The sequence below is a fragment of the Streptomyces scopuliridis genome, assembly GCF_042790125.1.
Lineage (GTDB): Bacteria > Actinomycetota > Actinomycetes > Streptomycetales > Streptomycetaceae > Streptomyces > Streptomyces scopuliridis_A.
In genome coordinates this window covers 1-56914 of the sequence record NZ_JBHTZS010000022.1, presented here as the reverse complement: position 1 = coordinate 56914, position 56914 = coordinate 1, and the positions used below count along the sequence as shown (strand labels likewise).

The window sequence follows — 56914 nt, the reverse complement described above, 5'->3', positions numbered from 1 at the left end:
GGCGACGGCGACGGCGGTGGCGATCCAGGCGCCGCGGCTGAAGGACAGCGCGAGGGGTACGGCGAGCAGCCCGGCACAGCCGAGCGCGACGGCGCGCCGTACGCGGGCCGCGTGCCACCCCCGGCCGTCCGCCCCGCCTGCCCCGCCCGCCCTGTTCGCCCCGTTCGCCCCCGGGCTCAGCGCGAATCCGACGCAGATGACGAGTCCGTACGCGACGACCGTGGCCATGCCCATCACATCGGTGGGGCCGAAGGTGCCGACGGCGCGGATCTCCTCGCCCATGTACGAGGCGCCGGTGCCGGTCAGATACTGCGTGACGCCGACCGCGCCCTGCACCAGCGCGAGGGCGACGACGGACCCGGCGACCAGCCGGACCTCACGGCGGTCGCGCAGGAGGAGCAGCAGCGCGCCGGGCACCAGCACGAAGATCTGGAGGTAGCGCGCGACCCCGGGCAGGCTGGAGGCCGGGTCGTGCGCGGTGATCGCCGCGATGGTCACGCCCAGCACCGGGAGCCCGAGGACGAGCGCGGCGGTGCGGGTCAGTGGCCTGGCCCGGTCCCGCAGCACGCGTACGAGACAGTGCAGGACGAGCAGCCCGGAGGCCGCGTCCGCCACGCTCCCGGACCCGCCCGACCCGTCCCCGGCCGGCGCCGAGGGCACGGCGAGCAGCGCGACGACCGCGACGGCCGGGAGCAGATGAGCCGACCGGCGCAGCACATGTCCCCACGGACCCACCGCCGGAAGCGCCCGGCCGGCGGGTCTGCGGGCGGCGGAACGACGGGGGGCCGGCCCCGCGAACACGCGCGCACCGCCCGGGAAACCGACGCCGGTGGCGTCGGCGGCCATCAGCTGCCCGCCGGGCGGACGAGGGACGCGGCGGTCCGCAGCAGGATGCAGACGTCCTGCCACAGCGACCAGTGGTCGATGTAGTGGTTGTCGAACCGCGACCGCTCCTCGATGGAGGTGTCCCCGCGCAGCCCGTGGACCTGCGCGAGACCGGTGATCCCGACGGGCATCCGGTGCCGGGCCGCGTAACCGGGCTGGGTCTTGCTGAAGTTGGCGACGAAGAACGGCCGCTCGGGCCGGGGCCCGACCAGGCTCATGTCGCCCCGCAGTACGTTCCAGAGCTGGGGCAGTTCGTCCATCGACGTACGGCGCAGGAAGTTGCCCACGGGGCTCATCCGCAGATCGTTGGCGATGTTCCACCGGGTGGCGGACTCGTGCTCGTCGGCCGGGCGCAGGGTACGGAACTTCAGCAGGGTGAACGTACGGCCGTGCTGCCCGACGCGTTCCTGGCGGAAGAGCACATCGCGGCCGTCGAAGAGCCGGACGGCGAGCGCGCAGGCCAGCAGGACCGGGGAGGCGATCAGCAGGAGCGGGAGCGTGAACACCACGTCCAGCAGCCGTTTGACGACCGCGTCCCGGCGGTGGCCGCGTACGACGGGCGGCTCGACCCGGCGCGCGGCGAACCCCCACAGGTGCCGCTCCATGGCGACGGGCGCGGCGGTCTGGTCCCAGGGACCCGCGCCGACGAACCAGGTGGCGCAGCCGTGCTCGTGGAACAGCGCGACGAGGGCGGCGCGGTCCGTGCCGTCGCCGGCGCCGGTGTCGCGGAACCCCGGGTCACGCAACCCGGAATCGCCGAATCCCGGCTCATTGAACCCAGGACCGCCGAGACCGGACTCGTTGAGACCGCGGTCGCGGTCGATGAACCGGTGGTCGATGAACAGCGCGTCCTGGACCCCGTTCTGGATGACCGCCCGGTGGATCTCCTCGGCCGAGGTCAGCACCGGCAGGGCGGGAGCGTCCGTCACTCCGCCGTCCCGCCCGCCGGTCCTGGTGGCGGCCCGGTCCGCCTCGTCCTCGTCCTGCGCGGGCCCGGCGATCCCGACGGGCCGCAGGCCGTACTCGGGGTGCTGGGCGAGCAGCGCGGCCAGCCGCCGCGCGGCCGGTCCCGAGCCGACGACCAGCGCGGACCGCAGCCGATTGCGCGCCAGGGCGCGCCGCCGGGTGTGCAGGAGCGAGCGGCAGCCGGACGCGACGACGAGCTGGAGCAGACAGCCGCCCAGCAGTGCCGGGATACCCACGGCCATTGAGGGGAGGAGCGCCGCGAGTACGGCCGCGGCGGCGCACCAGGCCACCACGATCCGGGCGGCCAGCGCGGGGAGTTGGTCCAGCCCCGACAGGACGACACCGGGACGGTAGAGCCCGGCGGACGCGTTCAGCACGGTCACCCAGGCGATGAGCTGGACGACGAGGACGGCGTCGCGCTGCTCGTCGTTGAGGACGACGGTGGACAGCAGCGCCGCGAACACGTCCGAGGCGATCAGCGGCAGACCGAAGCGCAGCGGGGAGCCGGCGGGACGGCGGGACGGCCGCGCGAGGCGGTCCGTGGTGTCGCGGGGGGAGGCGATCGAGACGCGCCGCAGGACCTGCTGTCCCAGGGTCTGCGGCCCCGGGGTCCGCGGCCCGACGGTCTGCTGTCCCACCGCCTTCTGACCCACCGCCTTCTGACCCACCGCCTTCTGACCTCCTGCCTTCTGTCCCACCGTCTGCTGCCCGAGGGCCTGCTGGGCCAGGGCCTGTTCCGCTGTCCGCGCCCGCCCGGTCGGCGGCGGAACGCTGGTGCTTTCCGTGGTCACTGGGGAATCGGCTCCCTGAGTTCGGGGCGCGGCACGGAGGCGACTTCGCGGTACACATCCGCGATGGCCCGAGCTGTCCGCCGGATGTCATAGGTGCTGAGTACGTGCTGATGGCCCTGGCGGCCGATGGCTTCGCGCAGTGGCGCGTCGCGGAGCAGCGCGCCGATGGCCGCCGCCAGCGCGGGCGGGTCCTCCGGCGGAACGAGACAGAGCGCTTCGTGGCCGGGCGGCAGGCTCTCGCGCGCGCCGTCCACGTCGCTGAGGACGACGGCCCTGCCGCTCGCCATGGCCTCCAGCGGGGCCACCGCCATGCCCTCCCACCGCGAGGGCAGGACGACCAGATCGGCCGCCCGGTACCAGGGCGCGGTGTCCGGTACGGCTCCGGCGAAGAGCACCGACGGCGGCGCGGCGGCACGCAGCGCGTCGGCGTCAGGCCCGTCCCCGACGAGGACCAGCCGGCCCCGCGGCAGCTGGAGGAGGATCTGCCGCCAGGCCCGCAGCAGGATGTCCTGTCCCTTCTGCCGGCAGAGCCGCCCGACACAGAGCACGACGGGCGTACCCGGGGGAAGAGCGGCCAGCGGCGGGAGCGCGGCCCGCGCGGCGGTGGTGCTTTCCGGGTCCGCGGACCCGGAAGGCCCGTCCCCGGATCCGAACCGTCCGACGTCGACACCGTTGTGGACGACGGACCAGGAGGCGTGGATTCCGGCCCGCTCGCCGGTGCGCCGTTCCGCGTCACTGACGCATACGACCCGGTCGGTCCACCGGACGGCCCACCGCTCCCAGTGCCCTGCGAGCCGGCCCGTCACCCCGCCGACCGCCTCGAACGACCAGGCGTGCGGCTGGAAGACGGTGGGCACCCGGCCCCGGACGGCGAGCCGCCCGGCCAGTCCGGCCTTCGCGCTGTGGGCATGCACCAGATCGGGCCGGACCCGCCGTACCACCCGGGCCGCCTGCCCGACCTCACGGACCAGTCCGGGCCCGGGATCGCGGGTCGCCCGCCAGCCATGGACCTCGGCGCCGAGCCGGGCCGCCGCCTCGGCCAGCGGCCCTTCCCCGGGACAGGCCACGGCCACGCGCACTCCCGCCTCCACCTGCGCCTCGACCAGATCCAGGACCACCCTGGCCACTCCGCCGTCGACCGGCTGGACGAGATGGAGCGCGGTGAAATGCGCCCCGGACCGGCGCCGTTGTGGCTGCACGCGCAACTCCTCCACTCGTGGATACGGGAAAACGATCTCTTCGAGCGGGCTCGGGCACCCGGAGTACTGTTCCGGCTTTCCGCTCCTACGAAAAACGCACCGGCGGGCGGCAGAGGTCATGCGTGACGCCGAATCGAACCATGAGTCACCCGGCGCCTCTTGAATTCATTACGCGTCCCCAAGAATCACCGAATTCCGCATACCGACCCTTCGCCTCGCTCTCCAACTCGAAGATCGAAACAAGAAGGCACCTTTACAGAGGGCAGAGTGAAAATCACGTGAGACGCGCTGAATCCTGTCGAACGTACAAAAGGACTCTTACGAGCGGCTGTTCCGGGGCCGACTGGCCATCGCACCTGGCCGGGTGACAGACGGGACGTCACTCATTCGGGTGCGCAACCGATGGGCGCCTTCGGCGTTGATGCATAGGTCAGGCATTCACGCCCGGCGCGTATAGCGTCCCCTTTCGACCGAGGAGCCCTTCTCCATGTCGCGTATCGCCAAGGCTGTTGTTCTCTCCACCGCGGCCGCCGCCGCTGTCGCCGGCGCCTCCGGCGTCGCCTTCGCCGACGCCGACGCCCAGGGCGCCGCTATCGGCTCCCCGGGTGTCCTCTCCGGCAACGTCGTCCAGGTGCCGGTCCACCTGCCCATCAACCTCTGTGGCAACACCGTCGACATCGTCGGCCTGCTCAACCCGACCTTCGGCAACTTCTGCCTCAACCACTGACGACCTTCGCCGTCGCTGTCGGCGCCACGCCGACAGCGCGTCGATGTCGTACCGAGAGCCGCTCTTTCCCTCGGGGGCAGAGCGGCTCTCCGCTGTCCGGGGGTCACCCTTACGAGCCCGCGTGTCGACTCTTCGGGCAGCACGGCACGGGCCGGCGCGGCCGCCGTCCGAGCGCGTCAGACCAGGTGAGAGCGGGTCGGAGCGGGCCGGAACGGATATGGCCGCCGTCTTACGGGCCGTACGGGAAATGCCCGCTCGGTTGCGGGCCCCGCGCGCGGAACCCACGGTGAGGAGAACGTTCCGACTCGTCCCGAAAGGACCAGGCATGCGTCTTCAGCTCTCCCGCCGCGTCTCGACCGCCGCGGTGTGTGCCGCGCTCGTACTCGGCGCCGCGGCCCCCGTCGCCGCCGCCCGTGAACTCCCGCGCGACTCCGGCACCGATACCGCGCCCGCCCCCGCGCCGGGCCCGATGGCGTCCACGTCGGCCACGTCGGTCACATCGGTCACGGCACCCGCGGCTGACGCGGCACCCGCGGCTTCCCCGCAGCAGACCAAGCAGCTGGACGACGTCGGTGACGTGCTGAAGCCGGTCGCGGATCTGGTCCAGGCCGCGCTGAAGGCTCCCGGTGGTGAGCTCTCCGCCGTGGACATGGAGAAGCACATCAAGGCCATCAGGGACGCCGTCGAGGCGCTGAAGTCCACCGCTCCGGCCGACACGCTGGCCGATGTGGTGCTGTCCGTACAGAAGACCACGGAATCCGTGCTCGAACCCGCCGCCGCGGCTGATCCCCAGCAGCCGTGAACGGCTCGCGCCCGGCCGCTCGTTCGATACGAGAATAGGGCGAGTCCCCTTCATTCGAGTGGCCTGTCCAGAATTCCTTCCCGACGGAGTTTCCGCCGCGCGGACGCATCGTTACTGATGACGAGCGACCACGCGAGGGAATCTCCAAGAGGCCTGTGCGAAGCGTGAGTTGTCTCGCAACAGACATCGCTGAAAGAAGGATTCACCATGAAGCCCATGAAGGTCGCCGCTGTCGTCGCCGGTTCCGTGATGGCTCTGGGTGCCGCCACCCCGGCGTTCGCCGCCGAGGGCATGAGCCTCAATGGCGGGCTGGAGACCGTGCTGAGCGAGGGCCTCAAGGACCCCCGGCCGCTGAACACCAACGCGCTGGACACCGAGAACCCGGGCTCCGTGCTGAACACCGTGAAGAGTGCCACGGACAGCCTGAACAAGAAGAAGGGCGGCAAGACGTCCGGCACGAAGACGTCGGGCAAGACGGGTGCCAAGGAGATCGTCGGCACGTCGACCGGCAACAAGCTGCTCGGTGGACTTCCGCTCGGCAAGTAGCCTCCGGCAGCGGTTTCCGGACGGTCCGGGCCTCGCCAGGGCCCGGACCCCGTAGCCGAACTCCCTGTAGCCGCACCGGATTCCGCTGATACGGATCAACGGATCAGCTCGTCCAGAAGTCCCACCAGCGGGTGAGGATGAGCATCCCGATGATCCCGGTCCACAACACCGGCGGCACCCAGTGGAACTCGCCCAGCGCGCCCCGCAGCGCGGCGGGCGCGGGCAGGATCCCGTGCTCGACGTTGTGCGCCGTGACGTAGCAGAACATCACGATGGTGGCGACCCACGCCAGACAGCACCACAGACACAGCGAGTTGATGCTGTAGAGCGACTGGTACTGGAGCCAGGTGCAGAAGCCGACGCCGAAGAGCGTCCCGGCGTTCAGACCGAGCCAGAACCAGCGCCGGTAGCGCGCCCCGGCCAGCAGCCCCGCGCCGACGCCGATGACCACCGCGTACGCCGCCAGCCCCAGCATCGGGTTGGGGAAGCCGAAGACCGACGCCTGGTCGCTCTTCATGATGTTCCCGCAGGAGACCACCGGGTTCAGACTGCATCCCGGCGTGAAGTCCGGGTCCTCCAGCAGTCTGAACTTGTCGAGGGTGATCACCCAGGCCGCCAGCAGTCCCGCCGCTCCGCTGATCATCAGCACGAGCGCGAGGGCCCGGCCGCCGCCCCACGCACCCCCGGTGCTCTCCGTACGCTCATCGGCGGCCGTGTTCTCGGCCAGTGCCGTTGCCATGCCGTCCGCTCCCCTGCTTCCAGCCCTCAGCCGCGCAGGCTGCGTACGGGCACCAGGCAGTGCGCGGCGCTGGTGAGCATCGTCTGGTCACCAGCGAAGGCGCGCAACTGCTCCTCGGTGACGGGCCTGCCCGGTGTCGCCTCGGCCCAGGGCCTGGTGGCGACGATGAAGTAGACCTGCCCGTGAGCCCGCGCGTCCTGCTCCCACTCCGGTGGAACGGGGCACTGCGCGTTCAGATACGGCATCGTCAGCACGGCGCTGCCCGCCTCCACCAGCAGCGTGATCGGCACGTTGGGGTTCTTCGAGACATCGATCAGATCGCCGCCGGGGATCAGCCCGATCTCGGCGAGCACCGTACGCATCGTCTCCTCGCCGGCCTCCGCCCCGTCCTTGCCGTCCCCGAGTGAATAGGCGAGCAGGAAAGGCGCGTTGCGTTCGCCCTCGAAGGGATCGCTGGTCCAGGAAATCACCGAGAGAGTGCCCAGCCTGGAGGCGTTCCGTGCGCTGATCGAGGCGGAATTGGTAGAGGTCATGTTGCGGCACAGTAGTGGCCCGGAGGGAATATCCGTGAGCCCGCTTCACCCAAGTGGGGGACTGCGCAGGCTACTTCGGGACATCACTCGCTCAATTTCGTTTTTCAGTACGAGACTTATTCAGCTGTCCGCGCGTGGACTCTCCCCGCGCGGCCGGGGAGAGATAGGCGCGCCAGTCGCTCCGGCCCGGCAGATCGGGCAGGCTCACGGCGCGCCACCCCTCGGTGTACGCGGGCCGCGCGTCCTCCCCCGCCACCACGACGGCCACCGGCCGGCCGCGGGCGAGCGCGACGAGCCGTGCGGGGGTGATGGAACCGTCGTGGCCCCCGGTCTGCCGTGACGCGCAGCCGGCGAGATAGGCGACCCGTACGGCCTCCGCCCCGCTGACCACGCACGGCGGCCGTACGCCCTGGCGCGCCAGCTCGGCCGCCACCCGTGCAAATGCCACCCTGTTGGTACGGCCGCGCGCGGCGGCGCTGTCGAGGACCACGTACTGCACCGTCAGATGCGCCGCCAGCAGCGCCGCGAGAGCGCCCACCGCCAGGGGGCGCGGCCATGCCGCCCGGCCGATCCGGGCCAGGCCCGCCGCCGTGGGCAGCGCGAGCAGCGCGTACGTGGGGAGGAGGAAGCGCGGCGCCGCGTAACCGATCAGCAGGACGTACGGCACCGCCATCGACAGCCCCGCCAGCGTCGGCACCAGCACGACGGCCGGCCTCCTGGCGCGGACGGCGGCCAGCACCCCGCAGACGACGAGGAGCGGCAGCACGAACCACCACACCGCGGTGACGGGCCGTCGCCACGGAATGTCACAGGGGCGGCAGAGCAGCCGCCCGTCGAGCGCGCGCACCTGGTCGTCGAGGGCGAGATGCCAGCCCAGGTCCCCCTGGATCTCGCTGGCGCGCCGCAACCGCGCGGAGAGGCCGCCGTAACCGGCGTACGCCTCGACGGCCCACGGCGCACAGCCGAGGGCCGCACCGGCGGCGAGTGCCAGCAGCGGGAGCGGGTGCCGCCAGGCCCCGACGAGGAGCCCGGCGGCGGCGAGCGGCAGGCCGAGCCAGAGTGCGTCGCTGGGCCGCATGAGCGCGACGAACGCCACGCCCCCGCAGAGCCCGGCGAGCGCGGCACGGTCGGACCGGTCGCGCACGGCCCGCAGGAAGCAGCCGACCGCGAACAGGGACCCGAGGGCGACCCACAGGTTCGGCATGACCTGCGGGCCGTAGAGGACGGTGATCCACAGCCCGGCGAACAGGGCGCCGGCCAGAGCGAGTACGGGCGCCGGGAGCAGCCGTCGCCACACCCACAGCGCGAGCAGGAGACCGGCGCCCGACAGCAGCGCGAGATAGACCCGGAGGGCCTCGACGGACGAGGTCAGCGCGGTCACCGGCGCGATCAGATAGGTGATGCCCCGGGCGCGCGGCGCGCTGAAGAACGCGGCCTCGGCGTCCCGGGCGACCTGGCTGACGTACACCGTCTCGTCCCAGCCGAGACCCGACCCGGGCACGACGAGCACCAGTTGGAGGATGACGTACGCCACGGCGACAGCGGCGGGCCACCCGAAGCCCCGGGCCGCCCGTACGACGCCGCCCCGGCGCTCCGACCCGCTCGGGCCCGCGGCGACGGCCGAGGTCTCTGTCATGCGCCCCACGCTGCCTCCGCGCCGCCCGCCCGGCCATCGGGACAAGCCACTCGGACGAACGGGCGGAGACGGCGCGGCCGCACACGGGGACGCCGGCGCCCACTCCTCCCGGAAACGCGAGAATCCCGCCCGATCTTCCGATCGGACGGGATTCTTGTCGCTGTTGTGGACCTGAGGGGATTTGAACCCCTGACCCCCTCGATGCGAACGAGGTGCGCTACCAGTCTGCGCCACAGGCCCTTGCAACGAGTGAAACCTTAGCACCCCCGCCGCCGTGCTCGGAAATCCGTTAGCGGCTGGTCACCGGGCCCGGGGGTGGGCGCGGTGACCGGGGGCGGGGTGGGGGGCGGTGGGTCACTCGTTGGCCGCGCGGGGGCGGTCGTCCTCGTCGTACTGGTCGAACAGCGGGGTCCTGCCGCGGTCGCGCGTGCGGCGGGGTGCCGGGGCGCGGGGTGGCGGCGGGGGTTCCGCGGCGGGCTCGGCCGTGGAGGAGCGGGCCGCGCTCCACGTTTCCGGGTCGCTGACCTCGACACCCCCGCCGGCGCGGGGAGCGACCGGGGCGGTGACGTACGTGGGGAGCGGGACCGGTACGGGGTCCCAGCTGTCGCCGCTCGCCGGGCCGCGCTCGCGCTGCTGGTCCACCCACTCCGCGTGGTCGGTCTGCTCGACCAGGGCGCGGCGGCCCGCCTCTTGGGGCGAGACCGTGGGGGCGGGGGCCGGTTCGGGGCCGGGTTCGGGCTCCTCGTCCGGCTCGCCCGAGGCGGCCGTCGACGGCTGATGGCGGCGCGGCCGGTTCTCGCGCAGCCGCTGCGCGGCGGCCTCGGCCCTGCGCCGGTCCATGGTGAACGCGAAGCGCCGTCGCTCCTGGCCGCGCAGATGCACGATGTACACGCTGAGGAGTACGGCCGGGAGGGCCGGTGCCCAGAGGAAGCCGAGACCGCCGACCGCCGCGACGATCGTGCCGAGCGTGAAGGCGAGAAAGAGGATCACGGTGGTACGGCGCCTGCGGGCGAGGACCTGGAGGCGCTGTGCGCGCCGGGCGCGTTCCGCCGCGGTGCCCGAGGGCCGCGCGCGCCGCTCAGGGGCGCGCCGCTCGGAGGCGGGGGCGGACCGGTCGGGCGCGTGGCGCGCGGGGGCCGGGCGGGATGCCTGGGCGGGGCGGGACGCCGGGCGCGCGGCCCCGGACCTGGCCGGCGCCGGGACGTCCGCGCGGATCTCCATCCGGGCTTCGGTACGGGCCGGGGGCGCGGAGAAGGCCCGGACGTCGACGGAGCTGATCGACTCCGTACGGCTGTCCGGTCCCCCGTCGGGCCCCGCCTCTTCGGCGGTGCGCTCGTGAAGCTCCTTGGCGTAACGGCGCTCCATGGCCGCCCGTCCGGACAGCAGCCGGATGGCGGTGCTGAAGCGTTCCGTCGGGCGTGCCTCATTGAGCTCGTCCTGCCTGCGGAGCCACATCGGCACCAAGTAGGCGGCCCAGGCCCCGACGATGACTGCGTAGATGAGGCCGCTGCTGCTCACGGTTCACACCGTAGAGGGGTTCGCACGACGGGATCCGCCAATTGAGCCGGTGTGTCGCACGATCCAGCTGATAGCACTGACTTTTTTTGTGATGGTGCGGATCAGTTTATGGCCATATGCCGATCAATATCGAACACTTATTTCATTTTCTGATCGTTGCCGGTCGCCCCTGGTCGGACCCTGCGCCAGCGCCGGAGCAGCCCTTCGGGCACTTCCTCGGCCGTGAGCACATAGACGAGATGATCCCGCCACGCCCCGTCGATATGCAGATAGCGGGGCCTCAGCCCTTCCTCGCGAAATCCGAGTTTGTCGACGACCCGGCGGCTGGGGCCGTTCTCCGGGCGGATACAGATCTCGACGCGGTGCAGTCCGACCGTACGGAAGCAGTGGTCCACCGCGAGGGCGACCGCGGTCGGCATGACCCCGCGCCCCGCGACCTCGCGGTCCACCCAGTAGCCGACATGGCCCGAGCACATCGAGCCCCAGGTGATGCCGGCGACGGTCAGCTGGCCGACGAGCCGGCCCTGGTACTCGATGACGAAGGGCAGCATCCGGCCGGCGTTGGCCTCGCCGCGCAGATGGCGGACCATCTGACGGTAGGTGGGGCGCTGGGCGACCGGACCGCCCGGGGGCGGTGGCGGGATCGTCGCCTCCCAGGGCCGCAGCCAGTCGCGGTTGCGCCGGTTCACCTCACGCCAGGCGCGCTGGTCGCGCAGCCTTATGGGGCGGAGGGTGATGTCGCCGTCCACCAGCATCACGGGCCAGGCCGGGTTCATCCGTCGGTACGGGGGTGATCGCCGCCGTGGATCTGGTCCACGGCGTGGACGAGCAGCCGGCCGAGCACGGCGAGACCGTCCCGTACCCCGCCCGTCGAGCCCGGCAGGTTCACGATCAGGGTCCGCCCCGCCACCCCCGCCAGGCCCCGGGAGAGGGCGGCGGCGGGCACCTTCGTCGTGCCCTCGGCACGGATCGCCTCCGGGATTCCCGGGATCTCGTGGTCGAGCACGCGCCGGGTGGCCTCCGGGGTGCGGTCCGTCGGGGAGATGCCCGTACCGCCGGTGGTCAGGATGACGTCGTACGCGGCGGCGACGCCCTCGCGCAGGGCCCGCTCGACCGGCTCTCCGTCGGGGACGACCTTCGGCCCGTCGACCGCGAAGCCCAGCGCGCTCAGACCGTCGGCGAGGACCGGGCCGCCCGTGTCGGCGTAGACCCCGGCGGCGGCGCGGTTGGACGCCGTGACGACCAGGGCGCGGTACGGGGCGGGGGACGGGGAGGTGGCCGGCGGCTCGTGAGCGGGGCCGTCGCTTCTCGCGGGTGTACTCACTGCGCGCCCCCGTCCGCCCCGGAGACCGCCGCTTCGGGCGGCACCTCCGCCTCGGGCCGGGTCCAGTGGCCCGACTTGCCGCCCGTCTTCTCCTCGACCCGTACGTCCGTGATGACCGCGCCCTTGTCGACCGCCTTCACCATGTCGACCACGGTCAGCGCGGCCACCGAGACAGCGGTCAGGGCCTCCATCTCGACGCCCGTGCGGTCGGTGGTCTTCACCGTCGCGAGGATCTCGACGGCGTCGTCCGCGACCGAGAGATCGAGCGTGACCCCCGAGACGGCGAGCGGATGGCAGAGCGGAATCAGGTCGGGGGTCCGCTTGGCGCCCATGATGCCCGCGATACGGGCCGTGGCGAGGGCGTCCCCCTTGGGCACTCCCCCGCCCCTGAGCAGTTCGACGACGCGCGACGAGACCAGCACCCGGCCGCTGGCGCGCGCGACGCGCGCCGTCACCTCTTTCGCCGAGACGTCGACCATACGAGCCGCGCCCGACTCGTCGATATGCGTCAAGCTGCCTTGCTGAGGGGTTCCGGGGGTCTCCCCCCGGGGAAACACAGTCATTCGCTGTGGCGCTCCTGGTCCGGGCCCGACGGGGCCTGTGTGGGCAGACACGGTACCGCCACCGCGCGGTGGTCAGCCGATCAGGACGACGTCGACCTCCGTGCCCGGCTCCACCGAGACGGACTCCTCCGGGATCACGATCAGCGCGTCGGCATGGGCGAGGGCGGCGATGAGATGGGAGCCGGCGCCGCCCACGGGGGTGATCGTGCTCCCCTCGGCGTCGTACGTACCGCGCAGGAACTGACGGCGGCCCGCCGGGGACGACAGTGCCGTGCCGGCCGTGAGTGTCGCCCGGACGACGGGGCGGTGCACGTCCTTGCGGCCCATCAGAGCGCGGATCGCCGGGCGCACGAACAGCTCGAAGGAGACGTACGAGGAGACCGGGTTCCCGGGGAGGGCGAGCAGCGGGGTGTGCTCCGGGCCGATCGAGCCGAAGCCCTGCGGCTTGCCGGGCTGCATGGCGAGCTTGCGGAAGTCGACCCCGCCCCCCGGCTCGTCCTCGTCGCCCACGGAGGAGAGCGCCTCCTTGACGACGTCGTACGCCCCGACGCTGACGCCGCCCGTGGTGACGACCATGTCGGCGCGGATCAGCTGGTCCTCGATGGTGGCGCGCAGCGTGTCCGCGTCGTCGGTGACGGCGCCGACCCGGTACGCGATGGCGCCCGCGTCCCGGGCGGCGGCGGTGAGCGCGAAGCTGTTCGAGTCGTAGATCTGGCCCTCGCCCAGATCCTCGCCGGGCTGGATCAGCTCACTTCCGGTGGAGAGCACGACCACGCGCGGGCGGGGCCTGACCCGTACCGAACCGCGGCCGATGGCGGCCAGCAGACCGATCTGCGGTGGTCCCAGGACCGTGCCCGCCTCCAGGGCCAGGTCTCCGGCGCGCACATCGCTGCCGCGCGAGCGGACATGGGCGCGCGCCTCGGCCGAGCGGAACACCCGTACCTCACCGCTCGCGCCCTCACCACCGGCCCCCGCGGGGCGCATCGAGATGGCCGCGGCGCCGCCCGCGCCGCCGTCGGTCCACTCCACCGGGACGACGGCCTCGGCGCCGGGGGGCAGCGGGGCACCGGTCATGATCCGGGCGGCCTGTCCGGGGCCGACCTCGGGCAACGCGCCGCTGCCCGCCGCGACATCGCCGATGACGGTCAGCACGGCCGGGAACTCGTCGGTGGCGCCCGCGACATCGGCCGTTCGGACCGCGTATCCGTCCATGGAGCTGTTGTCGAACGGCGGCAGAGCCACCGGTACCGTGACGTCCTCCACCAGCACACAGCCCTGGGCGTCGGGCAGTTGCAGCTCGATGGGGTCGAGCGGGTGGACCGCGGCGAGGATGTCCGCGAGATGGTCGTCCACCGACCAGAGCCGCTCGTGGCCGGCGGCCGGTACCGATTCTGCCGTGCTGCTCAAGTGCTACATCTCCTCGCTGACATAACTGCGGAGCCAGGCACGGAAGTCCGGGCCCAGGTCTTCACGTTCGCACGCGAGTCTGACAATGGCACGCAGATAGTCGCCGCGGTCCCCTGTGTCATAGCGACGGCCCTTGAAAACCACGCCATGGACCGGTCCGCCCACCTTCTCGTCCACGGACAACTGCTGCAGCGCGTCCGTGAGCTGGATCTCACCACCGCGGCCCGGCTCGGTCTGGCGCAGTATCCCGAAGACGGCGGGGTCGAGGACATAGCGGCCGATGATCGCGTAATTGCTGGGGGCGTCGGCGGTGTCGGGCTTCTCGACCAGATCGTGCACCTTGACCACATCGGGGTCGCCGGTGGGCTCCACGGCGGCGCAGCCGTACAGATGGATCTGCTTCGGGTCGACCTCCATCAGCGCGATGACGCTGCCGCCCTCCCGCTCCTGGATCTCGACCATGCGGGACAGCAGCGGGTCGCGCGGGTCGATCAGGTCGTCACCGAGCAGCACCGCGAAGGGCTGGTCGCCGACGTGCGGGGCGGCGCAGAGCACGGCGTGGCCGAGGCCCTTGGGGTTGCCCTGACGCACGTAGTGCATGGTGGCCAGGTCGCTGGACTCCTGGACCTTCGCGAGGCGGCCGGCGTCCCCCTTCCGGGTAAGCGCCTCCTCCAGCTCGTAGTTCCGGTCGAAATGGTCCTCCAGCGGACGCTTGTTGCGGCCGGTCACCATAAGGACGTCGGAGAGCCCGGCGGCCACCGCCTCCTCGACCACGTACTGGATCGCGGGTTTGTCCACGACCGGCAGCATCTCCTTCGGAGTGGCCTTCGTGGCGGGCAGGAACCGGGTGCCGAGGCCCGCGGCGGGGATGACAGCCTTGGTGATCCGGGAGGACGAGTGAGTCATGCGAAGTACCCTATCCGCGCCGTATGGGCGGAAGATGATACTCCGGTTAACTTTCGCCTCATAAGAGAGCAGACGCGAGGTTTGTGATGTCCGGTGCGTAATGATGAGTAGTGACATGACCGGAAAGACCGCTCTGCGCCGTGAACTCCTCGCCGCGCGGGCCCTCCTGTCCAGTGAGGACGCCCGGGAGACCGCGGCGGTTCTCGCGCGGCGCGCACTCGGTCTGCCGGAGCTCGCGGGCGCCCGTACCGTCGCCGCGTATGTCTCGGTGGGGCGCGAACCGGGCACGCGCGCGCTGCTCGACGCGCTGCGCGCGCGGGGGGTGCGGGTCCTGCTGCCGGTGCTGCTGGCGGACAACGACCTCGACTGGGCGGAGTACGAGGGCGCGGACCGTCTGGTGCGGGCGGGGCGGGGGCTGCTGGAGCCTGACGGTACCCGGCTCGGCGTGGACGCCGTACTGGAGGCGGAGGTCGTGCTGCTGCCCGGCCTCGCGGTGGACGGGCGAGGGATGCGGCTGGGGCGGGGCGGCGGCTCGTACGACCGGGTCCTCGGCCGGCTGGCCCGAGCCGGCGCCGCACCCGCGCTGACCGTCCTGCTGTACGAGAACGAGGTGGTCGCGCGGGTCCCGGAGGAACCGCACGACCACCCCGTACGGGCCGTGGTGACGCCGGGGGGCGTCAGGCGCTTCGACGACCGGCGTTAGCGGCGGCGTCGGCGGCGGCGCTCAGCCTCGGCCCTTGCCCCGTGCGCCGCGCGTCGTGCGCCGCGCCCCGGTGCCCTGTGCCCCGCGCCCCGGCTCACGATTTGGGTGGCTTGAGCGTCAGGGTGTCCTTCGTCGCGCGTTCCACCGTGCTGACCTTGTAGGGCCAGTCGAGCAGCTCGCCCTTGGCCCACTTGTCCGTCTGGTCGGTGTAGTGGGCGCTGTACGCGTGCCCCGAGGCGCCCGTCAGATTGATCCAGCGGGACTTGTCCCAGTCACCGACGTTGACGACCATCCGCATCGACGGCACCCACACGACCTCGTAGCCGCCCGCCGCGTTCCAGCCCGTCGCGTTGATCGCGGCCTCGCCACCGCCGAGGTTCCACGGGCCGCGGTTGAGCATCTGCCTCAGGAAGCTGGGGCCGCTGGTCCCGAGGGTCTGGTTGTCCAGCTGGAGCTGGTGCAGCCGGCCCCAGCTCCAGCTGGAGACGTCCTTGCCGAGCTTGGCGGTCAGCTCCCAGCGGGCGTCCTCCATGGCGCGCTCGAACAGCTTGTCGCGGGTCTTGGTGGCCTCGTCCCTGCGGCTGCCCGGGGAACTCCACCACGCGTTGTTCTCGTCCTTGATGATGCCGCGCACGACCTCGTACCAGCGGTCCCCGCCGTCCGGCTGGGCCGAGTCGGGCGCGCGCTGGCCGCACTCCCGTACCAGCTGTATGTCGTCGTCCGCCGGCCCCGTGCTGTCGGCGGGACGGACATTGAGGCACTCGCCCCTGACCCGTACCTCCTTGGGAAGCTTGTTGCCGAAGGCGAGCTTGAGGACATTGCGCCAGACCGCGTTGAAGTAGGCGGCGGCCCCCGAGTCGGGTTCCTGGGTGTAGTCCCAGCCTTCGAGGAGCTTCTGCGCCTCGCGTACGGACGGTTCCGAGACACTGATCTTGAGCAGGTAGGGCATCAGCAGCTTCGCGATCTCGCTGGTGTTGTCCATCTGCATGGTCTGCATGTCGTCGGTCGAGATCTTCCCGCCGTCCTTGATCTTCGACTCGATCAGGTCGTTGATCCGCTGGCTGCGGGCGCCATAGCCCCAGTCCTCGGTGAGCGGGTAGGGGTACTTCTCCGAGTCGACGACGGCCTGGTTGGCGGTGACGATGTAGCCGCGCTCCGGGTCGTACTCGTACGGCAGCTCGTCGAAGGGGATGTACCCCTTCCACTGGTACTTCGGGTCCCAGCCCGGAGCCGGCGTCCGGCCGTCGAACCCTTCCGAGCGGATCGGGATGCTGCCCGGCGCCTGGTAGCCGATGTGGCCCTTGGTGTCGGCGTAGATGAGGTTCTGCGAGGGGACCTCGAAGTGCTCGGCGGCCTTGCGGAACTCGCTGAAGTCCTTGGCCTTGTTGAGCTCGAAGACCGCGTCCATGGACTTGCCCGGCTGGAGCGCCGTCCACTGGAGCGACACGGCGTAGCCGGAGCCGCGGTCCGGGGCGACATCGCCGACCGGGGCCTTCTCGCCGACCTTCACCAACTCGCTGTCGCGGTCCGAGACCAGCGGGCCGCGGTCGGTGGAGCGGACGGTGATCGTCTTGCTCGGGCCGCCCGCGACCTTGATGGTCTCCTCACGGGTCCTGAACCGCTTCTCCTTGTCGCCGTACTGGTAGGAGTCGCCGTTGACCTTCTCCAGGAAGAGGTCGGTCACATCGGCGCCGAGGTTCGTGAAGCCCCACGCGATGTCCTGGTTGTGACCGATGATGACGCCGGGCATTCCGGCGAACGTGTAGCCCGCGACGTCGTACTGGCAGGTCGCCGAGACGCTGCGGCAGTGCAGACCCATCTGGTACCAGAGCGAGGGCAGCTGGGGAGCGAGATGCGGGTCGTTGGCGAGGAGCGGCTTCTCCGTGGTCGTGTACCGGCCGGAGACGACCCAGGAGTTGGAGCCGATGCCGCTGCCGCTCGGGCCGAGCAGCTCGGGGATCTCGTCGAGCGTGCCGGAGAGCGCTTCGAGCTGGGAGTTGAAGTTCGCGGTGGCGTCGGACGCGGTGTTCACGCCGCCGGTGCCGGTGTCCGTGCCGGTTCCTATGCCGGTGCCTGTGCCAGTACCGGTGCCTGTGCCTGTGCCGGTCCCGCCTGTGCCGGTCCCGCCTGTGCCGGTCCCGCCTGTACCTGTGCCGCCTGTGCCGAGGTCTGAGCCCGTGCCGGTTCCCGTGCCGTGTTCTGTCGCGTTGCCGGGCTCGGCCTTGGGGTCGTATTTGCCGGTGGCGGGGTCGATCCCGCCCTCGCTGACGATCGGCTTGTTCCGGTCGTACGGATACGACGGATACAGGTCGTCGATCTGCTGGTCGCTCAGCCGGCTGGTCAGCAGCGAGCGGTCGATCTCGTCCTGCATATTGCTGCGCAGGTCCCAGGCCATCGCCTTGAGCCAGGCCACCGAGTCGACGGGCGTCCACTTCTCGGGCTTGTAGTCACTGGTGAAGCTCAGCGCGGCGTACTCGACGGAGATGTCCTTGCCGTCGCGGCCCTCCAGATACGCGTTGACGCCGTCCGCGTACGACTGGAGGTTCTTCTTGGTCTCCGCCGAGAGCTTGGTGTCGTACTCGCGCTGTGCCACCCCGTGCCAGTCGAGGGTGCGCAGGAAGGTGTCGGTCTTGACCTGGCTCTTGCCGAACATCTCGGAGAGCCGTCCCGAGGTCATATGACGCCGGACGTCCATCTCCCAGAAGCGGTCCTGCGCCTGGACGAAGCCCTGGGCGCGGAACAGGTCCTGGTCGCTGTTGGCGTAGATCTGCGGGATGCCGTAACTGTCGCGTCTGACGTCCACGGGCCCGGAGAGGCCCTTGAGTTCGAGCGTCCCCGTGGTCTGGGGGAAGGAGGCACGGACCGTGCTGACGCCCCAGTACGTGCCGTAGCCGACACCGCCGACGAGCGCCAGCACCAGGACGATCACGATCAGACGGGCGCGTCGCCCCTTCTTTTTGGCGGAAGGGGGGGCTGTGTTGGCGGGCATCGCTGTCCTTCGAGGGGCAGGGTGGTCCTGGAATGCTGGAGCAACCATAGGCGCAGCCGTTCATCGTCCCGGACGCGGTGTCATGTAGTGCGACTCGTCGGACGATCGCACAAGTGATCACGCCATGGTTCCCAGCGCATAGCGGCCGCGAGGGAGGCACAGATCACATCCGCTCGCACTGGCAATCGAAAGCGTCAAGAAAACGTTAAAGATTAGGTAAGGTAACGAAGTACCGGCTGCCGGAGGAACGATCCGGCATGCGCGAGGGGAAGGATCGACCGCTGTCTGTCCACCATCTCAATGAACTCCTGCTCATCAGCTCCCTCGTGCTGCTGATCGCGGTCGCCGCCGTCCGGATCTCCTCCCGGAGCGGGCTCCCCAGCCTGCTGCTGTATCTCGGGATCGGGGTCGTCATAGGACAGGACGGCCTCTTTCACGTCAAGTTCGACAACGCCGAACTGACACAGGTAATCGGATATGCCGCTCTTGTGGTGATCCTGGCCGAGGGTGGCCTGGGCACCAAGTGGAAAGAAGTGAAACCGGCGCTGCCCGCCGCCGCCGTGCTCTCGACCGTGGGCGTCGCGGTGAGCGTCGGGGTGACCGCCTCCGCCGCGCACTATCTGATCGGTCTGGAGTGGCGGCAGGCGCTGATCGTCGGCGCGGTTGTCTCCTCGACGGATGCCGCGGCGGTCTTCTCCGTCCTGCGCAAGGTCCCGCTGCCGTCCCGGGTGACCGGGGCGCTGGAGGCCGAGTCGGGTTTCAATGACGCCCCTGTGGTGATCATGGTGGTCGCGCTCTCGGCGTCGGGCCCGGTCGAGCACTGGTACGTGCTGGTCGGCGAGATCACGCTGGAACTGGCGATCGGCGCGTGCATCGGACTGGCCGTGGGCTGGGCGGGCGCCTACGGGCTGCGGCATGTGGCCCTGCCCGCCTCCGGGCTCTACCCGATCGCCGTGATGGCCATCGCCGTCTCGGCGTACGCGATCGGCGCCACGGCACACGGCAGTGGCTTCCTCGCCGTCTATCTCGCCTCGATGATCCTGGGGAACTCCAAGCTGCCGCACGCCCCGGCCAACCGCGGGTTCGCGGAGGGGCTCGGCTGGATCGCGCAGATCGGCATGTTCGTTCTGCTCGGGCTGCTGGTGACCCCGCACGAGCTGGGCGACGACTTCCTGCCCGCGGTCGTCGTCGGTCTCGTCCTGACCGTGGTGGCCCGGCCGCTGGCCGTGCTGATCAGTCTGCTGCCGTTCCGTATCCCCTGGCAGGAACAGGCGCTGATGTCCTGGGCCGGTCTGCGCGGCGCGGTGCCCATCATCCTGGCGACCATCCCGATGGTCTCGAACATCGAGGGCAGCCTCCGGATCTTCAACATCGTCTTCATCCTGGTCGTCGTCTACACGCTGGTCCAGGGGCCGACGCTGCCCTGGCTGGCCAAGGCCCTGCGACTCGGCGACCCCGCCGAGGCCGCCGACCTGGGCATCGAATCCGCGCCACTGGAGCGGCTGCGCGGCCATCTGCTCTCCGTGGCGATCCCCGCGCACTCGAAGATGCACGGCGTGGAGGTCGGAGAACTGCGACTCCCGGCCGGGTCCGCGGTGACCCTGGTCGTGCGGGACGGCAAGAGCTTCGTACCGCAGCCGGCGACCGTACTGCGCCGCGGCGACGAACTCCTGGTGGTCGCGACCGATCCGGTACGGGATGCCGCCGAGCGACGGCTGCGGGCGGTCGGACAGGGCGGAAAGCTGGCCGACTGGCTGGGGACGGGCGCGGGTGCGGGGGCCGGAACCGGCGCCACGACCGGTGGCAACCTCCGTCCGTAATCGCAGGCGTACGTTCATGATGCTCACTCCTTTCCCAGGTGGCGTGGTGTTCGCACCTGTACGATGAAGGCACAGTTGATCGACCAACTCTGCCTGACGCAGTGCTGGCGCGACCGTATGGCGGCCGTGGCGTTCCCCGATGTGGGCCCTGGTATCTACCGCAGTTCCGCGCAAGAGGACAGCTCTCGGCGACGCCCGTACATCCGGGACGCGCTACCAGGCGGCAGAAAGGCAAGGACCGTGTCCCACAACACGGTCGACACCACCGGGGACGCCACCCCGGCCGCGACGCCCCGCCCCGGATACGGACGGCTGCTGCGCACGCCCGGCGCCTGGACGTTCCTGCTGCCCGGTTTCGCCGCCCGGCAGCCCTTCGCGATGCTGACGATCGGCATCGTGCTCCTGGTCCAGCACACCACCGGCTCGTACGGCAGCGCGGGAGCCGTCGCCGCGGTGACCGGCGTCTCCATGGCGCTGTTCGCGCCGCAGGGCGGAAAGCTCGCCGACCGGTTCGGGCAGCGCGCGGTGCTCGTCCCGGGCGTGCTGCTCCATACGGCGTCCGTCACGGCGCTGATCGTGCTGGCGCTCGCGGACGCCCCGCTGTGGGTACTGTTCCTCGCCGCTGTCCCGACGGGTGCCTCCGTTCCTCAGATCGGTCCCATGGTCCGCTCGCGCTGGGCCGCCGTACTGGGAGGCAGCCCCTCCGGCCCGGGCCCCGGATCGGGCGCGGGCTCACGCTCCCGTGGCGACGCTTCCCTGCTTCCGACGGCCGCCGCCTTCGAATCCGTGACGGACGAGTTCACTTTCGTCATAGGCCCGGTACTGGCGACCGCGCTGTGCACCGGCGTCCACCCGGCGGCCGGGCTGATCGCCGAGGCCGTGCTGACGCTGGCCGGCGGGCTGCTCTTCGCCGCCCAGCGGGGTACCCAGCCCAAGACCGGCCGTCGCGGGGAAGGCGGCTCGGCCGAGCCGCGCGTCTCCGCTCTCTCCGTGCCCGGGGTGCGGGTTCTCGCCATCTCCTTCCTGGGGATCGGTTCGGTCTTCGGGGGGATGCAGGTCTCGCTGACCGCCTTCGCCGAGGAGATCGGCAACCCCGGCGTGAACGGTCTGCTGTACGGCGTCTTCGCGGCGGGCAACATGCTCGCCGGAATCGTCTGCGGCGCCGTGGCCTGGAAGATCGGGCCGCGTCGCAGGCTGATGGTCGGATACGCGGGGCTGACGCTGGCCGCGTCAGCGCTGTGGGCTGTGCACTCGGTGCCGCTGCTCGCCGGACTCGGACTGCTGGTCGGACTCTGCATCGCGCCCGCGCTGATCACGGGGTACACGCTGGTCGAGTCGCTGGTGCCCGCCTCGGCCCGTACCGAGGCGTTCACCTGGCTGACCGGCGCCGTCGCGCTCGGTCAGGCCGCGGCGGTCACCGTCGCCGGACAGCTGGCGGATGCCCATGGCGCGAGTGCCGGATTCCTGGTGCCGCTGGTGGGCACCGCGCTGGCGCTGGTCACGCTGATCGCGCTGCGTTCGAGGCTGGCCCCGAAGGTCTCCGGGCGGGTCACCGCGCGTGGGAAGAGTCACCGCGAGCCGGTGACAGTGGACTGATCGCGCGGAATACGTCACTATGGAGCGTCGTTAGCACTCATTGAGTGAGAGTGCCAGGAGGAGCAAGTGCCGACCTATCAGTACCAGTGCACCGAGTGTGGCGAGGGCCTCGAGGCGGTGCAGAAGTTCACCGATGACGCCCTTACCGTGTGCCCGAATTGCCAAGGACGCCTGAAGAAGGTCTTCTCCGCGGTCGGCATCGTCTTCAAGGGCTCCGGGTTCTACCGGAACGACAGTCGTGGCTCGTCGTCGAGCAGCGCGCCCGCTTCGGCGAGCTCCTCGGGTTCGACCTCGGGTTCCACAGGTATGAAGTCGTCCTCGTCGTCGGAGTCCAAGGCCACGGCGTCGGCCTCGTCCTCTTCCGGCTCTGGCTCCTCGTCGGGCGGCTCCGGGTCCGGTTCGGGCTCCGGCTCCAGTTCGTCGAGCAGCTCCAGCGGCTCCTCGGCCGCCTGAGGTCTCCCTCCTTTCTCTCCTTCTGTTTCGTGGGGACCCCGCCGTTCTTGAACGGCCGGGGTCCTTCGCGTACGCGCGGGCGAGTACGGCTACTGTGATCGGATGGCGAACGCAGAGATCGGTGTGATCGGTGGCTCGGGTTTCTACTCCTTCCTGGAGGATGTGACCGAGGTCGAGGTGGAGACCCCCTACGGGCCCCCCAGCGACTCCCTCTTCCTCGGCGAGATCGCCGGCCGACAGGTCGCGTTCCTCCCCCGGCACGGACGCTCCCACGGCCTCGCTCCGCACCGCATCAACTACCGCGCGAATTTGTGGGCACTGCGTTCCGTCGGTGTGAAGCAGGTTCTGGGACCGTGTGCCGTGGGAGGGCTGCGGCCGGAGTTCGGGCCGGGCACGCTGCTCGTACCCGATCAGTTGGTGGACCGTACGAAGGCGCGCACGCAGACCTACTACGACGGGCTGCCGCTTCCGGACGGAAGCACCTCGAAGGTCGTGCACATCTCGCTCGCCGATCCTTACTGTCCTGAGGGACGCAGGACAACGCTGGCGGCGGCGCGGGGGCGCGACTGGGAGCCGGTGGACGGCGGGACGCTCGTGGTCATCGAGGGACCGCGTTTCTCGACGCGGGCGGAATCGCGGTGGCATGCGGCGATGGGCTGGTCGGTGGTCGGGATGACCGGGCACCCCGAGGCGGTACTCGCCCGTGAACTGGGGCTCTGCTACACCTCCATGACTCTGGTGACGGATCTGGACGCGGGCGCGGAGGCCGGTGAGGGGGTCTCCCACGAGGAGGTCCTCAAGGTCTTCGCCTCGAATGTCGACCGCCTGCGCACGGTGCTGTTCGACGCGGTGGGCGGATTGCAGGCGAGCGAGACGCGTGACTGTCTGTGCGCGCACGCTCTGGACGGGATCGACACCGGCATCGAGCTGCCTTGATCAGGATGTGCCCGGCCCCCTCGCCAACCATGCGTGAGAAACCGGGAATTGCGGCGACGCCCGCCTGAACCACTCCGGCGGGTGAGGAAGTTATCCACAATCGCCGACTGATACACAGTTCGCAGCGGGATCGTGACGGACCGTGCATCGTGAGGAGCGATCGCAGAACTCCTCACGGCAGGTGGTGGTTCCTATGTCCCGTTCCTTCTCGCACGATCCGTCCCTTCTCCCTCTTCCTCCTCTCCCGCGCCCGTCCCCCGTTCCCTCCTCGCTCGCCTCACCCTTTCCCTCTCCCCTCTCCTCACCCGCCCCGCCCGAGCCGTGCGGTGTGCCGCCCTTCGACCCGCTGCGGGTACGGGGCTCGGGCCGACGGCTGCGCAGGGCGCTGTTCAGGCGGCGGCGCGCGACGGCGGCCGGTCTGGCCATGACGGCCGCCGCGCTGGCCGCCGCCGGGGCGGGGGGCTCGGTCGGTGCGGCGGCGGACGCCGACGCCCGCGCGGAGTCCACGGCGCCCGGCGCCGTGGCGGTGCCACCGCCATCCCGGCCGTCTCGCGCTCAGCGAGCCGCCGAGCTGGTGTCCGCGCCAGTACGTATCGCGGACGCGGCGACGGTCCGGCTGCTGCGCCGAGGAGACCGGGTGGATGTGATCGCGGCGGCCGAGGGGGCGCCGGAGGCGAGGGTGGTGGCCTCGGGCGCCCGGGTGACCGAGGTTCCGAAGGCGCCGGAGACCATCGGGGACGGCATGGACGGCGGGGCGCTGATCGTCCTGTCCGTTCCACGCGCGACCGCCACGGAGCTGGCCGGCGCGGGCGCCACATCACGGCTGGCGGTGACGCTGTGCTGAACAGGCTCGTGCGGGAGTGGCTTGTGTGTGGGCGGCTTGTGCGGGGGTGGTTCCCGCTGAGCCGGGGCTTTCGCACTCGCACTGGCGAGCTGTGGAGTCGCCTGATCGCGTCTGCGGATTGGACAGTGTGGGCACGCGCTGCCGTAGGTTGCGAAGCTGATTGTCACCTCTACCGCACATGCGAAGAAAGGCTCACTCGTGAGCAAGGAGAAGGAGAGCGTGCTGGAGGGCTTCAAGGCCTTCCTGATGCGCGGCAACGTGATCGACCTCGCGGTCGCGGTGGTCATCGGAGCGGCGTTCACGAATGTGGTGAACTCGGTCGTCAAGGGTCTGATCAACCCGGTGGTCGGCGCGTTCGGCACCCAGGATCTGAACAAGTACAGCTCGTGCCTGAAGGCGCCGTGCGAGACGAACGACGCGGGCGAGGTCGTGAGCGGCATTCCGATCATGTGGGGAACGGTGCTGAGCGCGGTCCTCACGTTCCTGATCACGGCGGCCGTCGTGTACTTCCTGATGGTCCTGCCGATGGCCAAGTACCTCGCCAGGCGGGCCAGGCAGCAGGCCGCCACGGAGCAGGTCCAGGAGGTTGTGGAGGTCAGCGAGCTGGAGGTGCTGAAGGAGATCAGGGACACGCTGATCGCGCAGCGCGGCCCAGGGACAGCCGTCCCCGGGCAGACCACCTCTGGGCAGACCGCCCCCGGTCAGACCACCCCGGGACCGAACAATCCGGGGCAGGGCAATCCGTAGCGGCTGATTGCTTCACCGCAGGTCAGAGGTGGTGGGGCGGCTTCTCGTCGAGGAAGCGTGCGAGATCGGCGGCGCTGTCACCGCTCCCGGCGGGCCGGTCGCCCCAGCCGCGGTCCGTGTCGTCCGTCGACTGCTGGTCCAGCGGATCGTCGAAGATCAACGCGGGACTGGGGCGGGGCGGCCGGGACGGCTGGGCCGGCTGGGGCTGCTCCGCTGCCGGCGGCTCGGGAGTGGGGGCGGTGCTCATGGCTCCAGGGTACGGGGGCGCGGTCCGCACCGGCGCGGACGAGGACGGCCGGAGGCAACCCACCCCGGCGTGGGTGGCACGCAGCGCGCGCCTCACCGGCCTACCCGGCCCACCACCCGCGCCTCTGCTGCCTGTACGTTCCTCGGGGCCTGGGCGGTCCCTGTGTCGGGACCGGCGGGGGCGACCGTGGCGGTGGGGTGGCGCCTGGCTCTGTTCGGGCGCGTGGACGCCCGTGGTACGGATGGGGGTTCATGACATCCAATGACGCACTGACCGACGTGGCGGGCCTGCGGGTCGGGCACGCCCACGTGGCCGGGGACCGGGCGCTGACCGGCACCACCGTCGTTCTCGCCCCGGAGGGCGGGGTGGTGGCCGCGGTGGACGTACGGGGCGGCGGGCCGGCCACCCGGGAGACCGACGCCCTCGATCCACGCAATATCGTCCAGCGCGTCGAGGCCGTCGTGCTGACGGGCGGCAGCGCGTACGGGCTCGACTCGGCGTCCGGGGTGATGGCGTGGCTGGAGGAACGCGGGCGCGGCATCCGGGTCGGTCCCGACCCGTCCCAGGTGGTACCGGTCGTACCGGCGGCCGGGGTCTTCGACCTGGGGCGCGGTGGCGACTGGCGGGTCCGCCCGGACGCGGCGACGGGCCGTGCGGCGGTGGAGGCGGCGGCCGGTACGGCGAGCGGGGCGCCGGTCGCGGAAGGCGGCGTGGGCGCCGGGACGGGCGCTCTCGTCGGCCCGGTCAAGGGCGGGGTCGGCACGGCGAGCCTGGTCCTGGAGTCCGGGATCACGGTGGCCGCCCTGGTCGTGGCCAACGCGGCGGGGTCCGCGATCGATCCGCTGACGGGCGTGCTGTACGGGCGCTACTTCAACGGCCGTACGGAGTACCCGGCGCCCGCGGTCCACGAGGCGGCCCAGCGGCGGCTGGCCGAACTGCGGGAGCGGAACGGACCCCCGCCGCTCAACACCACGCTCGCCGTCGTCGCCACCGACGCCGGACTGTCCCGGGCGCAGGCGCACAAGCTCGCGGGCACGGCGCACGACGGCATCGCGCGCGCCGTCCGTCCCGTGCATCTGCTCAATGACGGGGACACGGTTTTCGCCCTGGCGACGGGTCAACTCCCTCTCGCCGAGGGGGATCCGCTCGCGCTCAATGAGGTCCTGGCGGCCGGAGCCGACGTCGTGACCAGGGCAATCGTGTCCGCCGTCGAGTCGGCGGAGAGCGTGGCGGGGCCCGGCGGGACGTTCCCGTCGTACCGCGAGCTGTACCGGCTCGACTGACCGGCGTAGTCACCGAGTTGACGGGGGGCGCGCGGGAACTTCACGTACGCCCCCTTCGTTTTCTCAAACTTAGGACGCGATGTCAGCCCTAGGCACTACGTTATGCAATCACCAAGTGACATGTGGCGACGGCCTGGAGACCCATCTTGAACGATCCCTACGAGACAACCGAGACGCACCTCGAGCGACTCCTGGGTCGGGCACTCAACTCCTTCGACCTGCCGGACGCGTTGGTCGAGCAACTCGGCCATGCGCTGGCGCACGCCAGCTCGCTGTGCTCCGCGCACCACAGTGCGGGGCTGCACCGCGAGACGTACCGGCACACGTATCTGCTCATGGACGGCAGCGCGCTCAGTCTCTGGGAGCTGGTGCACAACACCGGCCGGGACAACGCGCGGTCGCACGAGCTGTACGCGGAGGAGTCCGAGGCGCAGCTCGCGGCGGCCCGTCTCTGCCGTCCCGGCAGCCCCGAGGCCCCGCGGCTCTCCGACGACGGGTCAGCGGGCCCTGAGACCGTGCGCGATCCCGACGGGCCGCCCATGGACGATGTCGCGGCCGGTCTGCTCGCGGAGCTGGAGTCCGAGCGCACGGCCGAGATCGACGCGCATCTCGCCCTGCTCCGCGGTCTGCGCGCCATGCCCTCGACGCCGGTTCCGCGACACCGGATGTACTCGCCGGACAACTCCCCGGACCATGCCCGGCGGGTGCTGCGCCGGGCCGAGAACTCCGACCGGCCGGGCGAGCGGACCGCGCGGCTGCTGCGGACGGCGTTCGCGCACCACATCACACAGGTATTCGGAAGACAGTGCCAGGTCGAGGGAAAGGACGCCGGGTTCATGCTCTACGAGCACGCGTTCCTGCTGATCGACGGCAGCGAGACGAGCCTGTGGGAGGTGGAGCACACGGCGACTCCGGACGGCCGCCATATGTGCGAGGTCTACGAGACGGAACACCTCGCGCGCGAAGCCATGGAGCTCCGCGCGCAGGTGCGATGACATGAGACGGGGGAGGGAGGGGGTGGGTCGTACGGCCGCCAGGGGTGGACGGTCGCACGACCCCACGAGAGTCAGGCTCAGACGGCCACCGGTACCTTGGCGTCCGCCGCGGCTCCCCCGTCGCCGGTGACGTCGCCACCGGCGGATCCGGCCTCCGCCGCCTGGTCCGGGCGGCCCGTCTTACGGGCTCCCTTGAGCAGGATGACCAGCCCGGCGCTCACCGCCGTACCCGCCGCGATCGCGATCAGGTAGAGGAACGGGTTGCCGATCAGCGGGATCACGAAGATGCCGCCGTGCGGGGCCCGCAGCGTGCACTCGAAGAGCATCGACAGCCCGCCGGTGACCGCGCCGCCCGCCATCGCGGACGGGATCACCCGCAGCGGGTCGGCGGCCGCGAAGGGGATCGCGCCCTCGGTGATGAAGGAGGCGCCGAGCACCCAGGCGGCCTTCCCGTTCTCCCGTTCGGTACGGGTGAACAGCCTGCCGCGTACGGTCGTGGCCAGCGCCATGGCGAGCGGCGGGACCATGCCGGCGGCCATCACGGCGGCCATGACCTTGAGGCTGCCCTCGTTGGGGTTGGCGAGACCGCCGACCGCGAAGGCGTAGGCGACCTTGTTCAGCGGGCCGCCCAGGTCGAAGCACATCATCAGGCCGAGAACGACGCCCAGGATGATCGCGTTGGCGCCGGAGAGGCCGGACAGCCAGTCGGTCAGCGCCTTTTGGAGGGAGGCGATGGGTTTCCCGACCACCAGGAACATCAGGAAGCCGACGATCGCCGAGGAGACCAGCGGGATCACGACGACGGGCATGATGCCGCGCAGTGGCGCGGGGACCCTGAGCCGCTGTATCGCCATCACCGTGCCACCGGCGATCAGACCGGCGGCCAGGCCGCCCAGGAAGCCCGCGTTGATGGTGAGGGCTATGGAGCCGCCGACGAAGCCGGGCACCAGACCGGGGCGGTCGGCCATCCCGTACGCGATATAGCCCGCGAGGACCGGCACCAGGAAGCTGAACGCCAGGCCGCCGACCTGGAAGAGCAGGGCGGCCCAGCTGGTGTGGTCCGTCCAGATGAAGTGCTCGGCTACGGAAGGGGCCTTGTTGATGGTGTAGCCGCCGATGGCGAAGCCGAGGGCGATGAGCAGCCCGCCCGCGGCCACGAACGGAACCATGTAACTCACGCCGGACATCAGCCACTTGCGCAGCTTGGTGCCGTAACCCTCGTTCGGCTCACCCGCGTTGTCCACGGGTGAGGGGTGGGCGCTCGCCGTGCCGGTGATCTCGCCGCGTTCCGCCTTGCCTCGCACCTCGGCGATCAGCTCGGCGGGCCGGTTGATGCCCGCCTTGACGCCGACATCGACGGTGGGCTTCCCGGCGAACCGCTCCTTCTCCCGTACCGGCACATCGTGCGCGAAGATCACGGCGTCGGCGGCGGCGATGACGGCGGGGTCGAGCCGGTTGAACCCGGCGGATCCCTGGGGCTCGACGACCACCTCGACGCCCGCCTGCTGTCCGGCCTGTTCCAGCGCCTCGGCGGCCATATAGGTGTGGGCGATGCCGGTGGGGCAGGAGGTGACGGCGACGATCCGGAAGGCGCGGCCGGCGTCGGCGGGCTTCGTCGGCTCCTCGGGCTCCTCGGGCTTCTCGGGCTTCTCGGGCTTCTCGGGCTTCTCGGCTGCCGGGGGTGCGGCCGAGGGCGCCTCAGCGGCCGGGGCCGCCGCCGCAGACGCCCCTGGCTCCGCAGACGCCTCCGGCTCCGCAGGCGTCTGCGGCTCCGTCGACGCTGCGGGCTCCGGCTGCGAATCGGGCTCGGGCCGCGCGGCTTCCTCGCCGCGGATCAGCGACGCCGCCGCGGTCGCGTCCGTCGCCGTACGCAGCGCCGTCGTGAACTCCTCGTTCATCAGGCGCCGCGCCAGGGCGGAGAGGATCGTCAGATGGGCGTCGTCGGCACCGGCCGGGGCCGCGATCAGGAAGATCAGGTCCGCCGGGCCGTCCGGGGCCCCGAAGTCGATGCCCCGCGCCGAGCGGCCGAAGGCCAGCGTGGGTTCGCTGACATGGGCACTGCGGCAGTGCGGGATACCGATCCCGCCGTCGAGCCCGGTCGGCATCTGCGCCTCGCGCGCGGCCACATCGGCCAGGAAGCCGTCCAGGTCGGTGACCCGGCCCAGGGTCACCATCCGTTCGGCCAGCGAGCGGGCCGCGGCTTCCTTCGTCTCGGCGGCCAGGTCGAGGTCGACCAGGTCCGCGGTGATCATGTCGCTCATCGCGGGCTCCTTCGCTCGCTTATCGCGCGGGTCAGGTGAGTGGGGAAAGAGGCAGAAGGGAGAGGGGTGGCGGCAGGATGCCAGGGGGCGGGAGGGGACGGGGTCATGAGGCGGGCTCCGTGAGAGGACGGTCCAGCGGAATGTCGGCGGTCACCGTGACCGCCGACGGGTCCAGGTCCGCCGGCGAGGGCATCACGCTGCCCGGCAGCTGCACCGCCGCCGCGCCATGCGCGACGGCGGACGCGAGGGCCTCGGGGCCTTCGCCGCCCGCCGCCAGGAACCCGGCCAGTGAGGCGTCGCCCGCACCGACATTACTGCGGACCACGGCGACGGCGGCGGAGCCGAAGTACGTCCCCGCGCCCGAGACCAGCAGCTGGCCGTCCGCGCCGAGGCTGGCGAGCACGGACCCGGCGCCGTACGTGCGCAGCTCCTCCGCGGCCTTCACCGCGTCGCCCACCGTCGCCAGGGGGCGGCCGACGGCCTCGGCCAGCTCTTCGGCGTTCGGCTTGACGACGTCCGGCCGTTCCCGGAGGGCGGCGAGCAGCGAGGGGCCCGAGGTGTCGAGCGCGATCCTGGCCCCGGCGCGGTGCGCGCGGGCGACCAGCTCGGCGTACCACTCGGGCGCGAGACCGCGCGGCAGACTGCCGCAGCAGGCGATCCAGGCGGCCGCGCCCGCGTGCGTACGGATCGCGGAGAGCAGCGACTCCGACTCGGCGGCCGTCAGCTCGGGACCCGGCGCGTTGATCTTCGTCAGGGTGCCGTCCGGCTCGGCGAGCGCGATGTTGGAACGGGTCGCGCCGACGACCGGCACCGGCGCGACCTCAATGCCCTGCCCCGCGAGCAGTTCGGCGACGAGTGCGCCAGGCGCACCACCGAGCGGCAGTACGGCGACCGTACGCCGGCCCGCCGCGGCGACGGCCCGCGAGACATTGACCCCCTTGCCGCCGGGGTCCATACGCTCGGCCGTGGCCCGCAGCACTTCGCCTCGGTCGAGAGCCGGGACCTCGTACGTACGGTCCAGGCTCGGGTTCGGGGTGACGGTGAGAATCATGCGGCGCTCTCCTAGACGCACAGCACTTCGGTGCCGGCGGCCTCTACCGCCGCGGCGTCCGAAGGGCTGAGCCCACTGTCGGTGATGAGCAGGTCGACATCGGCGAGAGCGCCGAAGCGGGCGAAGTGCTCCTGGCCGTGCTTGGCGGAGTCGGCGAGCAGCACCACCCGCCGGGCGGCGCCGACGAGCGCGCGCTTGACCGCGGCCTCGGCGAGGTCCGGGGTGGTGAGACCGCCCTCCGGCGAGAACCCGTTCGTGCCGAGGAAGACGACATCGGCGCGGATCTCGCCGTACGCGCGCAGGGCCCAGGCGTCGACGGCGGCGCGGGTACGGTGCCGCACCCTGCCCCCGACGAGATGGAGGTCGATGCCCGGGTGGTCGGCGAGCCGGGCGGCGACGGGCAGCGCGTGGGTGACGACGGTGAGCCCGCACTCCAGCGGCAGCGCCGCCGCGAGCCGCGCCACGGTCGAACCGGCGTCCAGGATCACGCTGCCGTTCTGCGGCAGCTCGGCGAGCGCCGCGTGCGCGATACGGTCCTTCTCGTCGGCGGCGGTGGACTCGCGCTCCGCGAGGTCCGGCTCGAAGTCGAGCCGCCCGGCCGGTATGGCCCCACCGTGCACACGCCGTACGAGCCCGGCCCTGTCCAGGGCCTTGAGGTCACGCCGTACGGTCTCGGCGGTGACCTGGAACTCCTCGGCCAGCGACAGCACATCGACGCGGCCGCCCTCGCGGGCGAGGCGCAGGATCTCCTGCTGACGCTCCGGTGCGTACATGTGGTTTTACGTCCATTCCGTGCCCGAACCTGTGGTTTCGGCGACACGCTACGCCCAGATTTCCAGAAAGTAAACAGATCCGGGCACGGTATGGACAGAGTCGGGCATCAGTGGTTCTGAGTGGCGCTGCCTTCGCCGTAGCCGGCGGCTCCCTCCCCGGCAGCGTCGTTCCCAACGGCACCACCGTCGTCGCCCACGCTTCCGTCGCCGATGCGAGCGCCGGCCGCGGCCAGCGCGGTCGTCACCGGCTGGAAGAACGTCTCGCCGCCGACGGTGCAGTCGCCGCTGCCGCCGGAGGTCAGTCCGATGGCGCTGCCGTCCGCGGTGAAGAGGGGGCCGCCGCTGTCGCCGGGCTCCGCGCAGACGTCGGTCTGGATCAGGCCGGTGACCGTACCCTCCGCGTAGTTGACCGTGGCGTCGAGGCCGGTGACCGAGCCGTCGTTCAGCCCCGTGGTGCTGCCCATACGGATCACCGCCTGGCCCACCGTGGCCTCGGCGGCCCCGGTGATCTCCACGGTCTGCCCGTCGCCCGTGTCGACCGTGCTCGGCGCCTCGGCGGTGGCGTCCTCGTAACCGACGAACGCGAAGTCACCGTCGCCCGGGAAGGTCGCCTGTCGCACGGTGCCCACCGGCGCCCCGCCCGCGGCGTCCGACCACTCGGCGGCGGCGACTCCGCAGTGGCCGGCGGTGAGGAAGCCGGGCGCGCCGTTCCCGTCGACGACGTTGAAGCCGAGCGAGCAGCGCGCGCCGCCGCCGAAGATGGCGTCACCGCCCGCGGCGACGGTCTTGAACTCACCGGCGGACTTCTTGATACGGGCCGTGTCCGCGCCCAGCGACTCGACCGTGGACTCGATCCGGTCCCACTCGTCGCCGGTGACGGTGCGGTCCGCCGTGACCTGGATCTGGTTGGTCCTCGGATCGACGGCCCACGCGGTGCCCGGGATCGTGGCCTGCCGCCGCAAGGTCTGTGCGGCGGACTCCAGTTGGGCCGTGCTGTTCTTGACGCTCCGCACCACGGCCCCGGTCCTGGCGACCTCGGCGCGCATAGCGCTGTCGTCGCCGACGACATTGACGGTGACCTGTCGCGTGTCCCTGTCGTAGTAGGCACCGGCGAAGGCCGGGCCCAGCCGCTCGGCGATCCGCGAGGCGAGATCACCCGCGGACGACGCGCTCAGCGTCTTGGGCGCGGGGGCCGCGGAGGGGTCGGCACCGTCCTGCGAGGCATTGGCCTGGGGCAGCAGAATCGCGGCCGCCACCACGGCGGCGGCACCTCCCCCGGCGAAGACGATCTTCCGCTTGGGTATGCGTTTGTGGCTCAACTCGTGACCTCCTGTGGGGAACGGAGTCCGCTCGTCGGCAGCAGACGAAATGCGCTACGCGGTACGGGCCTTCATACGCAGGAGACCTGAGTTGTGTTCAGCTCGGCGGTACGCGAACGACGGTGGTACGCGGACGCAGTTCGGTACGCGCACGCAGTTCGGCACTCGCACGACGGTGGTACGCGGACGCAGTTCGGCACTCGCACGCAGTCGGTACGCGCACGACGGAGACCCGCACCCTGACGCCTGCCCGGTGCGGGTCTCCGTCTACGAATGGCCGCTATGTCCGAGCGGACTCCACGGCCTCCATCGCCGACTCCTCCACATGCTGCTTCGGCCGGGCGGGCAGCGCGAACATCACCCCGAAGATCAGCACGAGCACCGCCACCACCCACCACAGCGCGTGCTGGAATCCGTCCACGAAGGCCGTGCCGACCGCCGACGGGCCGACCGCCGAGGCGCCACCGACGCGGTCGTCGACCACAGCGAAGAACACCACCGACACCAGCCCGAGCCCCAGCGCGTTGCCCATCTGCTGCGTGGTGCTGATCAGACCGGATGCCGAACCCGAGTGCTCGCGCGGCACCCCGGACAGCACCGCGTCCGTCAGCGGCGCGACGATCAGGCCCATACCGAGCCCCATCACCGTCAGCGGCAGCGCCATCTGCCAGGCATGGATCTCCGTTCCGTACCGCCCGGCCTCCCAGATGTAGAGCAGCAGCCCCGACGCCATCGTCAGCGCACCGGTCTGGAGCACCTTCCGGCCGAAGCGCGGCACCAGCTTCTGTACGGACAGCCCGGCCGCCACCGAGACCGCGACCGAGAACGGCACTCCCGTGAGCCCCGCCCGCAGCGGGCTCCAGCCGAGACCGACCTGCATATAGAGCGTCCAGACCAGGAAGAAGATGCCCAGGGCGACCCCGAAGGTCAGCTGCACGGCGATCCCCGCGGCGAAGCTCTTCACCTTGAACAGCGACAGTTCGACGAGCGGCGAACCGTCCTTGCGCGTCTTCCACTTCTCGTACGCCACGAACCCCGCGAACACCAGCACGCTGCCCGCCATGCACAGATGGCCCCACAGCGGCCAGCCCAGCTCGCGCCCGCGCGTGAGCGGGTAGATCAGCATCAGCAGGGCGACGGTCACCAGCACCATGCCCACCAGGTCGAGCCGGAGCGCCTTGGGCGCCTTGGACTCGGTGATGAACTTACGGCCGAGCAGTACGCCCGCGATCCCGACCGGCAGATTGATCAGGAAGATGGGCCGCCACTCCAGTCCGGCGATGTTCCACTGCGTCAGCAGCGCGCCGAGCAGCGGTCCCGAGACGGCGCCGAGGCCGACGATCGCGCCGAACATCCCGAAGACCTTGCCGCGTTCGTGCGCGGGGAAGGTGACATGGATGATCGCGAGCACTTGCGGCACCATCATCGCCGCCATCGCGCCCTGGAGCAGCCGTGCTCCGGCCAGCATCTCGGCGTTCGGGGCGAAGCCGCAGAGGGCGGAGGCGATCGTGAAGCCGGTGATACCGATCAGGAAGAGCCGCTTGCGGCCGTATATGTCACCGAGCCGACCGCCTGTGATCAGTCCGGCGGCGAAGGCGAGGGCGTATCCGGCGGTGATCCACTGGATGGCCCCGAAGGTGGCGCCCAGATCCCGTTCGATGCTCGGGATGGCGATATTGACGATCGTGACGTCGACCAGGTCCATGAACGCGGCGGTCATGACGACGGCGAGGGCCAGCCAGCGACGCCGGTCGCCGGGCGCGGACGCCTGGTCCAGAACGGCAGACGATGACAACAACGAAGGCGGAGAAGGCGGGGAAGACAGTGGCGGCGCGGGCGGTGCAGACGGTGCAGACGGTGGCGACGCAAGCGAAGTACTCATGCGGAAGAAGCTAGAGAGCATCTAGGCCAGAACATGTCCTAGAGGGCGCGCACCATGGATCGTATGACCGACACCCCGGCACGGCTCCTCAGTCTGCTCTCCCTCCTCCAGACTCCGCGCGAGTGGCCGGGCAGTGAGCTGGCCGAGCGCCTCGCCGTCAGCCCGCGCACCATCCGCCGCGACATCGACCGGCTGCGCGCCCTCGGCTACCCCGTAGAAGCCACCATGGGCGCGGTGGGCGGCTACCGGCTGGTCGCAGGCGCCGCAATGCCGCCGCTGCTGCTGGACGACGAGGAGGCGGTCGCCATCGCGGTGGGGCTGCGCGCCGGGGCGGGCCATGCCATCGAGGGCGTCGAGGAGGCCTCCGTACGGGCGCTCGCCAAGCTGGAGCAGGTGCTGCCCTCCCGGCTGCGGCACCGCGTCTCCACACTCCAGGCCGCGACGATCCCGCTCGCCCAGGGCGACGGCGCCACCATCGATCCACGCACGCTGACGGTGATGGCCTCGGCGGTCACCGGGACCGAGCGGCTGCGGTTCGGCTACCGCTCGGGCGACGGTACGGAGACGAAGCGGCAGGTCGAGCCGTACCGTCTCGTCTCCACCGGCCGGCGCTGGTATCTGGTGGCGTACGACCTCGGGCGCGAGGACTGGCGTACGTTCCGGGTCGACCGGGTCAGCGAGCCCTTCGCCACCGGCGCGCGGTTCCGGCCCCGCGAGCTGCCCGCCGGGGACGCGGCGAAATTTCTGAGCCGGTCGATGTCCCGGATGAAGCCGTCGATGGAGGTGGATGTGAGCTTCCTGGCGCCCGCGCGGTTTGTGGCGGCGCGGCTCCCGGCCCATCTCGGCGCGCCCGAACCCACCGGCCCGGACTCCTGCCGGCTGCGTGCCTCGGTGCACGACTCGCTGGAGTGGCTGGCGCTGCGACTGGCCCTGGTGGACTGCGAGTTCACGGCGCACCGGCCGGAGCAGCTGACGGACTACCTGCGGGAACTGGGCGCGAAGCTCACCCGGGCGGCCGTCGGACAGGCCCAGGGAGAGCCCCCGAAACAGATCACAGGACAGACCCCGGAACAGACCGCGGGACCGGCCTCCGGACAGAGGTGAGCCCCGGCACCTGGGGGGGGTTGGTGCCGGGGCTCGTTCTCGGGGGCCGACGGGTCGGCCCGTACGTACCGCTCAGAGAGACAGTACGAGTAAGGGGGACACTACGGGTACAGAGCGGCGACGTCACGCCGCCGCGTCGAAACCTGTGTCACGAGCCATCTTTTTCAGCTCCACCAGAGCGTGCTTCTCGATCTGCCGTATCCGCTCGCGGGTCAGGCCGTGCTGCTTGCCCACCTCGGTGAGCGTCCGCTCGCGGCCGTCCTCGATGCCGTACCGCATCTTGATGATCGAGGCCGTGCGCTGGTCGAGCTTGCCGATCAGGTCCTCCAGCTCCTCACTGCGGAGCAGTGTCAGCACGGACTGCTCGGGCGACACCGCGGAGGTGTCCTCCAGCAGATCGCCGAACTGCGTGTCCCCGTCGTCGTCCACCGACATGTTCAGACTGACCGGGTCACGCGCCCAGTCCAGTACGTCGTTGATCCGCGCCGGGTTCGACCCCAGCTCGGCGGCGACCTCTTCGGGCTCCGGATCCCGTCCGTTCTCGCGGTTGAACTCCCGCTGGACGCGCCGGATCCTGCCCAGCTCCTCCACCAGATGGACCGGCAGCCGGATCGTCCGGGATTGGTCCGCTATGGAACGCGTGATGGCCTGACGGATCCACCACGTCGCGTACGTCGAGAACTTGAAGCCCTTGGCGTAGTCGAATTTCTCCACGGCACGCACCAGGCCGGCGTTGCCCTCCTGGATCAGGTCCAGCAGGGGCAGACCGCTGCGCGGGTAGCGCCGCGCCACGGCGACCACCAGGCGGAGGTTCGAGCGGATGAAGACATCCTTCGCACGCTCGCCCGCGGCGACCAGCGCCTCAAGCTCTTCGTGCGAGGCGCCACCCGCCTCGCTCTTCACCTCGCCGTCGAGGATCTGCCGGGCGTAGACCCCGGCCTCGATGGTCTGGGACAGCTCGACTTCCTTTGCGGCGTCGAGCAGCGGCGTACGCGCGATCTCGTCGAGGTACATGCCGACCAGGTCGCGGTCGGCGATCTCCCCGCCTACAGCGCGAACACTGCTTGCCGCTTTCGTCCCGCCAGAGGCGGTACGACGGGCGACGGCACGGGTTGCCATGCGAGCTCCCTTACTGAACTGAGTAGGTCGCGGCACCCTCCCGGGTACCCTGCATCCGAAGGAAACAACGACTGGAATCCGGACAGAATTCCCATGCCGTACATGGATTTTGTGATCATGCAGTACCCTGTGCCGCCGCGAGGGGTCGGCCGGTGCTGCGGGGAGGGCCAGAAGTGCAGGTCACAGCGGGGTCACGGGCCGGAACCCCGTCGTCCCGTTTTCCTGTAGACCCCACATTTCTGAAGACGACTCGCGCCCCTCTTTGGTTGCTCAGCCCGCGCCCGGCCGGTGTTCACCAGGCCGTCCGCCCTGTCCGCGCCGTCCGCCCTGCCCGGTCGACCGGCCCGCTCGTCAGCCGAACTGCACCGACCTCTTCGCCAGGCCCATCCAGAAGCCCTCGATCACGCTCCGGCAGCTCTCCAGCTCACCCTCCGACGCACCGAGCGTCACGAAGAGTGGTGCGAAGTGCTCGGTACGAGGGTGGGCCAGGCGGCCGGCCGGGGCCTTGTGCTCGAAGTCGAGCAGGGCATCGACATCGCGCGCCCGCAGCGCCCTCGTACCCCAGTCGTCGAACTCCGCCGACCAGCCGGGCACCCCGCCGTCCGTGTGCCGCAGCGCGGCCAGGTTGTGGGTGAAGAAACCGCTGCCGACGATCAGTACGCCCTCGTCCCTCAGCGGGGCCAGCTTGCGCCCGATCTCCAGCAGCTTCCGCGGGTCGAGCGTGGGCATCGAGACCTGGAGCACCGGAATGTCGGCCTCCGGGAACATCTCCGCCAGGGGCACATACGCGCCATGATCGAGCCCGCGGTCCGGCACGTCCTGCACCGGCGACCCGGCGCCGCGCAGCAGCTTGCGTACCGAGTCGGCCAGCCCGGGCGCCCCCGGCGCCGGGTACCGCACCGCGTAGTAGTGCTCGGGGAAGCCCCAGAAGTCGTACACCAGCGGCACCGTCTCGGTCGCGCCGAGCGCGAGCGGGGCCTCTTCCCAGTGCGCGGAGACCATCAGGATCGCCTTGGGGCGGGGCAGCGTCGCGGACCAGGCGGCCAGTTCACCGGGCCAGACCGGATCATCTGCCAGCGGCGGGGCTCCGTGGGAGAGATAGAGGGCGGGCATGCGCTCCGCGACGACGGCGTTCATGGCGACTCCCGGTCTGTCGATCTGCCTGTGTCCGTGGACCTTCTACCTGAATCTACTTGAACCCTCAAGCATTGAATCCCTCTCACCCTAACCAGGGCTAGTTTAACTTTCAAGAATGGGTAGAGTGGAATACATGACCATGGCATCCACCGGCAACGGCGCCGGTACGGGCGGGGAGCCTCGCTGGCTCAGCGACGAGGAGCAGCGCGTCTGGCAGGCGTATCTCCAGGCCACCACGCTGCTGGAGGACCATCTCGACCGCCAGCTCCAGCGTGACGCCGGGATGCCGCACATCTACTACGCCCTGCTCGTGCATCTCGCGCGCGCTCCCCGGCGTCGGATGCGGATGACCCAGCTGGCTAAGGACGCCAAAATCACCAGGTCACGGCTGTCGCACGCGATCGCGCGGCTGGAGCAGCACGGCTGGGTGCGGCGCGAGGACTGCCCCTCCGACAAGCGCGGACAGAACGCGTTCCTGACGGACCAGGGAAACGATGTCCTGGCGAAGTCGGCGCCGGGTCATGTCGCCGCCGTACGCCAGGCGATCTTCGACCGGCTCAGCCCCGAGCAGGTGGGGCAGCTCGGCGAGATCATGCGGGTGATGGCGGAAGGGCTCCAGCCGGAGGGTACGGGCGCGGATCTGCCCTGGCGCCGCTGAACGCCCGCCGAACGCCGCTGAAGCTATCGATCGAGCACGACGGGCATGGATCTGCCCCGGTACCACCGCTGAATCGCGGCGGCATCGGGGCAGTTCCGTGCGGCAGGTCCGTGCCGTGGCGTGGCGTGGCGTGCCGTAAGGCAGCGGCCTTCAATGCGTCGACACCGTCAGTGCATCGCCACCGGCATCTTGATCTCGTCCTCCGCGCCCTCGGCACCCGAGGCCACCGGCGAAGCACCGGGACGGCCCGTGTTGATGAGGGTCACGGCGATCGTCGCGGAGACCAGCAGGATGCCGACCGCCCACCAGATCGCGCTGGAGAAGCCGGCCACCAGGGCCTGGAGCTCCAGCAGCTGCGCGTTGGTGGCCGTCGCCGCGTGGGAGGCGACGTACGCGGTCGTGGCCGAGGCCGCGATCGTGTTCAGCAGCGCCGTACCGATCGCGCCACCCACCTGCTGCGAGGTGTTCACCATCGCCGAGGCGACACCCGCGTCACGCGGCTCGATGCCGTGCGTGGCGAGCGACATGGCCGGCATGAACGCCGTACCCATACCGAGGCCGAGCAGCAGCTCCGCCGGCAGGATCAGACCGGCGTACGAGGAGCCGATCTCCAGCTGGGTCAGCAGGAGCATGCCGACGGAGGCGACCAGGAAGCCGGGGCCCATCAGATAGCGGGGCGCCACCCGGGTCATCAGCCGGGCACCGATCTGGGTCGAGCCCGTGATCATGCCCACGATCATCGGCATGAAGGCGAAGCCCGTCTTGACCGGCGAGTACCCCTCGACCACCTGGAGGTAGTACGTCAGGAAGAGGAACAGGCCGAACATGCCGATGATGGCGAGGCCCAGCGAGAGATAGACGCCGGCGCGGTTGCGGTTGGTCACCACGCGCAGCGGCAGCAGCGGAGCCTTGACCCTGGACTCGACGGCCACGAACGTCGCCAGCAGGACCGCGGCGGCGACGAAGAGCCCGATCGTCGTCGAGTCGCCCCAGCCGTTGGACTCGGCGCGGGTGAAGCCGTACACCAGCGAGACCAGGCCCAGCGTCGAGAGCACGACACCGGGGATGTCCAGGGCGGAGCGGTTGCGGCCGCCCGCGGGCTCGCGGATCACGAAGTACGCGCCCAGCGCGGCCACGATCGCGAACGGGATGTTGACGAAGAACGTCCAGCGCCAGTCCAGGTACTCGGTGAGGAATCCACCGAGGATCAGACCCACGGCGCCACCGCCACCGGCGATCGCGCCGAAGATGCCGAAGGCCTTGGCCCGCTCCTTGGCATCGGTGAAGGTCACGGCGAGCAGCGACAGTGCGGCGGGCGCGAGCAGCGCGCCGAAGACACCCTGGAGCGCACGGGCGCCGAGGAGCAGCCCCTCGCCGGTGGCCGCGCCGCCGATGGCGGACGCGGCGGCGAAGCCGATGAGGCCGGTGACGAATGTGCGCTTACGGCCCCACAGGTCGGCGATACGTCCGCCGAAGAGGAGCAGACCGCCGAAGGCGAGGGCGTAGGCCGTGATGACCCACTGCTTGTTGCCGTCCGATATCCCGAGGTCCTGCTGGGCGGAGGGCAGCGCGATATTCACGATCGTCGCGTCGAGGACGACCATCAGCTGCGCGAGGGCGATGAACACCAGCGCTTTCCAGCGGCTGGGGTCGGGGGCCGTGGCACCCGTATCAGGGCGCCGTGGTTCGGCTGTTTTTGACATGGAGGTATCCACCTAAGGGTGCGTAAAGCTAAGGCTGCGTAAAGGCGAAAACGTACGTAAGCGCATGCGACGCTGCGTGACTTACGAAGCCGGCCGCGGGCATGGGCATGCGCCGGCGGAACCATCGCGGCGCGGGGCGGCCTACTGGTACGGGGATGGGCTACTGGGACTGTGGGGGCCTGGCCGCCGGGGTTCGCGGGCCTGGCAGGTGCGTTGGTTCAAGGGCGCGTCACGGAGCGGCGCGGCGCAGATCCTCCAGAGTCGCGGCGGAGCCGGCCAGTTCGGACCTGGCGGGTGCTTCCAGGCCGTCGAGGAACAGCTGAATGTGCCGGTGGGTGAACCGGTCCATACTCAGGCAGCCGGTGCCGGGCAGTGGGCGGGTGAGCTGGGACAACGCGACCATCAGATCGCCGACAGCGACATCCGTACGCAGCCGCCCGGCCTGACGCGCGCGCTCCATGAGCCCTTCGACAACTGTCTCCAGACGCACGCGCTGGGCGTCCAGATCGGGACGTTCCCTGTCGAACGCGGCGGAGAGCATCGGGCAGAGCGCACCCACTCGTTCGTCGGCCGCGGCATGCACGAAGCGGCGCAGTGCGATGAACGGGTCGGGCTCTTCCGCGGCGATACGGTCCGCCTGGTCGGCGACACTCTCCATGACGGAGTGCACTACGGCGTGAACGAGGGCGTACCGGTCGGCGAAGTGCCGGTAGAGCGTGGCATTGCCGATGCCGGCACGACGGGCGATCTCGTCGAGCGGGGCGTCGGGCCCGAACTCCACGAACATCTCACGGGCCGCCGCCACGATCCGCTCCCGGTTGCGCAGGGCGTCCGCGCGCGGGCGGGGTGCTCGGCGCGCTGGGGATTCAGCTGCGGTGGCGGTCACGTCGAACCCTTCCCTTGGTCCTCGGTCTCGGTCGTAGTGCCTCGTGGGTCGCAAGCGGAGATCTTTTCCCCGTTTCCCAGAGACACACGTGCAAACGGGGAAGCCATCCCCGGTTATTTCGCTCAAACATGTGAGCTGGGTCACCCTGCTCCATTCGGTGGCGGAAACCCACGATCGGCGCACCCAGCGAGCGCCGACACGCCGACCGACGCAGGGTGATCGAACAGCGCAGTCAGGACGGCCGACTGCCGCGGACCTTAAGGGCGACCGCATGCAGCAGAGGCGTCGGATACGCAGAGCCGGCGGGAGTGCCGGAGCCACAGGAGCCACAGAACACACGGAAGACACGAACGGGACCCGGAGCAACGCGAGTACCGGGGGCGATGGGGGCGGCGGAGACACCGGCGGAGACACCGGAGACGCGGACGACGCGACCGGCACCGACCGCGACGCCACCAGCACAGGCATTGCTGCCGCCGCAGGCACCGGCGCCGGCACCGGTGCCCGCACCCGCACCGGACGCATCAGCGGCATAGCCGCCCGCGCCAAGGGCCCCCGCCGGCTCACCGCCATCGCCGGCCTCACGGCGCTCACCCTCGCCGCCATGACCACGGCGAGTTCGACCCTCCACGCCACCGCCCCCGTCTCGGGGGGCCCGGGACTGGCCGTGGACTCCCCCCTCGGCCCGTGCCGTATCGTCCCGAACGCCGCTGTCCAGATGTCGGAGGGCCTGCCCACCCCGGCCGGCTACTCCCGCTCCACAGGCAAGATCCGCGCCCTCAACCTCATGATCGACTTCCCGGACGCGCCGGGCCCGGGGAAGGCGCTCGACCGGCTCTCCGAGTTCTTCCCGAAGACGTCGCAGTGGTTCAGAACCAGTTCGTACGGACGGCTCGACTACCGCCCCGAGGCCCCGCTGCGGGACTGGGTGCGGATGCCGCTGCCCTTCGCGGAGTACGGGATCGCGCGTGGGTCACCGTACGAGCCGGGCTACCGGAAGCTGGTCGACGACATCGTGGCCGTCACCGACCCGGCGGTGGATTTCAGCGCGTACGACCTGGTCAACGTGTTGGTCACGCCCAACGCCGGCCCTTCGGCGCTGGACACCGTCCTGTCCGTCACCTTCTCCGGCAACGCGGACGCCCCGCAGGCGGACGGCACCCCGCTCTCCAACACGTCCTTCGTCTACAGCCGCCAGGACGACGGCTCGGGATCGTACGCCGACACCGGCTACCGGGTGCTCCCGCACGAGAACGGCCATGTCTTCGGACTGCCCGATCTCTACACGGTGGACGGCGGCGGCGCGGTCGGGCACTGGGACATCATGTCCGAGGACTGGGGTGCCAACAACGATCTGCTGGGCTGGCACAAGTGGAAGCTCGGCTGGCTCGACGACGAACAGATCCGATGCGCGTCCGGTGCGGGCAGCAGCGACCATGTGCTCGGTCCGCTGGCCACCACGGGCGGGCCGAAGCTGGCGTTCGTACCGATCTCCAAGGAGTCGGGGTACGCGGTGGAGGTACGGACGCGCGAGGGCAACGACGAGGCGGTCTGCGAGCCGGGTGTCCTGATCTACCGCGTGGACTCCGGGGTCGACACGGGCCGCGGTCCGATCACCGTCGCGGACAGCAAGCCGAACAGCGGTGGCTGTACGCGCAGGCCGAATGTGCACGCGGAGCTGTCGGACGCGCCGTACCGGCCGGGGCAGACCTTCACCGACCTGGAGAACGGGATCAGGATCTCGGTGCTGTCGCAGGAGCCGGACGGAAGTTTCACGATCAGGGTGAGACGTTCCTGAGCGCCGTGCTTCAGCGCCGTTCCTGAGCGCTCCTCCTGAGCGCTGTTTCTGAGCGCCCCCGCGCACGGCCTTGCTGTTCTTCCCGTCACTGCTTCACTGCTTCTCCCGCGCGTCCCGCGCGCGGATGTGTTCCGCCACGGGATCCCGCAGCTCCCGTTTGAGGATCTTGCCGGTCGGGTTACGCGGCAGCGGCCCCTCCTGTACGAGCACATGGGCCGGCACCTTGAACGCGGCGAGACGGCGCCCGACATGGGCCCGAAGCTCCCCGGCGTCCGTCCCGGCCCCCGGCCTGACCCGCACCACCGCCGCGACCTCCTCGCCCAGCACGGGATGGGGAACGCCGAGCACGGCGGCGTCGATGACGTCAGGGTGGGCATGGAGTACGCCCTCGACCTCGACGCAGTACACGTTCTCGCCGCCGCGGACGATCATGTCCTTGACCCGGTCCACGACGCTGACGCGCCCGTCGTCCCGTACGACCGCGAGGTCACCGGTCCTGAACCAGCCGTCGCGGGAGAACGCCCGCGCGCTCGCCGCCTCGTCCCGCCAGTAGCCGCGTACGAGCGACTGGCCGCGCAGCAACAGCTCCCCCACCTGCCCCTCGGGCAGGGTCTCGCCGGCCGGATCCGCGATCCGTACCTCGGTGACGGGCGTCGGACGTCCCACGCTCGCAGGGAACCGCCGGTAGTCCGCGCCGAAGTTGGCGAGCACGCCTCCGGAGGTCTCCGTCAGGCCGTAGCCGTTACGGGCCTCGATGCGCTCCCCGTAGCGGGCGGTGAGCCGGGCGACCAGGTCGGGCGGCGCGGCGGCGCCGCCGGTGGCGAGCATGGTGAGTGATTCCAGCGGGTCGTTCCCGGCCGTGGCCTCTTCCAGGAGCTGGAGCGCGGTGGCCGGGACGCCCGCGTAGTGCGTCACCCGGTGCTCGTGGATCAGCTCCAGGGCCCGCCGCGCGTCCCACTTCCGCATCAGGACGAGCGTGCCGCCGACGGCCATCGCCGAATAGAGGCTGGTGAACGCCGCGACATGGAAGAACGGGAACGTCATGAGCGTGACGGGCGCGGGCCCCTGGCCGGGGATCTGCCCGCGTCCGAGGGCGGAGGCGGCGGCCTGGAAGCGCGGGTTCATGGCCGCGCCCGCCTGTGCGAGATGCGTGGCGACGGCGCCCCTGGGCCGGCCGGTCGTCCCCGACGTATAGAAGATGGTGGCGTCGTCCTCGGGCCGCACCTCGACGTCGGGGGGCGCGGCGGCGGGGTCGGGGGCGGGCAGCTCCTCGTACCGCTCCACGCCGGCGCCGGCCTCGCCGTCGTACCGGAAGACGAGGGTCCGCACCCGCGCGCCCCCGGCCCACCGGCTGACGCGCGGCAGTCGCTCGCCGTCCACGAGCAGCACGCGCGGCGCGCAGTCGTCCAGCGCGTACGTGAACTCCTCCTCCGTCCACCAGGCGTTGAGGGGGACGGCGATCAGCCCCGCCAACTGCGCGGCCCAGAAGGCGATCTGCCACTCGGGGTGGTTGCGCATGGCGATGACGGCACGGTCGCCGGGGCGCAGCCCGTACGCATCGAGGAACCGGTTGGCGAGGGCGGAGGCGGCGGCGAAGAACTCCCCGTACGTATACGTCCGGTCCTCCGCCACCAGGAACGGCTGATCACCGAACGTCCACGTCGGCTCGACGAACTCGCGCAGCGTGCGCGGCCCTTCGGCGTAGACGAGCGAGCCGTTCTCGGCGCGCACGACGGCGAAGGGCGCCCCGGGCGCGGTGAGGATGTGCGACACGTGCACCTCGGGAATCTCTCTAAGCGCTTGCTCAGTACGGGGCGACGCTACTCCACCGGCGTGACGGAGTCGACCCGGGCCGCCCCCGCCCAGCAGCGTCCCCGGCACCGTGCCTGATCAGTCGACCTGCGTCCGGCACCGTGCCCGGTCAGTCGACCTGCGTCCCACAGGTGATGTTGAGCGCGGTCGCGGTCATCGAGCGGGCTCGGTCGGACGCGGCGAAGGCGGCCACGTTCCCCACGTCCTCCAGCGTCGCGGCCCGCTTCAGCATCGTGCGCCGCTCGATGTCATGGACGATGGCCTCGGCTCCGTCGAAGTCCGCGGGGATCGTCTCCGCGATCCCGGCGGTCTGTAGCGTCAGCGCCCGGATCCCGTACGGCCCCAGCTCGCAGGCCAGTTGGCGGCGCAGCGTTTCGAGCGCCTCGAAGGCGACCTGGAGCCCGCCCAGGCTGAACTCGGGCAGGGGATCGCCGTACCCCCCGAACACCAGGATCACACCGGAGCGGCGCGGCTTCATATGGCGCGCGGCGGCGCGCGCGGTGAGGAAGTTCGTCCGCAGGGCGGTCACGACGGGCTGCTCGAAATCCGCGAGCGCCATGTCGGCGAGCGGGGTGCCCTGCACGTCGTTGTGCGAGATCAGATTGAACGAGATGTCGATACCGCCCGCCCGCTCGGCCACATCGTCGGCATGCGCGTCCACGGCCCGCTCGTCGAGCGCGTCCAGCACGGCGGTCTCGACGGCGCCCCCCTCGGCCCTGATCCCCGAGGCGACGCTCTCCAGCGGCCCGGGGGTACGGGCGGCGAGAAAGACCCGCGCCCCTTCCCGCGCGAAGGTCCGCGCCACGGCACCGCCGATGGCCCCGCTGCCGCCGTAGATCACCGCGGTCTTGTTCTTGAGCAGCATGTCCGCTCTCCTCCTGACGTCCGGCCGAATGCGACGGAACGTGCGCCCCGCCACATTGAACGACCGGCACGCCGCCCAGAACTCATCGCCGCGTCCCGGGAACCCGCTCCACGGACCCCGGCTGCTGCCCACCCGCTACACTGTCCCCGGCGGCGCAGCCCTCACCGGCCGCGCCTCGCCTTCGTAGCTCAGGGGATAGAGCACCGCTCTCCTAAAGCGGGTGTCGCAGGTTCGAATCCTGCCGGGGGCACCAGCCGAAAGGCCCCGGACCGATCATGGTCCGGGGCCTTTGACACGTGGTGCGTTGCCGCCCCGAGACCGCTTAGCCTCTGCTGGTCCGCCCGGCCTCGGGCGGTTCGAGGGAGGTTGTTCATGCGGCAGCGGGGAGCGGGCAGCGGGCTGAGAGTCGTGGCCTGGGTACTGGTGCCTCTCGGGGTGGTCCTGGCGCTGGGCGGCTTTGGGTACTTGCTCACGCATTACCAGGGGGTCACCGTCATGAGCGAGGCGATGGAGCCCACGTACCGCCCCGGCGAGCGGCTGGTCGTCGAGCGTATCGACGCGGGCGCGATACGCAGGGGTGATGTCGTACTCGTCCATGTCCCCGATCGCTATCAGGACAGACCGGTCCTGCAGCGGGTCATCGGGATGGGCGGCGATCACGTGGTGTGCGACGGAGATCGGATCACGGTGAACGGGAAGCCGGTCGACGAACCGTATGTGATGCGCGGCGAAGTGAACCCGACAACCGGACCGTACGACGTGCGGGTGCCGGACGGGCGGTTGTTCCTGCTGGGCGACTACCGGGGGAACTCGAACGACTCGCGGTTCTTCCTCGGCGAGCAGTCGGGCAGCGTCGCGGCCTCCGGGGTGCTCGGGCGCGTGCGGGAGGGTTTCACCGGGCCGGTGGTGCTGGTGGCGTTCGGGGTCCTCGGGATCGTGCTGACCCTGGTCGGGATCGGCCTGGGGATCGGGGGGTACGCAGCCGGGCGGCGTGCCCGGCGGACGCTCGCGGCGGTGCCCCCGTGGCCCGTGGCCTGAGCTGAGCGATCTTGAGTATGTGTGTGGTGGCCGGCGTGAGCGCGGCGGCTCGGCGTGTCAGGGCGCGGGCGGCGGGTACGGGGCTGCTGGATCAGATGCAGGTGACGTTCATCTGGGCCGCCGCGTGGTGGGCCCCGTAGCGGTCTTCGCTCCCCCAGTCCCTGCCTCGGTCGAGGAGCTGGACCGAGAAGGAGTCGCCCTCGACCCGGTAGCTGCCCACACTCACCAGGCTGCCGCGGTGTGCGGTCTGGCGGACGCCGAAGGCGGCGTAGGCGGAGGTGGTGTCGGTGGGGTCGCGGAGGACGCGGTAGACGGTGGGGTGGCCCGCGGTGTCGGCGGGGCGGCCGCTGTCGGGGACGTAGACGGCCAGGGCGCACTTCTCGTATGCCTTGCCCAGCTTCCAGGACCAGGTCGCCGTGGAGCCGCGGTCCTGGGCGGGGCTGCCGGACATGGGGACGGCGGAGAAGCGGCCGTCGCATGAACCGCCCTTGAAGCCGCCGTTGGTGACGGTGTACCAGGCGGCGTCGCCGTTCTCGAAGCGGCCGTGTTCTGTGTACTCGCCCGAGGCGCAGCCGGGGCCCGCCCACACCGAGTAGCCCGGCTCCGGGGACGGGGGCTCGTCGGGGGCCGGGGGTCCGGAAGGGGGCGCGGACGTTGACACAGTCGGGAGCCCGGTCGGGGGCGCGGACGAGCCTCCGCCGCCCAGGCCCGGCAGCTCCGGTGGGCCGATCCTCGTCGGGACGCCCCGCGCGCCCGCGTCGTCCGCCCCGCCGCCGTCTCCCGAGCCGGCCACCAGGGCGAGCGTCGCGCCCAGGGCCCCCAGCGCCAGCGCCACCACCACCGTCACCAGCAGGCGCGTGCGCGAGCCGCGGCCGTCGTGCGCCGTGTACCGCTCGGGCTCGCCCGCGACAGGCCCGCCCGCGACGGTGTCGCATACGGGACACACCACACCCGGCAGCGATACTCCCTGGCCGCTCCCGCACCGTTCGCACCTCATGCCGCCTCACTATGGAGGGTCCCGCCACTCTCCGGCAGCAGAAGCTCACGATTGGTTGGTTGACCTTTCCCCAGGGTCAGAGCGCACCGTCGGGCCGTCGGGCCGAGAGCGGCCCGGTGACGGAGGATGGGGCCTCGTGGAACTGCTCACGATCGGCGAGTTCGCGGCGCGGTCGCGGCTCTCGCCCAAGGCGCTGCGGCTGTACGACCGGCTCGGTCTGCTCGCTCCCGCGCGGGTCGACCCGGTCACCGGCTATCGCTGGTACCGCCGGGACCAGGTGGAGCGGGCCAGGCTGGTCGCGCTGCTGCGGCAGCTCGACATGCCGCTGGCCAGGATCGCCGAAGTGGTCGCGCTGCCGGGTGAGCGGGCCGCCGACGAGGTGGCGGGTTTCTGGACCGAGGTCGAGGAACGCCATGCCGTACGGCGTGAGGTCGCCGGCCATATCCGTGACCGACTGTCGGGCAGGAGAACCCACATGTACGAGGTCAAGACCATCGACACCCCCGAGCAGGCCGTCCTCACCGAGCGCAAGCACCTGCTCTCCGACGAACTGCCGCGCTGGATCCCGGCCGCCCTGGACCGGCTGGAGACGGCCGCCGCCGCGTGTGGGGGCGTCTCGGGTGTCCCGTTCGTCGCGTACTACGCGGCGGTGAGCCCGGACAGCGACGGGCCCGCGGAGGCTTGCGTCCCGGTCGCGGACATCGCGGCGGCGGAGGCGTACGCGGCGGCCAGCGGCCGTCCGGGGACGGGCCGTACGACGACGCTCCGCATCGAACCGGCGCAGCGCCTGGCGTACGTACGCATCACCAAGGCCCAGGTGGCGCACCCTCAGATCCTGTCCGCGTTCGAGGCGGTCGAGGAGTGGATCGCGGCCCGGGGGCTGTCGGTCGGCGGGCCCTGCCGTGAGATCTACTTCGCCGACTGGGACGCCGCGTCGGCCTCGGACGAGGTCTGTGACATCGCCTTCCCCGTGGGAGAGGTGGGTACGGCCGACAGGGGCTGACTCCCCGTACGCGGGGTACGGCCGACGGGGGCTAACTCCCCGTACGCGCCTCCCGCTCCGCGCCCTGCCACTCCGCCACCGCCGTCGTCATCGCCTCCACCACCCGACGGCTGCGGGCCGCGTCCTCCCGGACCGTCCGGCTGAACTCCACGTGGATGAACGGGACTCCGTCGTCCGACGCGAGCCGGCCCTGCTTGTTCGTACGGCCGGCCAGCGGGCACTTGGCGGACCAGGCGCGGCACACCCGGAAGTCGTCGTCCCGCAGCGCCCGTGCCAGGGTGACGGCCTGCGGGCGGCCCTCGTCGCCCGCGCCCGTGGACACCACCGCGTCGTGCGCCCGGGACGTCTTGTCCGCGAAGCCGTGGATCTGGATGCCGGGGAGGCCGCGGGCGACGAGTTCCGCGCAGACCGCGTGGAAGACCGTGTCCGTACGGTGGGCGACGTCCGCGGCGTTCCCCTCGCCCGCCGCGCGGTGGGCACCGGCCACGACCAGCACCCCGCCCGGCGCCCCGCGCAGGACGCCGACGCCGAGGGTGTCGCTGTACGCGTCGGCGACGGGGTGCGGCACCTGCACCGAGAAGCGGGCCGGCGCGTCGAGGGCGATGTACACCCGCCCCCAGCCGCGCAGCCCCTCGCGGGCCCGGTCGGCGATCTCCGCGTACCGCCGCCCCTTGTCGGTGTCCCGGAGGATGTGTACGCCGAAGTCGACCTCGGCGAGCTTGCGTTCGGCCTCGGCGCGCTTGCCGTCGAGATAGAGTCCGACCCCGGCGGCGACAATCTCCCGCTCGACGCGGTTGGGTGGCAGGAAGCCGGCGTCGGTCACGGTGTCCGCGGCGAATCCCCCGATCCGGTGTCCCAGATCGAGGTCGTTGCCGGTGGCGGGTGCGGAGGGTTCGTCGGAGTGCCGGTCCAGGACCGGAGTGACGATCACCACAGCTGCCGCGATCAAGACCCCGACCAGCAGGCTTGCCATGATTGTTATCTTCACGGTCGGAGATCGTGTCATATGACGTTCAAAATACCTATGTGAAGCGACCCCTCCCTCTCCTCCGCGGACGACGCGCCGCTGCCCGTACGGCCTCGCGTACGGTTGCCCGTGCCGCCACCCGTACGGCCCTCCGCACCGCCGCGACAGCGAGTCTCGCCACCTGTCTCGTCACGGCCGTCGCCGGCTGTTCCGTCCTCGGCTCCGGCGACGGGGGTACGGACGCCAAGGGAGGCGGAGGCCCGTCGTTCACGGTCGCCGCGGCCGGTGACGTACTGATCCATCCCCCGCTGACGGACCAGGCCACGAAGGACGCGAAGGCCACGGGCGGCAAGGCCGGGAGTCTCGACTTCGGACCGCTGATGGCCGGGGTGAAGCCGGTGATCAGCAAGGCGGATCTGGCGATCTGCCACATGGAGCCGGTGGTCGCCAAGAAGGGCGGGCCCTACGAGGGGTTCCCGAACTTCCAGGTTCCGCCGGAGATCACCACCACGCTCAAGGACATCGGCTACGACACCTGCTCGACGGCGTCGAACCACTCGATCGACCATGGCGAGGCCGGGGTGCGCCGCACCCTGGACGCGCTCGACGCGGCCGGACTCAAGCACACGGGCTCGGCCAGGAGCCAGGCCGAGTGGGAGAAACCGCTCATCATGGACGTGAAGGGCGTGAAGGTGGCGCAGATCTCCTTCGCGTTCGGCTTCGTCCGTAACGAAGTTCCCGCGGACAAGCCCTGGCTGGCCAACAAGACGTCCTTCAAGGCGATCAAGGAAGCCGAGCAGCGGGCCCGCAAGGCGGGCGCGGACGTGGTCATCCTCAGCATCCACTGGGGGCGCGAGTACCAGTCGGCGCCGAGCACCTCGCAGCTGGAGCTGGCGCGCCGTATCGCGAAGAAGACCGGCATCAATCTGGTGATCGGGCACCACGCCCATGTCGTGCAGCCGATGGAGAAGATCGGCAGCACCTGGATCGCGTACGGCCTCGGCAACCAGATGGCCCGGCACGAGGTGCCGAACGGCCAGTCCGAGGAGGGGGCCATCGGCTGGTTCACCTTCACCAAGCGCGGCGGCGAGTGGGACGTACAGGCGCAGTACCTGCCCACGTTCGTCGATGTGCCGCCGGAGCCGGAGGACCCGGAGCAGCCCGACAAGCTCCCGGCGGGCGCGGTCACGGACTACCGGCTGCTGAATGTGGCGCGGGCCCTCAAGAACGGAAAGCCGGAGAGCGGCACACCGGACGAGGGGAAGAAGTACACCGAGGAGCAACTCGCCCGTTACCGGCTGGCCTTCGACCGTACACAAGGCACCATGCTGAATCGCGGCGCGGTGAAGGACGGTCTGACACCTCTTGAGGAGCCGCCCAACTAGCGTGCGTGCGGCGGCTTTTCGGTCCGCCGGGGCTTCAGCCGCGGATATTCCGGCTCAAAGCCCCGCGGGCCGGAGCCTCTTCGGCGCGATTTCCCCTGACGGGGTCCGCCGGCCAGGGGTTCCGCATGTCCGGTACGTAACATCTGTAAGACACATCACACGCGCGCCTGTCTGATTTTGCACAACCATTCGATGGCGCGACCGGTCCTAATTTCGCGCGTGGGACGCATGGGAGTGGTGGGGAAATTCCCCTGTCCCCCTCATGCCCACACGCACTCGACTTCACGCCTGCGCGCACGCGCGCGTTCCGGCGCTGCCCGCACCACGCTGAGAGAGGTACCTCATGGCCGTTTCGTCGGCGAAACGGCGGCACAAGGTCCGCAGACGGGCCGACATGTCGCTCCTGGGCGGCATACGCCCGCCGATCGCGGTCCTCTCGGCCCTGCTGCTCGCGCTGGCCGGGCTCACGGCGCTCGGGTTCGGCAAGCCGGACAACGAGCCCCTGCCCACGGCCGTACGCACCTCGCAGCAGCACTTCGCCGAGGACGGCGCCATCGCGCTGCGGGCGTCGCTCGACGAGTCCATCACCGACCTGAACCGGACGGCGGCGCTCTTCAACGCGGGCGACCCGGTCTCCGCGGACACCGTCCTCGACAAGCTCGGGAACGTCTACCAGAAGTGGCGCGGCTCGGCCATCGTCGAGATCAAGTCCGGCAAGCTGCTCGCCGCGCGTGGTGAGAACGTGCCGCTCCTCGCGGTCGACCGGGAGAAGCTGTCCGACGAGGACGGGCTCGCCCCCCGGATGGTGCGGCTGAAGAACGGCGAGACGCGGCTGCTCACCTTCGCCCTGCTGTCCTGGGAGGGCAAGCCGCAGCAGCTCCTGATCACCTCGAACAGCCTCAAGGTCCCGGGCGTCAGCCTCGGCAAGTTCCGGGTGATCGCCGTGGTCGACTCGGGCGGCACGATCCTCAGCAGCGACGGGCTCCGGGCCGCCGAGGACATCCCCTCGAAAACCGTCGAGGACGAGGTCAAGGAGACCAAGAAGCAGCTCGGCACCTTCGCGAAGCTCGCCGCCGAGAAGTCCGCCGCGAACCCCATCACCACCAAGGAGCCGGGCTCCGGCGGGTTCTTCGGCGTCAGCGGCACCATGACCGGCCCCCGCATCAGCCAGGAGCGTCCGGTCGTCGGTTACGCCACGCTCGCCGCGCCCGAGGCGGGCGAGTCCACCAGTGCGACCGGCCTCGGGCTGTCCGTGGTCACGCTGGTGACCGTCCCCGAGAACACCAGCCGGGTGACCGACCCGCTGTTCGGCCTGGTGGCCGCCGCCGCGCTGCTCGTGATCGGCGCGCTGGCGGTGGCCATGCTGCTCGGTACGGTCCAGCGCCCGCTGATCCGGCTCTTCCTGGAGAGCCGCCGCCTCAGCCGCGGCGATCTCACCCGTCCGGTGACCGTGCCCCGCTTCGGCGAGACCCGCCGGATCGGAGAGGCGCTGGAGCGGCTGCGGCTGCAACTGCTCGGCGGTACGCCCGCGGAGACGAGCGCCGACGGTCCCGGTGCCGACGGCACCAAGCGGCGGCGCGGACGGCGCGTCGGCACCCGCGCGCTGCTCGCCGGCTGCGGGATCCTGCTGCTCATCTGGTCCGCCCCGATGATGCTGCTGCTCAACCGCGCCGGTGACACCATCGTCGTACCGCAGCAGCTCGTCAACGACCAGCGCGACCGTACCGACACCCTCACGGACCGGGTGCGCCGTGCCCTCAACGAGGGGCACGCCGACCTGCTGTCCGTCGCCACCCTCATCGGCGACCAGACCTCGCCCGCGGACACGGCCACGGTCCTCGAACGCACCATGACCGAGCACCCGCGCTACCGCTCGCTGTACGTGCTCGCCGCCGACGGCTCGATCGTCGCCAAGGCGGGCGAGACCCCACAGCACCCCGGCGGCAAGCGCGAGGACAACGCCCCGATCGCCGTGCTCGGCACCGACTCCAAGGAACCGCAGGTCGCCGGATACGCCGGACTGCCCGGCCGGGACGGCGCGTTCGTGGTCGGTGAATTCCGCGTCGACTTCCTCAACTCGCTGCTCAAGCGCCCCGGTCTCGGCCAGGTACGGATCGTCGACGCCGAGCGCCGGACCGTGGGCTCCAACACCGGCTACCGGGCGTTCCAGAAGCTGCCCTCCAGCAGGCTCGACTCGCTGGTCGAGGCCACCGGCCAGAAGGTCGGCCTCAGCCCGCGCCCCAGCGGGGTGCTCTTCCGAGACGGTGACGGCATCCAGATCGCCGCGGCGGCCCCGTTCGTCGGCGGCGGCGCCGCGAAGTCGCTCGGCTGGACCGTCGTCAGCTGGCAGCCCGCCTCCGCCCTCGCCATCCCCGAGTACAGCGCGCAGAACCGTACGGTGCTCGCCGGGCTGCTCGGGGTCACGGCCGCCGCCGCCTGTCTGGGCTGGCTGCACATCGTGGTCGTCCGTCCGCTGCGCGAACTGGCCAGGCAGGCCGAGACGCTGGCCGACGGCGACCGCCGCACCGTCCTCTACCCGCGCCATCACGACGAGGTCGGGGCCATCACGCGCTCCCTGGAGCTGCTCCGCCAGCAGCTCCAGGAGCAGCGCAGGCGCGAAGGCGCGCCGCCGGCCCTCGCCGAAAGGATCTGACCGACCGTGCTCTTCCTCTATTTCGTGCTGCTCGTGTGCAGCGCGATCCTGCTGGTCGCCGGACTCGTCGAACAGCGACGGCACTTCACCAACCTGAACCGCATCCCCTCCCGGGTGCTGGTCAACGGCATCCGCGGCAAGTCGTCCATCACCCGGCTGTGCGCGGGCGCGCTGCGCGGCGGCGAGCTGGTCACGGTCGCCAAGACCACCGGTACGGCGGCCCGGTTCATCCACCCGGACGCGACCGAGGAGCCCGTCTACCGCAAGTTCGGCATCGCCAATGTGGTGGAGCAGATCGGCATCGTGCGCCGGGCCGCCGCGTACAACCCCGACGCGCTGGTGATCGAGTGCATGGCCGTCATGCCGGCGCTCCAGGAGATCAACCAGTCGAAGCTGATCCGCTCCACGATCGGCGTGCTGTGCAACGTACGTGAGGACCATCTCGCCGAGATGGGCCCGACCCTCGACGACGTGGCGCGCTCGCTCTCCCGCTCCATGCCGGAGGACGGCATCTGTGTCACCGCGGAGAAGGACCGGTTCGCGATCCTCCAGGAGGAGGCCGACGCCCGGAACTGCCAGCTGATCTACGCGGACCCCGAGACGGTCTCCGACGAGGAGCTGCGCGGCTTCAGCTGGTTCACGTTCAAGGAGAACGTGGCCATCGCGCTGAAGGTCGCCGAACTGCTGGGCGTGGAGCGCGAGACCGCGCTCCAGGGGATGTACGACGCGCCGCCGGACCCGGGTGTCCTCTCCGTGGAGCGCTATCTGACGCCGGACGCCAAGCGGCTGCGGTTCGCGAACGTCTTCGCGGCGAACGACCCCGAGTCGACGCTGATGAACATCAACCAGCTGCTGGACCTGGGCGCGATCAACCGTCCGCTCCACGTGGTCATCAACTGCCGTCCCGACCGGGTCGAGCGCAATGGCCAGATGGGCGAGATCATCCCCGACCTCCAGCCGGAGAAGGTCTTCGTCATCGGCCATCCGGCCAAGAGCGCCATCGACGCGATCCCGGCCGAATGGCGCTCGCGCGCGGTCGACCTGGGCGGCGACAAGCGCGACCCCGAGGAGTTCATGGCCGAGCTGCTCGGCATGCTCGGGCCCGACTCCTCACTGGTCGCGATCGGCAATATCCACGGCCAGGGTGAGCTGCTGCTCGAACACCTCGCGGAGCTGCCGCCGGACGAGACACCGGACCCGGAGGACGGGTCCGCCGATCCGCCCGCCGGCCCGCGCGCCGCCGTGGACACCCCGGCGGAGAGCCAGGACCGGCGGATCCCGGCTCAGGCCGAGGCGTCGGACACCGTCGCCTTCCCGGTGGTCTCCGCCGCCGACGCGGCCGACGCCGGCCCCGGGACCGCCCCGCAGCCGAACCCGCAGCACCCGCGGGGGCCCCAGGGGCAGCAGCACCCGCGTCACGACGAGACGATGCCGCTGGTCCGCTACGCGCCGCGCCTCGACCCGTTCCAGCCCTACCCGGAGGCGTACGAGCAGCGCTACCAGCAGCGTCCCGCCGCCGGACCGCCGCGCCAGCGCGGTCTGTTCGAACCGGTCCAGATGCCGGTCCAGACGCCGGAGCAGACCCAGGAGCAGACACCGGCCCCGCAGTCGGCCGGGCAGCACCACCCCTCGTCCCACCAGCAGCCGCACCACCCCGAGCACCCGCAGCTTCCGCACTCCCCGAACCCCTCGCACTCCGTGGCGCCGCAGAACCCAGGAGAACCCCGTTGATCCCCGCAGTCCTCACCCCCGAGATCGCCGCGATCGGCATCGGTCTGGGCCTGATGTTCTCCCTGATCTGCTATCTCACGACCAACCTCTCCCCCGGCGGCATGATCACGCCGGGCTGGCTGGCGCTGACCCTCGTCGAGGACCTCCAGCGCGCCGCCATGGTCGTCGGCGTGACCGTACTGACGTACGCCACCACGCTGCTCGTCCAGCGCTTCGTGATCCTCTACGGAAAGCGCCTGTTCTCCGCGGTCGTCATGATCGGTGTGCTCCTCCAGGGCACCGTGATGATCGTGCTCTCGCTCGAATTCCCGCTGATGTACGCGAACCAGACCCTCGGCTTCATCGTCCCGGGCCTGATCGCCTACCAGCTCGTACGCCAGCCCAAGGGCGCGACCATCCTCGCCACCGGCACGGTCACGCTCACGGCCTATGTAGTCCTCACCGCCGGCATCCTGCTCGGCGCCCTGCCGTCAGCCTGACCAGCCCACCCACGGGAGCCGAATCCTCATGAGTGCCAAGTCCAAGCGCGGACGCCCTGTCCTGCATGCCGCGACGGTCCTCGCGCTGCTGGCCGGCAGCGCCTATCTCACCGTTGAACTCCGCAAGGACGAGCAGGCGAAGGCGCCCGCCGTCCAGGCCATCACCGACATCCCCGCGCTGACGTCCGGGAACGGGAGCACGGCCGGCGAGCAGACCTGGGAGCGGCTGCAGAACCCGGCCCGCTCGGTGCTGCGCAGCGGGGACGGCGACATCCTCGCCACCTTCACCGACGACGCGCGGACGGCGACCCTGACCGGCCCGAGCCGTACGTTCGAGGAGCCGACGAACACCAAGTCCCGGGTGGTCACCGAGAACTGGGTGCGGCTGATGCCGGAGGCGTGGAAGAAGGGCGCCGAGAAGGAGAAGTGGTTCAAGGACTGGTTCAAGGAGTACTTCGGCAGCGAGGAGGACGACATCTTCGCGTTCGCCTTCCAGTACGTCGAGGGCGCGCCCGTCAAGAAGGACGACGAGGGCGTTCCGTACGCGGGCGACGCGTTCTTCGGGCCGATCGACGAGTCGAATCCCTCGAACCGCCTGGAGCAGTCCGACTTCTACGACTACCTCGGCATCCCGTACACCTTCCGGGACGGCACCACCATGCAGCCGGAGCAGCCGAAGTACCGCGCGCTGGACTGCTCGGGCTTCATCCGGACGGTGTTCGGCTACCGCGCCCGCTACCCGCTGATGGGGACCGACAAGGTGGGCGACGGGCTGCCGCGCACCGCCAACGGCATGACGCGCTCGGACGTCGGCGTGGACATCTACAAGCTCCAGGGCCCCGCCCCCTGGTACACGCGGCCGGAGTCCACCAGCAAGCTCCAGCCGGGCGACCTGGTGTTCTTCAAGATGGACAAGCGGACCGGGAACCGGATGGACCATGTCGGCCTGTACATGGGCAACGACACCGACGGCCACCAGATCTTCGTCTCCAGCCGCAAAGAGGTCAACGGCCCGACGATCGGCGACCAGGGCGGCACCTCGCGCCTGGACGGGAACGGCTTCTACGCGGGGCTGCTGCGGGCGGCGAAGCGCCTCTGACGTACGGCGGGGGCGTGACCGTACGTACGGTCACGCCCC

General features: G+C 70.9%; 49 protein-coding genes and 2 tRNA genes (1 of these 51 cut by a window edge). 23 read left to right on the top strand and 28 right to left on the bottom strand.

The features are described 5' to 3' along the window. The 3 genes in view from ACFRKB_RS27770 to ACFRKB_RS27760 are tightly spaced (each overlapping or abutting the next) and all read right to left on the bottom strand, a layout consistent with a single transcriptional unit that may run on beyond the window. Window positions 1-846: the 5' portion of an O-antigen ligase family protein gene (locus ACFRKB_RS27770; protein WP_383109229.1), read on the bottom strand. It extends 645 nt beyond the left edge of the window; only the first 846 of its 1491 coding nucleotides appear in the window; its start codon is at window positions 844-846; the stop codon falls past the left edge of the window. Next, window positions 846-2642: a sugar transferase gene (locus ACFRKB_RS27765; RefSeq protein WP_383109227.1), complete on the bottom strand. Its 1797-nt coding sequence runs from the start codon at window positions 2640-2642 to the stop codon at window positions 846-848. The genes ACFRKB_RS27770 and ACFRKB_RS27765 overlap by 1 nt, the downstream gene beginning before the upstream one ends. After that, on the bottom strand, window positions 2639-3841 hold the full coding sequence (locus ACFRKB_RS27760) for a glycosyltransferase (RefSeq protein ID WP_383109226.1): 1203 nt from the start codon (window positions 3839-3841) through the stop codon (window positions 2639-2641). The genes ACFRKB_RS27765 and ACFRKB_RS27760 overlap by 4 nt, the downstream gene beginning before the upstream one ends. A gap of 487 nt (window positions 3842-4328) precedes the next feature. On the opposite strand from ACFRKB_RS27760, the gene ACFRKB_RS27755 reads away from it, so the two are divergent. From ACFRKB_RS27755 to ACFRKB_RS27745, 3 genes are all read left to right on the top strand, one after another. After that, on the top strand, window positions 4329-4568 hold the full coding sequence (locus ACFRKB_RS27755) for a chaplin (RefSeq protein WP_383109225.1): 240 nt from the start codon (window positions 4329-4331) through the stop codon (window positions 4566-4568). A 325-nt stretch (window positions 4569-4893) separates the two neighbouring features. Beyond that, window positions 4894-5370: a hypothetical protein gene (locus ACFRKB_RS27750; protein ID WP_383109223.1), complete on the top strand. Its 477-nt coding sequence runs from the start codon at window positions 4894-4896 to the stop codon at window positions 5368-5370. 207 nt (window positions 5371-5577) lie between these two features. Next, window positions 5578-5916 carry a hypothetical protein gene (locus tag ACFRKB_RS27745; protein ID WP_383109222.1) on the top strand — a complete coding sequence of 113 codons (339 nt, stop codon included), beginning with the start codon at window positions 5578-5580 and terminating at the stop codon, window positions 5914-5916. A 103-nt stretch (window positions 5917-6019) separates the two neighbouring features. Here ACFRKB_RS27745 and ACFRKB_RS27740 read toward each other — a convergent pair whose 3' ends face one another. The 10 genes from ACFRKB_RS27740 to galU form a co-directional block, all read right to left on the bottom strand. After that, a complete protein-coding gene (locus ACFRKB_RS27740) occupies window positions 6020-6655 on the bottom strand; it encodes a vitamin K epoxide reductase family protein (protein WP_383109221.1) in 636 nt (211 codons plus the stop codon). Window positions 6656-6681: 26 nt separating this feature from the next. Next, window positions 6682-7188, bottom strand: coding sequence for a DUF5949 family protein (locus ACFRKB_RS27735; protein WP_383109220.1), 507 nt, complete (start codon window positions 7186-7188; stop codon window positions 6682-6684). A 91-nt stretch (window positions 7189-7279) separates the two neighbouring features. Then, complete coding sequence (locus ACFRKB_RS27730) at window positions 7280-8824, bottom strand: hypothetical protein (protein WP_383109218.1); 1545 nt, start codon at window positions 8822-8824, stop codon at window positions 7280-7282. A 166-nt stretch (window positions 8825-8990) separates the two neighbouring features. Next, window positions 8991-9064 (bottom strand) — tRNA-Ala (locus ACFRKB_RS27725). Window positions 9065-9178: 114 nt separating this feature from the next. Next, window positions 9179-10342 (bottom strand): gephyrin-like molybdotransferase receptor GlpR, encoded by a 1164-nt coding sequence (locus ACFRKB_RS27720; protein ID WP_383109217.1) that lies wholly within the window; start codon window positions 10340-10342, stop codon window positions 9179-9181. A 137-nt stretch (window positions 10343-10479) separates the two neighbouring features. Continuing rightward, the gene (locus tag ACFRKB_RS27715) at window positions 10480-11118 is read right to left on the bottom strand and encodes a GNAT family N-acetyltransferase (RefSeq protein WP_365975635.1); all 639 of its coding nucleotides are present in this window, start codon (window positions 11116-11118) and stop codon (window positions 10480-10482) included. Further along, window positions 11115-11588 (bottom strand): MogA/MoaB family molybdenum cofactor biosynthesis protein, encoded by a 474-nt coding sequence (locus ACFRKB_RS27710; RefSeq protein ID WP_383109300.1) that lies wholly within the window; start codon window positions 11586-11588, stop codon window positions 11115-11117. Before ACFRKB_RS27710 ends, ACFRKB_RS27715 begins: the two co-directional genes overlap by 4 nt. 74 nt (window positions 11589-11662) lie before the next feature. Beyond that, window positions 11663-12229 carry a cyclic pyranopterin monophosphate synthase MoaC gene (gene moaC, locus ACFRKB_RS27705; RefSeq protein ID WP_383109216.1) on the bottom strand — a complete coding sequence of 189 codons (567 nt, stop codon included), beginning with the start codon at window positions 12227-12229 and terminating at the stop codon, window positions 11663-11665. Window positions 12230-12301: 72 nt separating this feature from the next. Then, complete coding sequence (gene glp / locus ACFRKB_RS27700; protein WP_383109215.1) at window positions 12302-13636, bottom strand: molybdotransferase-like divisome protein Glp; 1335 nt, start codon at window positions 13634-13636, stop codon at window positions 12302-12304. Window positions 13637-13639: 3 nt separating this feature from the next. Next, the gene (gene galU / locus ACFRKB_RS27695; protein WP_365975632.1) at window positions 13640-14542 is read right to left on the bottom strand and encodes a UTP--glucose-1-phosphate uridylyltransferase GalU; all 903 of its coding nucleotides are present in this window, start codon (window positions 14540-14542) and stop codon (window positions 13640-13642) included. Window positions 14543-14645: 103 nt separating this feature from the next. Between galU and ACFRKB_RS27690 the strand changes: the two genes are divergently transcribed. Beyond that, window positions 14646-15245 carry a 5-formyltetrahydrofolate cyclo-ligase gene (locus ACFRKB_RS27690; protein ID WP_383109213.1) on the top strand — a complete coding sequence of 200 codons (600 nt, stop codon included), beginning with the start codon at window positions 14646-14648 and terminating at the stop codon, window positions 15243-15245. Between the two features lie 94 nt (window positions 15246-15339). Here the strand turns inward: ACFRKB_RS27690 and ACFRKB_RS27685 are convergent, their stop codons facing one another. Beyond that, window positions 15340-18234, bottom strand: coding sequence for a penicillin acylase family protein (locus ACFRKB_RS27685; RefSeq protein WP_383109212.1), 2895 nt, complete (start codon window positions 18232-18234; stop codon window positions 15340-15342). A gap of 257 nt (window positions 18235-18491) precedes the next feature. On the opposite strand from ACFRKB_RS27685, the gene ACFRKB_RS27680 reads away from it, so the two are divergent. The 6 genes from ACFRKB_RS27680 to mscL all read left to right on the top strand — a co-directional run bounded on the left by ACFRKB_RS27680 (window position 18492) and on the right by mscL (window position 24630). Continuing rightward, a complete protein-coding gene (locus ACFRKB_RS27680) occupies window positions 18492-20054 on the top strand; it encodes a potassium/proton antiporter (protein ID WP_383109211.1) in 1563 nt (520 codons plus the stop codon). 240 nt (window positions 20055-20294) lie between these two features. Continuing rightward, complete coding sequence (locus ACFRKB_RS27675) at window positions 20295-21650, top strand: MFS transporter (protein ID WP_383109209.1); 1356 nt, start codon at window positions 20295-20297, stop codon at window positions 21648-21650. Between the two features lie 66 nt (window positions 21651-21716). Further along, on the top strand, window positions 21717-22103 hold the full coding sequence (locus ACFRKB_RS27670; RefSeq protein ID WP_383109208.1) for an FmdB family zinc ribbon protein: 387 nt from the start codon (window positions 21717-21719) through the stop codon (window positions 22101-22103). 102 nt (window positions 22104-22205) lie between these two features. Beyond that, window positions 22206-23039 carry an S-methyl-5'-thioadenosine phosphorylase gene (locus tag ACFRKB_RS27665; RefSeq protein ID WP_383109207.1) on the top strand — a complete coding sequence of 278 codons (834 nt, stop codon included), beginning with the start codon at window positions 22206-22208 and terminating at the stop codon, window positions 23037-23039. Between the two features lie 193 nt (window positions 23040-23232). Next, window positions 23233-23883, top strand: coding sequence for a hypothetical protein (locus ACFRKB_RS27660; RefSeq protein WP_383109206.1), 651 nt, complete (start codon window positions 23233-23235; stop codon window positions 23881-23883). 198 nt (window positions 23884-24081) lie between these two features. Beyond that, entirely contained in the window at window positions 24082-24630 is a 549-nt protein-coding gene (mscL, locus tag ACFRKB_RS27655) for a large conductance mechanosensitive channel protein MscL (protein ID WP_383109204.1), read from the top strand. A gap of 22 nt (window positions 24631-24652) precedes the next feature. Here mscL and ACFRKB_RS27650 read toward each other — a convergent pair whose 3' ends face one another. Then, window positions 24653-24877 carry a hypothetical protein gene (locus ACFRKB_RS27650; protein WP_383109203.1) on the bottom strand — a complete coding sequence of 75 codons (225 nt, stop codon included), beginning with the start codon at window positions 24875-24877 and terminating at the stop codon, window positions 24653-24655. A gap of 251 nt (window positions 24878-25128) precedes the next feature. On the opposite strand from ACFRKB_RS27650, the gene ACFRKB_RS27645 reads away from it, so the two are divergent. Both ACFRKB_RS27645 and ACFRKB_RS27640 read left to right on the top strand, forming a co-directional pair. Next, window positions 25129-26160 (top strand): P1 family peptidase, encoded by a 1032-nt coding sequence (locus ACFRKB_RS27645; RefSeq protein ID WP_383109202.1) that lies wholly within the window; start codon window positions 25129-25131, stop codon window positions 26158-26160. 146 nt (window positions 26161-26306) lie between these two features. Beyond that, window positions 26307-27155 carry a DUF6227 family protein gene (locus tag ACFRKB_RS27640; RefSeq protein ID WP_383109201.1) on the top strand — a complete coding sequence of 283 codons (849 nt, stop codon included), beginning with the start codon at window positions 26307-26309 and terminating at the stop codon, window positions 27153-27155. A 77-nt stretch (window positions 27156-27232) separates the two neighbouring features. Here the strand turns inward: ACFRKB_RS27640 and ACFRKB_RS27635 are convergent, their stop codons facing one another. The 5 genes from ACFRKB_RS27635 to ACFRKB_RS27615 all read right to left on the bottom strand — a co-directional run bounded on the left by ACFRKB_RS27635 (window position 27233) and on the right by ACFRKB_RS27615 (window position 34441). Then, window positions 27233-29416 (bottom strand): PTS fructose transporter subunit IIABC, encoded by a 2184-nt coding sequence (locus ACFRKB_RS27635; protein WP_383109199.1) that lies wholly within the window; start codon window positions 29414-29416, stop codon window positions 27233-27235. A 103-nt stretch (window positions 29417-29519) separates the two neighbouring features. Then, complete coding sequence (gene pfkB, locus ACFRKB_RS27630; RefSeq protein ID WP_383109198.1) at window positions 29520-30467, bottom strand: 1-phosphofructokinase; 948 nt, start codon at window positions 30465-30467, stop codon at window positions 29520-29522. 11 nt (window positions 30468-30478) lie between these two features. Beyond that, the gene (locus tag ACFRKB_RS27625; RefSeq protein WP_383109197.1) at window positions 30479-31240 is read right to left on the bottom strand and encodes a DeoR/GlpR family DNA-binding transcription regulator; all 762 of its coding nucleotides are present in this window, start codon (window positions 31238-31240) and stop codon (window positions 30479-30481) included. Between the two features lie 107 nt (window positions 31241-31347). Further along, a complete protein-coding gene (locus ACFRKB_RS27620) occupies window positions 31348-32559 on the bottom strand; it encodes a S1 family peptidase (RefSeq protein ID WP_383109196.1) in 1212 nt (403 codons plus the stop codon). Window positions 32560-32839: 280 nt separating this feature from the next. Then, a complete protein-coding gene (locus tag ACFRKB_RS27615) occupies window positions 32840-34441 on the bottom strand; it encodes an MFS transporter (protein ID WP_383109194.1) in 1602 nt (533 codons plus the stop codon). 63 nt (window positions 34442-34504) lie between these two features. On the opposite strand from ACFRKB_RS27615, the gene ACFRKB_RS27610 reads away from it, so the two are divergent. Then, window positions 34505-35545, top strand: a complete 1041-nt coding sequence (locus tag ACFRKB_RS27610) for a helix-turn-helix transcriptional regulator (protein WP_383109193.1) — start codon at window positions 34505-34507, stop codon at window positions 35543-35545. A gap of 123 nt (window positions 35546-35668) precedes the next feature. Here the strand turns inward: ACFRKB_RS27610 and ACFRKB_RS27605 are convergent, their stop codons facing one another. Further along, a complete protein-coding gene (locus ACFRKB_RS27605) occupies window positions 35669-36664 on the bottom strand; it encodes a sigma-70 family RNA polymerase sigma factor (RefSeq protein WP_383109192.1) in 996 nt (331 codons plus the stop codon). Between the two features lie 351 nt (window positions 36665-37015). Then, window positions 37016-37801, bottom strand: a complete 786-nt coding sequence (locus tag ACFRKB_RS27600; protein ID WP_383109191.1) for a dioxygenase family protein — start codon at window positions 37799-37801, stop codon at window positions 37016-37018. A 124-nt stretch (window positions 37802-37925) separates the two neighbouring features. Between ACFRKB_RS27600 and ACFRKB_RS27595 the strand changes: the two genes are divergently transcribed. Further along, window positions 37926-38459, top strand: a complete 534-nt coding sequence (locus ACFRKB_RS27595) for a MarR family winged helix-turn-helix transcriptional regulator (RefSeq protein WP_383109299.1) — start codon at window positions 37926-37928, stop codon at window positions 38457-38459. A gap of 167 nt (window positions 38460-38626) precedes the next feature. Here ACFRKB_RS27595 and ACFRKB_RS27590 read toward each other — a convergent pair whose 3' ends face one another. Both ACFRKB_RS27590 and ACFRKB_RS27585 read right to left on the bottom strand, forming a co-directional pair. Next, window positions 38627-40162 (bottom strand): MFS transporter, encoded by a 1536-nt coding sequence (locus tag ACFRKB_RS27590; RefSeq protein ID WP_383109189.1) that lies wholly within the window; start codon window positions 40160-40162, stop codon window positions 38627-38629. Between the two features lie 229 nt (window positions 40163-40391). After that, window positions 40392-41048: a TetR/AcrR family transcriptional regulator gene (locus ACFRKB_RS27585; protein ID WP_383109188.1), complete on the bottom strand. Its 657-nt coding sequence runs from the start codon at window positions 41046-41048 to the stop codon at window positions 40392-40394. Between the two features lie 271 nt (window positions 41049-41319). Here ACFRKB_RS27585 and ACFRKB_RS27580 point away from each other — a divergent pair, with 271 nt between their 5' ends. Next, window positions 41320-42846 carry a M6 family metalloprotease domain-containing protein gene (locus tag ACFRKB_RS27580; protein ID WP_383109187.1) on the top strand — a complete coding sequence of 509 codons (1527 nt, stop codon included), beginning with the start codon at window positions 41320-41322 and terminating at the stop codon, window positions 42844-42846. Between the two features lie 93 nt (window positions 42847-42939). On the opposite strand, the gene ACFRKB_RS27575 is transcribed toward ACFRKB_RS27580, so the two are convergent. Together ACFRKB_RS27575 and ACFRKB_RS27570 are read right to left on the bottom strand one after the other, a co-directional pair. Then, window positions 42940-44625 (bottom strand): class I adenylate-forming enzyme family protein, encoded by a 1686-nt coding sequence (locus tag ACFRKB_RS27575; protein ID WP_383109186.1) that lies wholly within the window; start codon window positions 44623-44625, stop codon window positions 42940-42942. A 142-nt stretch (window positions 44626-44767) separates the two neighbouring features. Further along, entirely contained in the window at window positions 44768-45523 is a 756-nt protein-coding gene (locus ACFRKB_RS27570) for an SDR family NAD(P)-dependent oxidoreductase (protein WP_383109184.1), read from the bottom strand. Window positions 45524-45700: 177 nt separating this feature from the next. On the opposite strand from ACFRKB_RS27570, the gene ACFRKB_RS27565 reads away from it, so the two are divergent. Further along, window positions 45701-45776: transfer RNA gene (locus ACFRKB_RS27565), tRNA-Arg, on the top strand. A 119-nt stretch (window positions 45777-45895) separates the two neighbouring features. Continuing rightward, window positions 45896-46561, top strand: a complete 666-nt coding sequence (gene lepB / locus ACFRKB_RS27560; RefSeq protein ID WP_383109183.1) for a signal peptidase I — start codon at window positions 45896-45898, stop codon at window positions 46559-46561. 91 nt (window positions 46562-46652) lie between these two features. Here the strand turns inward: lepB and ACFRKB_RS27555 are convergent, their stop codons facing one another. Then, on the bottom strand, window positions 46653-47510 hold the full coding sequence (locus ACFRKB_RS27555; protein WP_383109182.1) for an adhesin: 858 nt from the start codon (window positions 47508-47510) through the stop codon (window positions 46653-46655). 184 nt (window positions 47511-47694) lie between these two features. Here ACFRKB_RS27555 and ACFRKB_RS27550 point away from each other — a divergent pair, with 184 nt between their 5' ends. Then, entirely contained in the window at window positions 47695-48561 is an 867-nt protein-coding gene (locus ACFRKB_RS27550; RefSeq protein ID WP_383109181.1) for a MerR family transcriptional regulator, read from the top strand. A gap of 31 nt (window positions 48562-48592) precedes the next feature. On the opposite strand, the gene ACFRKB_RS27545 is transcribed toward ACFRKB_RS27550, so the two are convergent. After that, window positions 48593-49534, bottom strand: a complete 942-nt coding sequence (locus ACFRKB_RS27545) for a hypothetical protein (protein WP_383109179.1) — start codon at window positions 49532-49534, stop codon at window positions 48593-48595. A 53-nt stretch (window positions 49535-49587) separates the two neighbouring features. Between ACFRKB_RS27545 and ACFRKB_RS27540 the strand changes: the two genes are divergently transcribed. The 5 genes from ACFRKB_RS27540 to ACFRKB_RS27520 all read left to right on the top strand — a co-directional run bounded on the left by ACFRKB_RS27540 (window position 49588) and on the right by ACFRKB_RS27520 (window position 56875). After that, the gene (locus ACFRKB_RS27540; protein WP_383109178.1) at window positions 49588-50913 is read left to right on the top strand and encodes a CapA family protein; all 1326 of its coding nucleotides are present in this window, start codon (window positions 49588-49590) and stop codon (window positions 50911-50913) included. Window positions 50914-51256: 343 nt separating this feature from the next. Next, window positions 51257-53566 (top strand): HAMP domain-containing protein, encoded by a 2310-nt coding sequence (locus ACFRKB_RS27535; protein ID WP_383109177.1) that lies wholly within the window; start codon window positions 51257-51259, stop codon window positions 53564-53566. Window positions 53567-53572: 6 nt separating this feature from the next. Beyond that, the gene (gene pgsB / locus ACFRKB_RS27530) at window positions 53573-55297 is read left to right on the top strand and encodes a poly-gamma-glutamate synthase PgsB (protein WP_383109176.1); all 1725 of its coding nucleotides are present in this window, start codon (window positions 53573-53575) and stop codon (window positions 55295-55297) included. Next, window positions 55294-55776 carry a poly-gamma-glutamate biosynthesis protein PgsC/CapC gene (locus tag ACFRKB_RS27525; RefSeq protein WP_030351234.1) on the top strand — a complete coding sequence of 161 codons (483 nt, stop codon included), beginning with the start codon at window positions 55294-55296 and terminating at the stop codon, window positions 55774-55776. Before pgsB ends, ACFRKB_RS27525 begins: the two co-directional genes overlap by 4 nt. Window positions 55777-55804: 28 nt before the next feature. Beyond that, on the top strand, window positions 55805-56875 hold the full coding sequence (locus ACFRKB_RS27520; RefSeq protein ID WP_383109174.1) for a C40 family peptidase: 1071 nt from the start codon (window positions 55805-55807) through the stop codon (window positions 56873-56875). The last annotated feature ends 39 nt before the right edge of the window (window positions 56876-56914 follow it).

What these genes read in the sequence shown, in the direction of transcription:
- lepB (WP_383109183.1), top strand. Translation starts at nt 45,896, where the DNA reads ATGCGGCAGCGGGGAGCGGGCAGCGGGCTGAGAGTCGTGGCCTGGGTA.
- ACFRKB_RS27745 (WP_383109222.1), top strand. Translation starts at nt 5,578, where the DNA reads ATGAAGCCCATGAAGGTCGCCGCTGTCGTCGCCGGTTCCGTGATGGCT.
- ACFRKB_RS27590 (WP_383109189.1), bottom strand. Translation starts at nt 40,162, where the DNA reads ATGTCAAAAACAGCCGAACCACGGCGCCCTGATACGGGTGCCACGGCC.
- ACFRKB_RS27660 (WP_383109206.1), top strand. Translation starts at nt 23,233, where the DNA reads ATGTCCCGTTCCTTCTCGCACGATCCGTCCCTTCTCCCTCTTCCTCCT.
- ACFRKB_RS27730 (WP_383109218.1), bottom strand. Translation starts at nt 8,824, where the DNA reads ATGACAGAGACCTCGGCCGTCGCCGCGGGCCCGAGCGGGTCGGAGCGC.
- ACFRKB_RS27755 (WP_383109225.1), top strand. Translation starts at nt 4,329, where the DNA reads ATGTCGCGTATCGCCAAGGCTGTTGTTCTCTCCACCGCGGCCGCCGCC.
- ACFRKB_RS27615 (WP_383109194.1), bottom strand. Translation starts at nt 34,441, where the DNA reads ATGAGTACTTCGCTTGCGTCGCCACCGTCTGCACCGTCTGCACCGCCC.
- ACFRKB_RS27605 (WP_383109192.1), bottom strand. Translation starts at nt 36,664, where the DNA reads ATGGCAACCCGTGCCGTCGCCCGTCGTACCGCCTCTGGCGGGACGAAA.
- ACFRKB_RS27740 (WP_383109221.1), bottom strand. Translation starts at nt 6,655, where the DNA reads ATGGCAACGGCACTGGCCGAGAACACGGCCGCCGATGAGCGTACGGAG.
- ACFRKB_RS27520 (WP_383109174.1), top strand. Translation starts at nt 55,805, where the DNA reads ATGAGTGCCAAGTCCAAGCGCGGACGCCCTGTCCTGCATGCCGCGACG.
- ACFRKB_RS27635 (WP_383109199.1), bottom strand. Translation starts at nt 29,416, where the DNA reads ATGAGCGACATGATCACCGCGGACCTGGTCGACCTCGACCTGGCCGCC.
- ACFRKB_RS27690 (WP_383109213.1), top strand. Translation starts at nt 14,646, where the DNA reads ATGAGTAGTGACATGACCGGAAAGACCGCTCTGCGCCGTGAACTCCTC.
- ACFRKB_RS27680 (WP_383109211.1), top strand. Translation starts at nt 18,492, where the DNA reads ATGCGCGAGGGGAAGGATCGACCGCTGTCTGTCCACCATCTCAATGAA.
- ACFRKB_RS27645 (WP_383109202.1), top strand. Translation starts at nt 25,129, where the DNA reads ATGACATCCAATGACGCACTGACCGACGTGGCGGGCCTGCGGGTCGGG.
- ACFRKB_RS27570 (WP_383109184.1), bottom strand. Translation starts at nt 45,523, where the DNA reads ATGCTGCTCAAGAACAAGACCGCGGTGATCTACGGCGGCAGCGGGGCC.
- galU (WP_365975632.1), bottom strand. Translation starts at nt 14,542, where the DNA reads ATGACTCACTCGTCCTCCCGGATCACCAAGGCTGTCATCCCCGCCGCG.
- ACFRKB_RS27535 (WP_383109177.1), top strand. Translation starts at nt 51,257, where the DNA reads ATGGCCGTTTCGTCGGCGAAACGGCGGCACAAGGTCCGCAGACGGGCC.
- ACFRKB_RS27735 (WP_383109220.1), bottom strand. Translation starts at nt 7,188, where the DNA reads ATGACCTCTACCAATTCCGCCTCGATCAGCGCACGGAACGCCTCCAGG.
- moaC (WP_383109216.1), bottom strand. Translation starts at nt 12,229, where the DNA reads ATGACTGTGTTTCCCCGGGGGGAGACCCCCGGAACCCCTCAGCAAGGC.
- ACFRKB_RS27715 (WP_365975635.1), bottom strand. Translation starts at nt 11,118, where the DNA reads ATGAACCCGGCCTGGCCCGTGATGCTGGTGGACGGCGACATCACCCTC.
- ACFRKB_RS27600 (WP_383109191.1), bottom strand. Translation starts at nt 37,801, where the DNA reads ATGAACGCCGTCGTCGCGGAGCGCATGCCCGCCCTCTATCTCTCCCAC.
- ACFRKB_RS27545 (WP_383109179.1), bottom strand. Translation starts at nt 49,534, where the DNA reads ATGGCAAGCCTGCTGGTCGGGGTCTTGATCGCGGCAGCTGTGGTGATC.
- ACFRKB_RS27650 (WP_383109203.1), bottom strand. Translation starts at nt 24,877, where the DNA reads ATGAGCACCGCCCCCACTCCCGAGCCGCCGGCAGCGGAGCAGCCCCAG.
- ACFRKB_RS27665 (WP_383109207.1), top strand. Translation starts at nt 22,206, where the DNA reads ATGGCGAACGCAGAGATCGGTGTGATCGGTGGCTCGGGTTTCTACTCC.
- pfkB (WP_383109198.1), bottom strand. Translation starts at nt 30,467, where the DNA reads ATGATTCTCACCGTCACCCCGAACCCGAGCCTGGACCGTACGTACGAG.
- ACFRKB_RS27580 (WP_383109187.1), top strand. Translation starts at nt 41,320, where the DNA reads ATGCAGCAGAGGCGTCGGATACGCAGAGCCGGCGGGAGTGCCGGAGCC.
- ACFRKB_RS27685 (WP_383109212.1), bottom strand. Translation starts at nt 18,234, where the DNA reads ATGCCCGCCAACACAGCCCCCCCTTCCGCCAAAAAGAAGGGGCGACGC.
- ACFRKB_RS27625 (WP_383109197.1), bottom strand. Translation starts at nt 31,240, where the DNA reads ATGTACGCACCGGAGCGTCAGCAGGAGATCCTGCGCCTCGCCCGCGAG.
- ACFRKB_RS27750 (WP_383109223.1), top strand. Translation starts at nt 4,894, where the DNA reads ATGCGTCTTCAGCTCTCCCGCCGCGTCTCGACCGCCGCGGTGTGTGCC.
- ACFRKB_RS27610 (WP_383109193.1), top strand. Translation starts at nt 34,505, where the DNA reads ATGACCGACACCCCGGCACGGCTCCTCAGTCTGCTCTCCCTCCTCCAG.